Source organism: Enterobacter sp. AN-K1 (assembly GCF_020971765.1).
GTDB classification, from domain to species: Bacteria; Pseudomonadota; Gammaproteobacteria; order Enterobacterales; family Enterobacteriaceae; genus Enterobacter; species Enterobacter hormaechei_C.
On record NZ_CP087390.1, the window covers coordinates 1,887,109 to 1,942,155 of the forward strand.

General features: G+C 58.0%; 59 protein-coding genes (2 of these 59 cut by a window edge). 27 read left to right on the forward strand and 32 right to left on the reverse strand.

Going from position 1 to position 55,047, the window contains the following annotated elements; genetic code table 11:
- Both glgB and asd read right to left on the reverse strand, forming a co-directional pair.
- A protein-coding gene (gene glgB / locus LOC22_RS09130; protein ID WP_023304556.1) for a 1,4-alpha-glucan branching enzyme crosses the window boundary here: on the reverse strand, positions 1–1,585 show its 5' portion. The gene continues 602 nt to the left of window position 1, outside the view; the window shows 1,585 of its 2,187 coding nt (coding positions 1–1,585); the start codon lies at positions 1,583–1,585; the stop codon falls past the left edge of the window.
- A gap of 239 nt (positions 1,586–1,824) precedes the next feature.
- Positions 1,825–2,928 carry an aspartate-semialdehyde dehydrogenase gene (gene asd, locus LOC22_RS09135; RefSeq protein ID WP_230239494.1) on the reverse strand — a complete coding sequence of 368 codons (1,104 nt, stop codon included), beginning with the start codon at positions 2,926–2,928 and terminating at the stop codon, positions 1,825–1,827.
- A gap of 178 nt (positions 2,929–3,106) precedes the next feature.
- Between asd and yhgN the strand changes: the two genes are divergently transcribed.
- Both yhgN and LOC22_RS09145 read left to right on the forward strand, forming a co-directional pair.
- A complete protein-coding gene (gene yhgN, locus LOC22_RS09140; RefSeq protein WP_003861574.1) occupies positions 3,107–3,700 on the forward strand; it encodes an NAAT family transporter YhgN in 594 nt (197 codons plus the stop codon).
- A gap of 365 nt (positions 3,701–4,065) precedes the next feature.
- On the forward strand, positions 4,066–4,512 hold the full coding sequence (locus LOC22_RS09145) for a hypothetical protein (protein WP_032655370.1): 447 nt from the start codon (positions 4,066–4,068) through the stop codon (positions 4,510–4,512).
- Between the two features lie 153 nt (positions 4,513–4,665).
- Here the strand turns inward: LOC22_RS09145 and gntU are convergent, their stop codons facing one another.
- The 5 genes from gntU to LOC22_RS09170 form a co-directional block, all read right to left on the reverse strand.
- Positions 4,666–6,006 (reverse strand): gluconate transporter, encoded by a 1,341-nt coding sequence (gene gntU / locus LOC22_RS09150; RefSeq protein WP_003861572.1) that lies wholly within the window; start codon positions 6,004–6,006, stop codon positions 4,666–4,668.
- Positions 6,007–6,009: 3 nt separating this feature from the next.
- The gene (gene gntK, locus LOC22_RS09155; RefSeq protein ID WP_003861569.1) at positions 6,010–6,537 is read right to left on the reverse strand and encodes a gluconokinase; all 528 of its coding nucleotides are present in this window, start codon (positions 6,535–6,537) and stop codon (positions 6,010–6,012) included.
- Positions 6,538–6,663: 126 nt separating this feature from the next.
- Positions 6,664–7,659 carry a gluconate operon transcriptional repressor GntR gene (gene gntR / locus LOC22_RS09160; RefSeq protein WP_003861567.1) on the reverse strand — a complete coding sequence of 332 codons (996 nt, stop codon included), beginning with the start codon at positions 7,657–7,659 and terminating at the stop codon, positions 6,664–6,666.
- 91 nt (positions 7,660–7,750) lie between these two features.
- The gene (locus LOC22_RS09165; RefSeq protein ID WP_003861565.1) at positions 7,751–8,446 is read right to left on the reverse strand and encodes a pirin family protein; all 696 of its coding nucleotides are present in this window, start codon (positions 8,444–8,446) and stop codon (positions 7,751–7,753) included.
- Positions 8,447–8,569: 123 nt separating this feature from the next.
- Positions 8,570–9,607 carry an oxidoreductase gene (locus LOC22_RS09170; protein ID WP_230239495.1) on the reverse strand — a complete coding sequence of 346 codons (1,038 nt, stop codon included), beginning with the start codon at positions 9,605–9,607 and terminating at the stop codon, positions 8,570–8,572.
- Between the two features lie 309 nt (positions 9,608–9,916).
- Here LOC22_RS09170 and yhhY point away from each other — a divergent pair, with 309 nt between their 5' ends.
- The gene (gene yhhY, locus LOC22_RS09175; RefSeq protein WP_023304560.1) at positions 9,917–10,405 is read left to right on the forward strand and encodes an N-acetyltransferase; all 489 of its coding nucleotides are present in this window, start codon (positions 9,917–9,919) and stop codon (positions 10,403–10,405) included.
- A gap of 87 nt (positions 10,406–10,492) precedes the next feature.
- Here the strand turns inward: yhhY and ggt are convergent, their stop codons facing one another.
- Complete coding sequence (gene ggt, locus LOC22_RS09180; RefSeq protein ID WP_072134592.1) at positions 10,493–12,238, reverse strand: gamma-glutamyltransferase; 1,746 nt, start codon at positions 12,236–12,238, stop codon at positions 10,493–10,495.
- 122 nt (positions 12,239–12,360) lie between these two features.
- Here ggt and LOC22_RS09185 point away from each other — a divergent pair, with 122 nt between their 5' ends.
- Positions 12,361–12,732 (forward strand): DUF2756 family protein, encoded by a 372-nt coding sequence (locus tag LOC22_RS09185; RefSeq protein ID WP_230239496.1) that lies wholly within the window; start codon positions 12,361–12,363, stop codon positions 12,730–12,732.
- Here LOC22_RS09185 and ugpQ read toward each other — a convergent pair.
- From ugpQ to livK, 10 genes are all read right to left on the reverse strand, one after another.
- Positions 12,722–13,462: a glycerophosphodiester phosphodiesterase gene (gene ugpQ, locus LOC22_RS09190; RefSeq protein WP_017384130.1), complete on the reverse strand. Its 741-nt coding sequence runs from the start codon at positions 13,460–13,462 to the stop codon at positions 12,722–12,724. The genes LOC22_RS09185 and ugpQ overlap by 11 nt on opposite strands.
- A complete protein-coding gene (locus tag LOC22_RS09195) occupies positions 13,459–14,529 on the reverse strand; it encodes a sn-glycerol-3-phosphate import ATP-binding protein UgpC (RefSeq protein ID WP_015571467.1) in 1,071 nt (356 codons plus the stop codon). The genes ugpQ and LOC22_RS09195 overlap by 4 nt, the downstream gene beginning before the upstream one ends.
- A 1-nt stretch (position 14,530) precedes the next feature.
- A complete protein-coding gene (gene ugpE / locus LOC22_RS09200; RefSeq protein ID WP_015571468.1) occupies positions 14,531–15,376 on the reverse strand; it encodes a sn-glycerol-3-phosphate ABC transporter permease UgpE in 846 nt (281 codons plus the stop codon).
- Positions 15,373–16,260, reverse strand: coding sequence for a sn-glycerol-3-phosphate ABC transporter permease UgpA (ugpA, locus tag LOC22_RS09205; RefSeq protein ID WP_229227647.1), 888 nt, complete (start codon positions 16,258–16,260; stop codon positions 15,373–15,375). The genes ugpE and ugpA overlap by 4 nt, the downstream gene beginning before the upstream one ends.
- A 102-nt stretch (positions 16,261–16,362) precedes the next feature.
- Positions 16,363–17,679, reverse strand: a complete 1,317-nt coding sequence (ugpB, locus tag LOC22_RS09210) for a sn-glycerol-3-phosphate ABC transporter substrate-binding protein UgpB (RefSeq protein WP_017693845.1) — start codon at positions 17,677–17,679, stop codon at positions 16,363–16,365.
- 247 nt (positions 17,680–17,926) lie between these two features.
- A complete protein-coding gene (gene livF, locus LOC22_RS09215) occupies positions 17,927–18,640 on the reverse strand; it encodes a high-affinity branched-chain amino acid ABC transporter ATP-binding protein LivF (protein ID WP_230239497.1) in 714 nt (237 codons plus the stop codon).
- 1 nt (position 18,641) lies between these two features.
- Positions 18,642–19,406: a high-affinity branched-chain amino acid ABC transporter ATP-binding protein LivG gene (gene livG, locus LOC22_RS09220; protein WP_003861544.1), complete on the reverse strand. Its 765-nt coding sequence runs from the start codon at positions 19,404–19,406 to the stop codon at positions 18,642–18,644.
- On the reverse strand, positions 19,403–20,680 hold the full coding sequence (locus tag LOC22_RS09225) for a high-affinity branched-chain amino acid ABC transporter permease LivM (protein WP_003861542.1): 1,278 nt from the start codon (positions 20,678–20,680) through the stop codon (positions 19,403–19,405). Before LOC22_RS09225 ends, livG begins: the two co-directional genes overlap by 4 nt.
- Entirely contained in the window at positions 20,677–21,603 is a 927-nt protein-coding gene (livH, locus tag LOC22_RS09230) for a high-affinity branched-chain amino acid ABC transporter permease LivH (protein ID WP_015571470.1), read from the reverse strand. The genes LOC22_RS09225 and livH overlap by 4 nt, the downstream gene beginning before the upstream one ends.
- 46 nt (positions 21,604–21,649) lie before the next feature.
- Complete coding sequence (gene livK, locus LOC22_RS09235; RefSeq protein ID WP_023295547.1) at positions 21,650–22,759, reverse strand: high-affinity branched-chain amino acid ABC transporter substrate-binding protein LivK; 1,110 nt, start codon at positions 22,757–22,759, stop codon at positions 21,650–21,652.
- 424 nt (positions 22,760–23,183) lie between these two features.
- On the opposite strand from livK, the gene panM reads away from it, so the two are divergent.
- Positions 23,184–23,567: an aspartate 1-decarboxylase autocleavage activator PanM gene (gene panM, locus LOC22_RS09240; RefSeq protein WP_015571473.1), complete on the forward strand. Its 384-nt coding sequence runs from the start codon at positions 23,184–23,186 to the stop codon at positions 23,565–23,567.
- 162 nt (positions 23,568–23,729) lie between these two features.
- Here the strand turns inward: panM and livJ are convergent, their stop codons facing one another.
- The 6 genes from livJ to ftsY all read right to left on the reverse strand — a co-directional run bounded on the left by livJ (position 23,730) and on the right by ftsY (position 30,714).
- Entirely contained in the window at positions 23,730–24,830 is a 1,101-nt protein-coding gene (gene livJ / locus LOC22_RS09245) for a branched chain amino acid ABC transporter substrate-binding protein LivJ (protein WP_015571474.1), read from the reverse strand.
- Between the two features lie 197 nt (positions 24,831–25,027).
- Positions 25,028–26,293 (reverse strand): 4-aminobutyrate--2-oxoglutarate transaminase, encoded by a 1,266-nt coding sequence (locus LOC22_RS09250; RefSeq protein WP_230239498.1) that lies wholly within the window; start codon positions 26,291–26,293, stop codon positions 25,028–25,030.
- A 136-nt stretch (positions 26,294–26,429) separates the two neighbouring features.
- Positions 26,430–27,287, reverse strand: a complete 858-nt coding sequence (rpoH, locus tag LOC22_RS09255) for an RNA polymerase sigma factor RpoH (protein WP_000159624.1) — start codon at positions 27,285–27,287, stop codon at positions 26,430–26,432.
- A 250-nt stretch (positions 27,288–27,537) separates the two neighbouring features.
- Positions 27,538–28,593, reverse strand: a complete 1,056-nt coding sequence (gene ftsX / locus LOC22_RS09260; protein WP_017384126.1) for a permease-like cell division protein FtsX — start codon at positions 28,591–28,593, stop codon at positions 27,538–27,540.
- Positions 28,586–29,251 carry a cell division ATP-binding protein FtsE gene (ftsE, locus tag LOC22_RS09265; protein WP_006812284.1) on the reverse strand — a complete coding sequence of 222 codons (666 nt, stop codon included), beginning with the start codon at positions 29,249–29,251 and terminating at the stop codon, positions 28,586–28,588. The genes ftsX and ftsE overlap by 8 nt, the downstream gene beginning before the upstream one ends.
- Positions 29,252–29,253: 2 nt before the next feature.
- Positions 29,254–30,714 (reverse strand): signal recognition particle-docking protein FtsY, encoded by a 1,461-nt coding sequence (gene ftsY / locus LOC22_RS09270; RefSeq protein WP_015571476.1) that lies wholly within the window; start codon positions 30,712–30,714, stop codon positions 29,254–29,256.
- Positions 30,715–30,841: 127 nt separating this feature from the next.
- Here ftsY and rsmD point away from each other — a divergent pair, with 127 nt between their 5' ends.
- Together rsmD and LOC22_RS09280 are read left to right on the forward strand one after the other, a co-directional pair.
- A complete protein-coding gene (gene rsmD, locus LOC22_RS09275; RefSeq protein ID WP_015571477.1) occupies positions 30,842–31,444 on the forward strand; it encodes a 16S rRNA (guanine(966)-N(2))-methyltransferase in 603 nt (200 codons plus the stop codon).
- Positions 31,428–31,709 (forward strand): DUF1145 family protein, encoded by a 282-nt coding sequence (locus LOC22_RS09280; RefSeq protein ID WP_017384124.1) that lies wholly within the window; start codon positions 31,428–31,430, stop codon positions 31,707–31,709. Before rsmD ends, LOC22_RS09280 begins: the two co-directional genes overlap by 17 nt.
- A gap of 50 nt (positions 31,710–31,759) precedes the next feature.
- Here the strand turns inward: LOC22_RS09280 and LOC22_RS09285 are convergent, their stop codons facing one another.
- The 4 genes from LOC22_RS09285 to LOC22_RS09300 all read right to left on the reverse strand — a co-directional run bounded on the left by LOC22_RS09285 (position 31,760) and on the right by LOC22_RS09300 (position 34,233).
- A complete protein-coding gene (locus tag LOC22_RS09285) occupies positions 31,760–32,266 on the reverse strand; it encodes a DUF1240 domain-containing protein (protein WP_230239499.1) in 507 nt (168 codons plus the stop codon).
- Between the two features lies 1 nt (position 32,267).
- Entirely contained in the window at positions 32,268–33,149 is an 882-nt protein-coding gene (locus LOC22_RS09290) for a hypothetical protein (RefSeq protein WP_227789233.1), read from the reverse strand.
- Between the two features lie 6 nt (positions 33,150–33,155).
- Positions 33,156–33,635 carry an Hcp family type VI secretion system effector gene (locus LOC22_RS09295; RefSeq protein WP_045341613.1) on the reverse strand — a complete coding sequence of 160 codons (480 nt, stop codon included), beginning with the start codon at positions 33,633–33,635 and terminating at the stop codon, positions 33,156–33,158.
- Positions 33,636–33,873: 238 nt separating this feature from the next.
- A complete protein-coding gene (locus tag LOC22_RS09300) occupies positions 33,874–34,233 on the reverse strand; it encodes a DUF2500 domain-containing protein (RefSeq protein ID WP_045142179.1) in 360 nt (119 codons plus the stop codon).
- A 129-nt stretch (positions 34,234–34,362) separates the two neighbouring features.
- On the opposite strand from LOC22_RS09300, the gene LOC22_RS09305 reads away from it, so the two are divergent.
- Both LOC22_RS09305 and zntA read left to right on the forward strand, forming a co-directional pair.
- Entirely contained in the window at positions 34,363–34,989 is a 627-nt protein-coding gene (locus LOC22_RS09305; protein WP_032669031.1) for a lysoplasmalogenase, read from the forward strand.
- Positions 34,990–35,065: 76 nt separating this feature from the next.
- Positions 35,066–37,237, forward strand: a complete 2,172-nt coding sequence (gene zntA / locus LOC22_RS09310) for a Zn(II)/Cd(II)/Pb(II) translocating P-type ATPase ZntA (protein WP_230239500.1) — start codon at positions 35,066–35,068, stop codon at positions 37,235–37,237.
- 99 nt (positions 37,238–37,336) lie between these two features.
- Here the strand turns inward: zntA and LOC22_RS09315 are convergent, their stop codons facing one another.
- From LOC22_RS09315 to tusA, 4 genes are all read right to left on the reverse strand, one after another.
- Entirely contained in the window at positions 37,337–38,623 is a 1,287-nt protein-coding gene (locus LOC22_RS09315) for a TRAP transporter large permease (RefSeq protein ID WP_015571481.1), read from the reverse strand.
- A 10-nt stretch (positions 38,624–38,633) separates the two neighbouring features.
- Positions 38,634–39,143 (reverse strand): TRAP transporter small permease, encoded by a 510-nt coding sequence (locus LOC22_RS09320; protein WP_015571482.1) that lies wholly within the window; start codon positions 39,141–39,143, stop codon positions 38,634–38,636.
- A 12-nt stretch (positions 39,144–39,155) separates the two neighbouring features.
- Positions 39,156–40,127 carry a TRAP transporter substrate-binding protein gene (locus LOC22_RS09325; RefSeq protein ID WP_045333892.1) on the reverse strand — a complete coding sequence of 324 codons (972 nt, stop codon included), beginning with the start codon at positions 40,125–40,127 and terminating at the stop codon, positions 39,156–39,158.
- 233 nt (positions 40,128–40,360) lie between these two features.
- Positions 40,361–40,603, reverse strand: a complete 243-nt coding sequence (tusA, locus tag LOC22_RS09330; protein ID WP_000130627.1) for a sulfurtransferase TusA — start codon at positions 40,601–40,603, stop codon at positions 40,361–40,363.
- Positions 40,604–40,772: 169 nt separating this feature from the next.
- On the opposite strand from tusA, the gene LOC22_RS09335 reads away from it, so the two are divergent.
- The 18 genes from LOC22_RS09335 to LOC22_RS09420 form a co-directional block, all read left to right on the forward strand.
- On the forward strand, positions 40,773–41,438 hold the full coding sequence (locus tag LOC22_RS09335; RefSeq protein ID WP_003861274.1) for a 7-cyano-7-deazaguanine/7-aminomethyl-7-deazaguanine transporter: 666 nt from the start codon (positions 40,773–40,775) through the stop codon (positions 41,436–41,438).
- Positions 41,439–41,510: 72 nt separating this feature from the next.
- The gene (locus tag LOC22_RS09340) at positions 41,511–42,068 is read left to right on the forward strand and encodes a DcrB family lipoprotein (protein ID WP_003861272.1); all 558 of its coding nucleotides are present in this window, start codon (positions 41,511–41,513) and stop codon (positions 42,066–42,068) included.
- 135 nt (positions 42,069–42,203) lie between these two features.
- Positions 42,204–43,253: an AI-2E family transporter gene (locus tag LOC22_RS09345; RefSeq protein WP_003861270.1), complete on the forward strand. Its 1,050-nt coding sequence runs from the start codon at positions 42,204–42,206 to the stop codon at positions 43,251–43,253.
- A 125-nt stretch (positions 43,254–43,378) separates the two neighbouring features.
- Positions 43,379–44,101, forward strand: a complete 723-nt coding sequence (locus tag LOC22_RS09350; RefSeq protein WP_039269576.1) for a beta-ketoacyl synthase chain length factor — start codon at positions 43,379–43,381, stop codon at positions 44,099–44,101.
- On the forward strand, positions 44,098–44,913 hold the full coding sequence (locus LOC22_RS09355; protein ID WP_230239501.1) for a lysophospholipid acyltransferase family protein: 816 nt from the start codon (positions 44,098–44,100) through the stop codon (positions 44,911–44,913). Before LOC22_RS09350 ends, LOC22_RS09355 begins: the two co-directional genes overlap by 4 nt.
- A complete protein-coding gene (locus tag LOC22_RS09360) occupies positions 44,894–45,151 on the forward strand; it encodes a phosphopantetheine-binding protein (RefSeq protein ID WP_003861263.1) in 258 nt (85 codons plus the stop codon). Before LOC22_RS09355 ends, LOC22_RS09360 begins: the two co-directional genes overlap by 20 nt.
- 11 nt (positions 45,152–45,162) lie before the next feature.
- Positions 45,163–45,414: an acyl carrier protein gene (locus tag LOC22_RS09365; RefSeq protein ID WP_003861262.1), complete on the forward strand. Its 252-nt coding sequence runs from the start codon at positions 45,163–45,165 to the stop codon at positions 45,412–45,414.
- On the forward strand, positions 45,386–45,985 hold the full coding sequence (locus LOC22_RS09370; protein ID WP_230239502.1) for a hypothetical protein: 600 nt from the start codon (positions 45,386–45,388) through the stop codon (positions 45,983–45,985). Before LOC22_RS09365 ends, LOC22_RS09370 begins: the two co-directional genes overlap by 29 nt.
- Positions 45,978–47,324 (forward strand): AMP-dependent synthetase, encoded by a 1,347-nt coding sequence (locus LOC22_RS09375; RefSeq protein WP_230239503.1) that lies wholly within the window; start codon positions 45,978–45,980, stop codon positions 47,322–47,324. Before LOC22_RS09370 ends, LOC22_RS09375 begins: the two co-directional genes overlap by 8 nt.
- On the forward strand, positions 47,311–47,661 hold the full coding sequence (locus LOC22_RS09380) for a hydroxymyristoyl-ACP dehydratase (RefSeq protein ID WP_017693835.1): 351 nt from the start codon (positions 47,311–47,313) through the stop codon (positions 47,659–47,661). Before LOC22_RS09375 ends, LOC22_RS09380 begins: the two co-directional genes overlap by 14 nt.
- Positions 47,652–49,343 (forward strand): glycosyltransferase family 2 protein, encoded by a 1,692-nt coding sequence (locus LOC22_RS09385; protein WP_047736879.1) that lies wholly within the window; start codon positions 47,652–47,654, stop codon positions 49,341–49,343. Before LOC22_RS09380 ends, LOC22_RS09385 begins: the two co-directional genes overlap by 10 nt.
- A 3-nt stretch (positions 49,344–49,346) precedes the next feature.
- A complete protein-coding gene (locus LOC22_RS09390; RefSeq protein WP_006812302.1) occupies positions 49,347–49,769 on the forward strand; it encodes an acyl-CoA thioesterase in 423 nt (140 codons plus the stop codon).
- Positions 49,766–50,371, forward strand: a complete 606-nt coding sequence (locus LOC22_RS09395) for an outer membrane lipoprotein carrier protein LolA (RefSeq protein WP_023295558.1) — start codon at positions 49,766–49,768, stop codon at positions 50,369–50,371. Before LOC22_RS09390 ends, LOC22_RS09395 begins: the two co-directional genes overlap by 4 nt.
- Complete coding sequence (locus tag LOC22_RS09400; protein WP_230239504.1) at positions 50,340–52,661, forward strand: MMPL family transporter; 2,322 nt, start codon at positions 50,340–50,342, stop codon at positions 52,659–52,661. Before LOC22_RS09395 ends, LOC22_RS09400 begins: the two co-directional genes overlap by 32 nt.
- Complete coding sequence (locus LOC22_RS09405; RefSeq protein WP_045328555.1) at positions 52,658–53,236, forward strand: DUF3261 domain-containing protein; 579 nt, start codon at positions 52,658–52,660, stop codon at positions 53,234–53,236. Before LOC22_RS09400 ends, LOC22_RS09405 begins: the two co-directional genes overlap by 4 nt.
- 1 nt (position 53,237) lies before the next feature.
- Positions 53,238–54,404: a beta-ketoacyl-[acyl-carrier-protein] synthase family protein gene (locus tag LOC22_RS09410; RefSeq protein WP_017384110.1), complete on the forward strand. Its 1,167-nt coding sequence runs from the start codon at positions 53,238–53,240 to the stop codon at positions 54,402–54,404.
- Positions 54,404–54,877, forward strand: coding sequence for a hypothetical protein (locus LOC22_RS09415; protein WP_063933669.1), 474 nt, complete (start codon positions 54,404–54,406; stop codon positions 54,875–54,877). The genes LOC22_RS09410 and LOC22_RS09415 overlap by 1 nt, the downstream gene beginning before the upstream one ends.
- Positions 54,871–55,047: the 5' end (the start) of a 3-ketoacyl-ACP reductase FabG2 gene (locus tag LOC22_RS09420; protein ID WP_026094333.1), read on the forward strand. 555 nt of this gene lie beyond the right edge of the window; the window shows 177 of its 732 coding nt (coding positions 1–177); the start codon lies at positions 54,871–54,873; the stop codon falls past the right edge of the window. Before LOC22_RS09415 ends, LOC22_RS09420 begins: the two co-directional genes overlap by 7 nt.

The following is a 55,047-nucleotide window of genomic DNA, read 5'->3' on the forward strand; positions in this document are numbered from 1 at the left end:
CCACTTCATCGTGCGACAGCGGCAGCATGAAGTTTTCGGTGTAGTTATAGAGCAACCCGAAGGTGAGCTTATCGTGGTGATACTGACGATAAACCGGGTCGAGCTTCATGTAGTCGAGCGTGTCGTGCATCCAGCCGAGGTTCCATTTGTACCAGAAGCCCAGACCACCCATTGCCGGTGGACGGGAAACGCCCGGGAAGTCGGTGGACTCTTCCGCCATGGTCACGGCGCCTTCCACCTGCTCGCCGATAATGCGGTTGGTGTTGCGCAGAAACTCAATCGCTTCGAGGTTTTCACGGCCACCATACTCGTTCGGGATCCACTCCCCCTCTTTGCGGCTGTAGTCGCGGTAGATCATCGACGCCACCGCATCCACGCGCAGGGCATCAATGCCGAAGCGCTCGATCCAGTACAGCGCGTTCCCGACCAGGTAGTTCGATACTTCACGGCGACCGTAGTTGTAGATCAGCGTGTTCCAGTCCTGGTGATAGCCTTCGCGCGGGTCGCTGTGCTCGTACAGCTTTGTGCCGTCGAACTCTGCCAGCGCAAAATCATCCGACGGGAAGTGGCCCGGCACCCAGTCGAGGATCACGTTCAGCCCGGCGGCGTGCGCGGCATCGATGAAATAGCGGAAGTCATCGCGCGTGCCGAAGCGGCGCGTGGGCGCATACAGCCCGGTTGGCTGATAGCCCCAGCTGCCGTCAAAAGGGTGTTCGTTGATCGGCAGCAGTTCCAGATGGGTAAAGCCCATCCATTTGGCGTACGGCACCAGCTGGTCCGCCAGCTCGCGATAGCTCAGCCAGAAGTTGTTATCGGTGTGGCGACGCCACGAGCCGAGATGCACTTCATAGACGGAGATTGGCGCATCAAAGCGGTTGGCCTGCTTGCGCTCCTCACTCTGGACAACCTTCTCCGGCAGGCCGCAAATCAGCGAGGCGGTATTGGGGCGTAGCTCTGCCTCAAAGGCGTACGGGTCAGATTTAATGCGCAGCTTGCCGTTGGCATCGATCATCTCGAATTTGTAGAGCTGACCGTTGTGCGCGCCGGGGATAAACAGCTCCCAGATGCCGGTTTCCCGGCGCAGGCGCATGGGGTGACGACGACCGTCCCAGTAGTTGAACTGCCCGACGACGGAGACGCGCTGGGCGTTTGGCGCCCATACGGCAAAACGCGTGCCGGTGATACCGTCCATGGTATCTGCATGGGCACCCAGCGTTTCGTAGGGGCGTAAATGGGTCCCTTCGGACAGCAGCCAGGCGTCCATCTCTTTTAAGAGCGGGCCGAAGCTATAGGGATCGTCAATCAGGTTTTGCTGACCGTGCCAGATAACGGCAAGCTGATAACGAAAAGGATTTTTACGGCGGGGCATGACGCCCGAGAAGAAGCCACGCGAGTCGAGGCATTCCAGATTACCCACCTTGCGGCCGGTTTTGGGTTCGATAACCCACACTTCTGTTGCATCCGGTAACAGCGCCCGAACTTCCAGTCCGGCCTCTGTACGGTGCATCCCTAGCACAGAAAAGGGGTCGGCAAAGTGACCCGCAATAAGCGCATTAATCACGTCTCTCGAAATACGATCGGACATGGTGTTCATCCTGTTTTTTTATGTCGCCCTTTTTACGCGCTCCGGGACGACTTTTAATGTGACCTAAACGGTGCAGTTAATCCTCTCTGCTCCGCCCTACCCTCAGGTGAGAAATAAATCTTCCTTAAAGCATAGCCAACGTCGTGGGTCCTCCTGATAAAAAATAAGACATCTGCGTTTTACTCCATGTAGTACGCAAAAAAAGGGGGTGACAATCACCCCCCGTGTTTAACAAATTATTACGCCAGCTGGCGCAGCATACGGCGCAGCGGCTCGGCTGCACCCCACAGCAGCTGATCGCCAACGGTGAACGCGGAGAGGTACTCCGGCCCCATGTTCAGCTTGCGCAGACGACCAACCGGGGTGGTCAGCGTGCCGGTAACGGCTGCCGGGGTCAGTTCGCGCATGGTGATATCGCGATCGTTTGGCACCACTTTCGCCCACGGGTTGTGTGCGGCCAGCAGCTCTTCCACGGTCGGAATAGACACATCTTTTTTCAGTTTAATGGTAAAGGCCTGGCTGTGGCAGCGCAGCGCGCCGATACGCACGCACAGACCGTCAACCGGAATGGTGTTCGCGGTGCCGAGGATTTTGTTGGTCTCAGCCTGGCCCTTCCACTCTTCGCGGGTCTGGCCGTTATCCAGCTGTTTGTCGATCCACGGGATCAGGCCACCGGCCAGCGGTACGCCAAAGTTATCCACCGGCAGCTCGCCGCTGCGGGTGAGCTGAGTGACTTTACGCTCGATGTCGAGGATGGCGGACGCCGGGTCTGCCAGCTCGGCAGCGACGCTCTGGTGCAGCTGGCCCATCTGGGTCAGCAGCTCACGCATATGACGCGCGCCGCCGCCGGAGGCCGCCTGGTAGGTCGCCACGGAGACCCACTCCACCAGATCCTGTGCGAACAGGCCGCCGAGGGACATCAGCATCAGGCTGACGGTGCAGTTACCGCCAACAAAGGTTTTCACGCCGTAGTTCAGGCCGTCGGTGATGACGCCCTGGTTAACCGGATCAAGAATAATGATGGCATCGTCTTTCATGCGAAGCGAAGAGGCCGCATCAATCCAGTAGCCCTGCCAGCCGCTTTCACGCAGCTTCGGATAGATTTCGTTGGTATAATCGCCGCCCTGGCAGGTCACAATAATGTCGAGTGCCTTCAGCGCTTCCAGATCGTAAGCATCCTGCAACGTGCCTGTGGTACCCCCAAAGGACGGTGCAGCCTGGCCGAGCTGGGAAGTGGAGAAGAAGACCGGGCGGATGGCGTCGAAATCGCGCTCTTCAACCATGCGTTGCATGAGTACAGAGCCGACCATACCGCGCCAGCCGATAAAACCAACGTTTTTCATAGCATTTTTTTCCTGCAAGGGGTGTGTGCTGATTGTGCAAGCCAGTATTGAACTGGGATATGCTTCACATTACAAAATGCTGCCAAAGTCGCAAGCGAAATTAATCGATGATTGCCCGGCAATCAGAAAAAGTGCTAATCATCGCAATGACCACAATAAGTATCAGGGATAATTTAAGATGAGTGAAATCATTTCCGCAGCGGTTTTATTGATCCTGATTATGGATCCGCTCGGTAATCTGCCGATCTTCATGTCGGTGCTGAAGCATACCGAGCCGAAGCGCCGCCGGGCGATCATGATCCGCGAGCTGCTCATCGCCCTGCTGGTGATGTTTATCTTCCTGTTCGCCGGTGAAAAAATCCTCGCTTTCCTGAACTTACGCGCCGAAACGGTCTCCATTTCCGGCGGGATCATTTTGTTCCTGATTGCCATTAAGATGATTTTCCCGAGCGCGGAGGGCAGCAGCAGCGGTCTGCCTGCGGGTGAAGAGCCGTTTATCGTGCCGCTGGCGATCCCGCTGGTCGCCGGGCCAACGATTCTGGCGACGCTGATGCTGCTGTCGCATCAGTATCCAAATCAGATGAGCCATCTGGTGATTGCCCTGCTGATCGCCTGGGGCGGGACGTTTATTATCCTGTTGCAGTCGTCGCTGTTCCTGCGCCTGCTGGGTGAGAAAGGGGTAAACGCCCTGGAGCGCCTGATGGGGCTGATTCTGGTGATGATGGCAACGCAGATGTTCCTGGACGGGATCCGGGCGTGGATGAAAGGGTGAAGATGTAAAAAAGCCGGGTGGCGCTTGCGCTTACCCGGCCTACGGGACCTGATGCCTCTACCATCAAAAATATTCATTCGTTTTGCGAGCCGCCTTCCAGAGCCTCTCTTGCCACTCCGCCCCCAACGCAGTATCTTCTTGCCGCGCCTGCAAAATCAGGCGTCAGGGTTGGTCCCCTGTTATCCTCATCCGCGATGAATCTCTTTTTATCGCGCAGTCAGTTACACTTCAATGGTGGGCTGGACGGTGGCGCCGCAAGGCGCGCCGGTAGCTGATGAGGCCGGTAGGACCAACTCCGTTCAGTCCATCACCAGTGAGGTTGGTCCCTCCAAAGATGGTCAACTCAACTCATTAGAGGCTGTCTTATGACTACTCCCCCTAACTTTTCTCACACTTTATTTACTACCCCGTTCGATCACACTACCGATTTCACCGAACTGGCAGACAACTGCGAGCGATTCGTAGACGTGCTGGTTGAATGTGACGATTCAGCACAAAAGATGGCGCTATGCGGACGGCTTTCCGCCTGCCTCGCCCTGCTCCAGCCCACGCTGCTTGAACCTGTTCCGGAATATCTAAAAGCCAGCCTGACGGTGGATGACCTGCCGCTGGACGTGCCGGTCTTCGAGCCGGAAGTGGATCAGTTAGGACGGTATTGCCAGTTGCTAACGCAAATGCTGTTGGCTCGAACGCTCTCGGCGAGCGATGAAAGAGTCGCAGGAGATTTGTTGCAGGATTTAGTGGGGTTTTACAGTGATACGCTGAAAGCGCCGCGCTGGTTGCGCACAAAGGAAGGCATCGTGCCGCTGTAAAAAAGCCGGGTGGCGCTTACGCTTACCCGGCCTACGGGTCCTGAGGTTTTTGTAGGTCGGGTAAGGCGAAGCCGCCACCCGACAAAATACGCCCTCTGCGGCCTGATGCCCTCACCCCAGCCCTCTCCCACAGGGAGAGGGAGAAAACAGGGATTAGCTCAGCAGCGTAAACGCAATCATCCCGACAACCGCACCCGTCGTGCCGAGGATGGTTTCCATCAGCGTCCAGGTTTTCAGGGTTTGCGCTTCGGTTGCGCCGGTAAATTTACCGAACAGCCAGAAGCCCGCGTCGTTAACGTGAGAAACCACAATCGAGCCACCCGCGATACAGATAGAGAGCGCCGCCATCTGCGCACCGGAGTAGTTCAGCTGTTCAATCACCGGCATTACCAGACCCACGGCGGTTAAGCACGCTACGGTCGCGGAGCCCTGAATGATACGTACCGCCGCGGCCAGCACGAAACAGGTGACCGCAATCGGCAGCCCCATCCCGGTCAGCGCTTCGCCCAGCGCCGGACCAACGCCGGAATCCACCAGCACCTGCTTAAACACGCCGCCCGCCCCGATCACCAGCAGGATAATCCCCGCCGGTTGCAGCGCGGCACCACAGATCTCCATCACGCGGTCTTTCGGCATGCCCTGACGCATCGCCAGGCCGTAAATTGCTACCAGACACGCCACCAGGATCGCGGTGAACGGATGACCAATAAATTCGAACCATTCGTAAGCGGTTGACCCCACCGGCACAAAGCGCGCAGCGATGGTTTTCAGGCCCACCAGCACCAGCGGCAGCAGGATCAGCGACAGACTGAAGCCGAAGGATGGCATTTTGCCCTCGCCCAGGTGCGGCTCGGTGATGTCATCCGGAATGTGCAGCTCAACGTAGCGGCTGATGAAGTTGCCCCACAGCGGACCGGCGATAATCATCCCCGGAATTGCCGCGCACAGGCCAATCAGGATCATCCAGCCAAAGTCAGCATGCATCTGGGAGGCCAGCAGCATCGGCGCAGGCCCCGGCAGCAGGAACGCTGCCGCAGCCGCCACGCCCGCAAACAGCGGAATGACCAGCTTCACGAGGTTGGTACCAGTATGGCGCGCCATGGAGAACGCCACGCTAATCAGCAGCACCACCGCCACTTCAAAGAACAGCGGCAGCGCGCAAATCAGACCGGCCAGACCAATCGCGTAGTGCGCACGGCTGTGCCCGAAGGATTTCAGCATCTTGACCGCAATCTGATCGACCGCGCCCGTCTCGTGCAAAATCTTGCCAAACATCGCGCCCAGCGCCACCACAATGGCCAGGAAGCCGAGCGTGCCGCCCATCCCTTTTTCCATCGTCGCCGCGATTTTGTCGAGCGGCATGCCGGAAAAGAGACCGGCACCAATAGAAACCACCATCAAAGCCACGAAGGCGTGCATACGTGCCTTCATCACTAAAAACAGCAGCAGCAATACGGAACCCACTGCTGTCAAAACTAGCGTTAATGTACTCAAAACTTACTGCCTTTTATTAATAACCTCGATGGTGCTGGCAACAACACCTTCCAGCGGCTGATCGATATCAACCACTAAGACATCCTGTTCGTCAGCACCCGGCTCCTGCAACGCTTCGAACTGCGTGACCAGCATCTGGGTTTTGAAGAAGTGGCCTTTACGCGCCTTCAGGCGGCTTTCAATTACCCCGAAATCGCCTTTCAGGTAGATGAAAGAGAGGTTCGGGTTGCCATCGCGCAGCAGATCGCGATAGGTTTTTTTCAGCGCGGAACAGACGATCAGGGAGACTTTATTGGTGCGCTGCATCGCGAACGCGGCGTCATTCAGCGCCTGCAACCATGGTTTGCGGTCGTCGTCGTTCAGCGGCTCGCCGGAAGCCATTTTCATGATGTTGCTGCGCGGATGGAGGAAGTCACCATCAAGAAACGCAGCCTGGAGTTGATGCGCCACTTCGCTCGCCACGGCAGATTTACCGCTACCGGACACGCCCATCAGGACGTAAACGTGGTGATCGTGATTAGTCGTGCTCAAAGGGTGTCCCTCAGTCAATTGTTACGGGTAACAGTTATCGGTAACATTGTCCTGCCGGGGCATAAGAGAAGCAATATCCAAACGTGCGCGAAGTGAATAAGTGTGAGCTACTTCAAATTTGTCGGATTAAATAGATCCACCCGGTGACAAGGTGAAACCTAAATCTAACATTTTCGGGGTAACTGCCTCACCACGAATGCGCGCCAGCAGGCGCTCTGCGCCAATGCGGCCCATGCGTTCACGCGGGGTCAGGACGCTCGCCAGACGCGGCTCCATCACCTGGCCAATGTCGTGGCCGTGGAAGCCGGCAATCGCCATATCATCCGGGATTTTTAAACCCAGACGCTGGCACTCAAACGCGGCGCCGACCGCGAGGTCATCGTTGGTGCAGAAAATACCGTCCAGTTGCGGATACTCGCGTCGCGCCTGACGCATCAGCTCAATACCCGACGTGTAAGAAGAAGATTGCTCCACCATCACGCTGTACGGGGTCAAACCGGCGTCGAGCATCGCCTGCTCGTATCCCTTCTGTTTGATGATAGTACGTTCATCCAGACGCGCACCCAGATAGGCCACATGGCGATGACCGCGGGCGATGATCGCCGCCGTCATCTGACGCGCCGCTTCAAAGTTATCGAACCCCACGGCGATGTCGAGGCACGGCGACTGGCTGTCCATCAGTTCCACCACCGGAATGCCTGCCACTTCAATCATTTTCAGCGTGCGCGGGGTGTGAGTACGTTCCGTTAAAATCAGGCCGTCAATGTTCCAGGAAAGCATCGATTCAAGACGTTCCTCTTCCAGTTCCGGCTTGTACCCGTAGTGGGCGAGCATGGTCTGATAGCCAAACGCATCGGTGACGCTTTCAATGCCACGCAGCACTTCGGCGAATACCTGGTTGGTTAAGGAAGGAAGCAGGACGCCCACCGCACGGCTGGTTGCATTGGAGAGAATATCGGGCGCGCGGTTGGGGATATAACCCAGTTCATCAAGGGCGGCGGCAATCTTGCCACGCAACGCCACGGAAACCTGTTCCGGGTTACGTAAAAAACGGCTGACCGTCATTTTGGTCACACCGACGCGATCGGCGACATCCTGAAGTACGGGGCGTTTCTTTTTCATCGTCCTGAGAAATCTTGAAGTGAGAGATTTGCTCAGTTTATCACGGACAAAGCTCAACCTTCCCCGTTTAAAGGGAAGGTTGAGAAATTATTTAGACCGGCGGCAGGTCAAACAGCAGAATTTCACTTTCGCTGTCGGCATGCACGGAGAGCGCCTGCTCATCCCAGACTGCCAGGCCATCGGCGGTTGTCGCTTTGGTGCCGTTGATGGACACTTCACCTTTCACCACCTGGATCCACACGCGGCGGTTAGCGGCAATCTGGTGTACAGACTGTTCATCTTTCGCCAGCGCCCAGCGGTACAGCTCCATATCCTGATGCACTTTCAGAGAACCTTCACGCGCATCCGGGGACAGCACCAGCTGTTTGCCCTGTTTCGCGTCGAAGCGGCGCTGCTCGTAGCGTGGCGTGATGCCGGTCTCTTCTGGAATGATCCAGATTTGATACAGGTGCAGTTTTTCCGTTTTGCTCGGGTTGTACTCAGAGTGACGCACCCCGGTACCCGCGCTCATAATCTGGAACTCGCCCGCCGGAACCTGCTCTTTGTTGCCCATGCTGTCCTGGTGCTCAACCGCCCCTTCCAGCACATAGGTCAGGATTTCCATGTCTTTGTGCGGGTGGGTACCGAAGCCCTGGCCTGCATCAATCACGTCGTCGTTAATCACGCGCAGTGCGGAGAAGCCCATAAAGTTCGGGTCGTAGTAGTCGGCAAACGAGAATGAATGCCATGAGTCCAGCCAGCCATGATTCGCGTGACCACGTTCGTTTGCTTTGCGTAAGTAGATCATTGTTTTCACCCTCAGTTCGTTTCGATGGAGTAAGTGTGGACGCAAACGCCCTGGGATCATAGAGGGTGAAAATTGACTCCTCTGTTCAAAAATTTAGAACAAGCGCAGAGGAGCCGTTTTTGCTTATCTGGCGAGGGTTACCGTGGCAGGCGAGGCCTGCTCGAAGGCCCGTTCAAGGATTTCCAGGTTGGTCAGAACGTCAGATTCCTTGACATAATTCGGCGCGCCGGTGGCGAGGGTGTCATACAGCGCATCGTAGACGCGTCCATAGTCGCCGGTTTCCGGTTTCAGCTCTTCTTTGACCGTCACGCCCTCTTCGTTCACGTACTCCAGCACGCCCACGGAATCATCTGCCGCAAAGCCCGGTTCACCCGGCATGATATTGGCCTTCAGGCTGGTCTCCTGTTGGTCAATACCGTACTTGATAAAGGAGCCTTTCTTGCCGTGAACGATAAATTTCGGGTAGTCGATTTTCACCAGATGGCTGGTTTTTACGATGGCTTTCAGGTCGCCGTAGAACAGCTGCGCTTCAAAGGTATCGTCCGGGTTGGCCTTATTGCGCAGGCTGCGGATGTCATACGCCACGTGGTCCGGGCGGCCAAACAAGGAGATGATCTGGTCCATGGTGTGCACACCGAGACCGTAGAAAGATCCGTCCTGCGGCAGTCCGGGCTGGGTTTCCGCCACCGGGCGGTAGTAATCGAAGTGGCTTTCGATTTCCACGATCTCGCCGAGTTTGCCGCTTTCAATTGCCTTTTTTGCCGTCAGGAAGCAGCTGTCAAAGCGACGGTTCTGGTACGGCGTGACGGTCAGCCCTTTGCTTTTCGCCAGCGCGAACAGCTCCTTCGCTTCGGCGATGGTCGGGGTGAACGGCTTTTCCACCAGCACGTTTTTACCTGCTTCCAGCGCGCGTTTCGCGTAGTCAAAGTGGCTGTCGGCGTGGGTACAGACCACCACCAGCTTCACCTGCGGGTCGTTAAGCACCTCATCAAGATCGCTGGTGAAATGAATATGGGAATACTGCGGAGACTGCTCTTCCGGCTTCGCGCGGCGGCGGTAGATATGAGCCACGTGCCAGGTATCTTTACGGTTGAGAACATACGGAAGGTGGTAACGCGTGGTGCTTTTGCCAAATCCAATAAATGCGCAATGTAGTGTCATGGCTCAGTCCTTTTGGAAGGTTACTGAGTTTTACCATAGCGCATGTTTTGCCCTCACCCCAGCCCTCTCCCACGGGGAAAGGGAGAAAAAGGGCAAAAAAAAGCCAGCGAGAAGCTGGCTAAAGTAATACTGGAAGCAATGTGAGCAATGTCGTGCTTTCAGGTTCCCGTAGAGGTCTTCCTGAATGCAGAGCAATAATAATCATTCTCATTCGCACTTGTCCAACACTTTTTGCAAAAAATAGCGATTGACTCAACTTTTAAAGTCACTGATGTTGGAGGGGACTTTTAACTGACTGAGGAACAAGGAATGAGTGAGATAGTGATACGCCACGCTGAACCGAAAGATTACGACGCCATTCGTCAGATCCACGCCCAGCCGGAGGTGTACCACAACACGCTACAGGTTCCTCATCCTTCAATGGAAATGTGGCAAATGCGGCTAGGCGAGCAGCCGGGCATTAAACAGCTGGTTGCCTGCATTGATGATATCGTGGTCGGCCACCTCACCATTGATGTCGCCCAGCGACCACGCCGCAGCCACGTTGCAGATTTCGGTATCTGCGTTGGCGCGCAGTGGCATAACCGCGGCGTGGCCAGCGCACTGATTCGCACCATGATCGATATGTGCGACAACTGGCTGCGCGTCGACCGCATCGAGTTAACGGTGTTTGTGGATAACGAACCGGCAATCGAAGTGTACAAAAAGCACGGGTTTGAGATTGAAGGCACCGGCAGGCGCTACGCCCTGCGCAACGGCGAGTATGTGGATGCGTATTATATGGCGCGTATGAAGTAGTTTGTTGCCGGGTGGCGGCTTCGCCTTACCCGGCCTACGTTCGTGCCGTTGTAGGCCCGGTAAGCGCAGCGCCACCGGGCAAAAAAATCAATACCCCGCCGTTAAATCATCCACCGAACGCGGGTCCGATGCGCCAAATAGCGCCCCGTCCGGCCCGACCATAATGCTCTGGGTGCTGCCCATCGCCTCCTTCACCGCCACCTTCTGCCCGCGCTGCTCAAGCAGCTTGAGGGTGTCCGGGCTAAAGCCCTTCTCCACGCGCAGCTCGTCCGGTAGCCACTGGTGGTGGAAACGCGGCGCATTGGTCGCTTCGGCGACGTTCATCCCAAAGTCGATGCTGTTCACCACCATTTGCAGCACGGTTGTGATAATCCGGCTCCCTCCAGGGCTGCCGGTCACCAGCCAGGTTTTGCCGTCTTTCACCACGATGGTGGGCGACATGGACGACAGCGGGCGCTTCTTCGGCCCGACCGCATTCGCATCGCCGCCGACCAGGCCGTAGACGTTCGGCACGCCCGGTTTGGCAGAGAAGTCATCCATCTCGTTGTTCAGCAAAATGCCGCTGTTGCCCGCCACAATCCCGGTGCCGAAAGTGGTGTTAAGCGTGTAGGTCACCGCCACCGCGTTACCGTCTTTATCCACCACCGAGAAATGGGTGGTCTGGTTACTTTCATACGGCGCCAGCTTGCCGGGGCGGATCTCGCTCGACGGCTTCGCCTTGTTGATGTCGATCTCGTCGGCAATCGATTTGGCATAGGCTTTGTTGGTCAGCGCCTGCCACGGCACCTTCACGAAGTCCGGATCGCCAAGGTATTCCGAGCGGTCAGCGTAGGCGCGCTTCTCTGCCTCCGCCATCACCTGCATGGCATCGGCGCTACCGAAGCCGAACTTGTGCATATCGAAGTTTTCCAGAATATTGAGGATCTGCACGATGTGAATGCCCCCGGAGGACGGCGGCGGCATGGAGAAGACCTCGTAGCCGCGATAGGTGCCGCTGATCGGCTCGCGCTCCACCGCCTTATATTCCGCCAGATCCGCTTTGGTGATCAGCCCGCCGTTCTTCTGCATCTCATCGGCAATCTGATCGGCAATCGGCCCCTTATAGAAGGCGTCCGGACCGTTTTCGGCAATCAGTTCGAGACTTTTTGCGAGGTTCTTCTGCACCAGCTTATCGCCCTTTTTCAGCGGCTCGCCGTCTTTCCAGAAGATAGCCTTGCTGTTCTCATGATTGGGAATAACTTCGCTGCCGTAGGTTTTGAGATCGTCCGCCAGCGCGTCGTTGACGACGAAGCCGTCGCGCGCCAGCTTGATGGCAGGCTGCACCACTTTATTCAGCGGCAGCGTGCCGTATTTTTCCAGCGCCAGCGAGAAGCCCGCAACGGTGCCCGGCGTGCCGGAGGCAAGGTGCGAGGTCAGAGATTTTTTACTGTCCGGATTGCCCTGATCGTCGAGGAACATATCGCGGGAGGCCTGGTTCGGCGCCATCTCACGGAAGTCGATGGCCGTGGTTTTACCGTCTTTGGTGCGCAGCATCATAAACCCGCCGCCGCCCAGGTTCCCCGCCTGTGGATGCGTCACCGCCAGCGCATATCCCACCGCGACCGCCGCATCCACCGCGTTACCGCCCTGTTTAAGAATATCGACGCCCACCTGCGTTGCCAGCGCGTCAACCGAGGCCACCATGCCGTGCGTCGCCCGCACGGGGTGAAAAACATCCTCCTCCACGCCGTAAGAGACCGGAGGAGCGGCGGGCGGGTTGGCCGCCACGGTAAATGTGCCGCCTGCCATCAGCGCAGCGATGGCGACCCAGCGCAAAAAGGTTGGTTTCATCATTATTGTTCTCCAGGTGAAGGGGCCCATATTCCCCGCTTAAGCCTGGTTCACAACTCTTAAAAAATCATCGTTATGCCGGAATCAGGGTAAACTTAAGAGAAGCCTCAAAGGAGGAGATAACCATGAAACGATTACTGATCCTGACCGCGCTGCTTCCGTTCGCCGCGCTCGCACAGCCAATCAACACCCTGAACAACCCGAACCAGCCGGGCTACGTCATTCCGAGCCAGCAGCGTATGCAGACGGAGATGATGAGCCAGCAACAGCAGCAGAAAGGGATGCTCAATCAGCAGTTAAAAACGCAGACCCAGGTGCAGCAGCAGCTCCTGCAAAACCAGATGAATACCAACACCCAGCGCGTGCAGCAGGGCCAGATGCGGGAGCAACCGCTGCCAAACTCAAACGGTGGGATGTTAGGGGGCGGGGTGTCGCAAAGCAGCGGTCAGCAGCACATGCTGCCGACCCAGCAGAACGGCAGTATGCTTAATAAATAAAGTTCGGCCCAATCTGGTCAATCGCATCGGTACAGATGCTGTCCACGCCCCAGCGCAGCAGCTCGGCTGCACGCTGGGGTTTATTGACGGTATACACCAGGATATGCAGACCGGCCTCCTTCAACAGCGTCACGCGCGCTTCATCCAGCAGCTTATGGTTGAGGTGGATCGACACGCAGCCTAAGCCGGTCGTCAGCGCGCGCCAGTCTTCTCTCCACTCATCCAGCAGCAGCCCGCGCGGCAACTCCGGTACGGCAGCCTGTGCGGCTTCCAGCGCGTCGATGTCAAACGACGACAACAGCGGCGGGGTCATCCCTTCCCACAGCTCGCGCGCGGCGAGGGCAATCACTTTACCCGTCAGCGGCCCGGTGCCGGTGGTCGGTTTGATTTCGATGTTGGCCATCATGCCGTGTTGACGACAGCGGTCCGCCACTTCCGCCAGCAGCGGCAGCGGTTCGCCTTTAAATTCGCCGCTGTACCAGCTTCCGGCGTCCACCTTCAGCAGGTCACGCCACGGCAGTTCACCTGCCACGCCCCAGCCGTTGCTGGTGCGTTCGAGATTGTCGTCGTGCAGCAGGAAAATTTCGCCGTCCTTCGACAGCTTGGCGTCGAATTCGATCATCGTGTGGCCGTAGCGCGCGCCAACGTCAATTGCCGCCAGGGTGTTTTCCGGCGCCAGCTTACCGCCGCCCCGGTGGGCGACGATGTGGGGGTAAGGCCAGTTGCTCATACTCGTTGTCCTGTTTCACCGTCAAATAAGTGCAGGTGATTTTCCGGCATATGCAGCCACAGCGTGCTGCCTGCCTTCGGGCGCTCCTGATGCGGCAGGCGCACCACCAGCTTTTGCTCGCCCCAGCGCCCGTGCGCCAGGTTGTCTGCGCCCAGCATCTCCAGCGTATCCATCACCAGCGGCACGCCGCCGTCCGCCTGAGACGTCAAACCAATATGCTCCGGACGGATACCGAGCGTCATCTTACGCCCGGCGTAGCCACGATAGTACCAGTTGATCGGCAACGCCATCCCGCTTTCCAGCTCGAAGTGGGTTCCCGCCGTATTGATCCGCCCGTCCAGTAGGTTCATCGCCGGGCTGCCGATAAAGCTCGCCACAAAACGGCTGGCCGGTTTTTCGTAGACCTCCACCGGGGTGCCAATCTGCTCGGCGATGCCTTTGTTCATCACCATCACGCGCTGGGCGAGGGTCATGGCTTCAACCTGATCGTGAGTCACATAGAGGGACGTGGTTTTCAGGCGGCGATGCAGCTGCTGTAGCTCAAGGCGCATCTGCACGCGCAGTTTGGCGTCGAGGTTTGACAGCGGTTCGTCGAACAGGAATACCGCCGGGTCGCGCACGATGGCGCGCCCCATCGCCACGCGCTGACGCTGGCCGCCGGAGAGCTCGCGCGGGCGGCGCTTAAGCAGGCCGTCAAGTTCCAGAATGCGCGCGGCTTCTTTTACGCGCTCGTCGATATGACCTTTGCCCATACCGCGAATTTTCAGCCCCCAGGCCATGTTCTCTTCCACGCTCATGTGCGGATAGAGGGCATAGTTCTGGAACACCATCGCGATGCCGCGATCTTTGGGCTCCATCTCGGTGACGCGCTGGCGGTCAATCCAGATATCCCCGGACGTTACGCGCTCCAGCCCGGCCACCATACGCAGCAGGGTGGATTTTCCGCAGCCGGACGGGCCGACCATCACGATAAATTCCCCGTCCGCCACGTCGAGCGTGAGCGGCTGAATGACCTGGGTTTTACCGTCCCAGCTTTTGGTAACTGCCTGTAATTTTAAACCTGCCATCTTATTTCTCGCTATCGACCAGGCCGCGGACAAACGCGCGCTGCATGGCTAAAACAATGACTACGGGTGGGATAAGGGTGAGCAGCATCGCCGCCATCACCTGGTTCCAGAGGGTGGTGCCTTCGCCGGTGGCGATCATGCCTTTAATGCCTGCCACGGCGGTGCCGAGGTTGACGTCCTGAACGATCAGCAACGGCCACAGGTACTGGTTCCAGCCGTAGATAAAGGTGATCACAAACAGCGCCGCGAGGTTGGTTTTCGACAGCGGCAGCACGATGTCGCGGAAGAAGCGCATCGGCGAGGCCCCGTCGATGCGCGCGGCTTCAATCAGCTCATCCGGCAGGGTCATAAAGAACTGGCGGAACAGGAAGGTGGCGGTCGCCGAGGCCATCAGCGGCAGGGTTAAGCCCGCGTAGCTGTCGAGCATCTTCAGGTTGGCGATCACCTCCACCGTCGGGAAGATACGCACCTCTACCGGCAGCATCAGGGTGATGAAAATCATCCAGAAAAACAGGTTACGCAGCGGAAAGCGGAACCAGACGATGGCAAACGCTGAGAGCATCGACACCGTAATTTTGCCGACGGTGATGCCAAACGCCATGATGAAGCTGTTGAGCATCATCAGCCAGAACGGCGCGCTGTTGGCGCCCACGCCCTGGGTCCAGATAGTTTTCATGTTCTCGAAAAGATGCCCGCCTGGGATCAGCGTCATCGGCGTGTCGAACACCGCTTTGGTGTCCAGCGTGGCGGCGACGAAGGCCACGTACAGTGGGAACAGGATGACGATAATCCCTAAAATCAGCATGGTATGGCTGAAAATCGTCAGCCCGCGACGGTTCTCAATCATTGGTAGCGCACCTTACTTTCGACATAGCGGAACTGCACCACCGTGAGGATGATGACGAGGAACATCAGCACCACCGACTGCGCGGCAGAAGCGGAGAGATCCAACCCCGCAAAGCCTTCGCGGTAGATCTTGTAGATCAGCGTCGTTGTCGCCTGCACCGGACCGCCTGCGGTCGCCGCGTCGATCACGGGGAAGGTATCGAAGAAGGCGTACACGAGGTTAACCACCAGCAGGAAGAAACTCACCGGGGCGATCAGCGGCAGCGACAGGCGGAAGAAGCGGCGCACCGGCCCTGCGCCGTCGATGGCGGCGGCCTCCACCAGCGAACGCGGGATAGACTGTAGCGCGGCAAAGAAAAACAGGAAGTTATAGCTGATCTGCTTCCACACCGAGGCGAACACCACCAGGAACATCGCCTGACCGCTGTTCTGGGCGTGGTTCCAGTCGTAGCCAAATTCGCCCAGGAAGTGGGTAATCAGCCCGCGCCCTGGGTTAAACAGGAAGATCCACAGCACGGCGGCCACGGCGGGAGCCACGGCGTAGGGCAGCAGCATCAGCGTTTGATAAATACGGCTGCCGCGCACCACGTAATCCACCAGCGCGGCGAAAAACAGCGAGGCTAAAAGGCCGCTGACGGTCACCAGGGCGCTGAATTTGATCGTCGTCCAGAAGGAGTCCAGGTAGTAGCTGTCGTGGAACAGCGCGGTAAAGTTGTCCAGCCCGACAAACTGGCTGGAAAGCCCGAACGGATCGACGCTTTGTACCGAGTACCACAGCGCTTCGCCCGCAGGCCAGATAAAGAAGATAACGGTGATGACCAGCTGCGGCGCGACCAACAGGTACGGCAGCCAGCGGGAACGGAACACCGGACGGGATGATGACATTGAGATTAGGTTCCTGAACAGTGCCGGGTGGCGGCTACGCCTTACCCGGCCTACATGTGGCACGTCGTAGGCCCGGTAAGCGCAGCGCCACCGGGCATTTTTTTACGATTTGGTCGACTGCTCAAAGCGGCGCAGCAGCTGATTCCCGCGCTCTACCGCAGCGTCCAGCGCCTGTTGTGGGGTTTTCTTCCCGGTCCAGACGCTTTCCAGCTCTTCATCGACGATGGTGCGGATCTGCGGCATGTTGCCCAGACGCAGGCCTTTGGTGAACGGCAACGGCGGCTTGTTCAGCATCTGGCGCGTCGCGATGTCCGCCCCTGGGTTTTTGCTATAGAAGCCCTGCTCGCGGGTCAGGTCGTACGCGGCTTTGGTGATCGGCAGATAGCCGGTCTTCTGGTGCCACTCGGCGGCGTTTTCCGGCTTCGCCAGGAAGTCGAGGAACTCGGCCACGCCTTTGTAGGTGCCGTTGTCTTTACCCTGCATCACCCACAGGCTCGCCCCGCCGATGATGGCGTTTTGCGGCGCGCCCTTCACGTCAGCGTCGTACGGCATCATGCCCACGCCGTAGTTGAATTTGGCATAGTGACGTATATCCGCCAGCGAGCCGGACGAGGCGGTGGTAATGGCACAGTCGCCGTTGTAGAACTTCTCGGTGGATTCGTCTTTACGCCCGAAGTAGCTGAAGTCGCCCTTCTTGTTGAGTGCTTCCAGCAGCGCGATGTGCTTCACCTGCTCCGGCTTGTTGAACTCCAGCACCGCGTCGGTACCGTCGAAGCCGTTATTTTGGGTGGCAACCGGCAGGCCGTGCCAGGCGCTGAAGTTTTCAATCTGGATCCAGCCCTGCCAGCCGCTGGCGTAGCCGCACTTCATCCCCGCCGCTTTCAGCTTCGCGGTGTACTCCGCCAGATCCTGCCAGGTTTTTGGCGGCTGCTCCGGATCTAAACCGGCTTTTTTGAAGGCGTCTTTGTTGTAGTACAGCACCGGCGTGGAGCTGTTAAACGGCTGAGAAAGCAGGTGGCCGGTTCTGGAATCGGTGTAGTAACCCGCTACGGTCGGTACGAACTGGGATTCGTCAAAGTTAATGCCCGCCTCTTTGAACACCTCGTACACCGGCTTGATGGCTTTGGAGGCCATCATTGTCGCGGTGCCCACTTCATAAACCTGTAACAGCGCAGGCGCGTTACCGGTACGGAAGGCGGCGATGCCCGCGCTCAGGCTCTGCTCGTAGTTGCCTTTGTACACCGGCACAATTTTGTAATCCGGGTGGGTGTCGTTGAAACGCTGCGCCAGGGAGTCAACCTCTTTACCCAACTCCCCTTCCATGGAATGCCAGAACGGAATGGTGGTCACAGCCATTGCGTTCGTCGCAAAAGCCAGACCCAGTGCCAGACCCAAAGCTGTGTGTCGTAACGATGTCATTGTCATCTCTCTTATTGTGCCGGATGCGCGATATCACGCGTTTTATGCTCGCGAGGTAACATGACATGCTCGAATGACAGAAAAATAACTGTTTGTTTACAGATAAGTGACAGCCAGGCGTCAGGGGGATGATGGTTGTGTGAAGGGGTGTAGTGGTTAAAAAAGCCGGGTGGCGGCTACGCCTTACCCGGCCTGGTCGATCCCTGTAGGCCCGGTAAGCGTAGCGCCACCGGGCAACACAGACGGCTTAGCCTCCGAGGTACGCACTCCGCACCGCCTCGTTCGCCAGCAGCGCGTCACCGGTATCGGAGAGCACCACGCGCCCGTTCTCCAGCACATAGCCGCGGTCAGCGAGCTTCAGCGCCTGGTTGGCGTTCTGCTCGACGAGGAAGATGGTCATCCCCTCTTTGCGCAACTGCTCGATGGTATCGAAGATCTGCTGGATAATGATCGGCGCAAGACCAAGCGACGGCTCGTCCAGCAGCAGCAGGCGCGGCTGGCTCATCAGCGCGCGGCCAATCGCCAGCATCTGCTGCTCGCCACCGGACATGGTGCCCGCTCGCTGAATACGACGCTCCCACAGGCGCGGGAAGAGTTCGTACACCCACTTGATGCGGGTCTGGAATTCATCCCGATGGGCGAAGAAACCGCCCATCGCCAGGTTCTCTTCCACCGTCATGCGGGAGAATACGCGGCGCCCTTCCGGGACAATCGCCACCGCTTCACGCATGATCTTAGCCGTCTGCCAGTCGGTAATACCTTTGCCGTCAAACACAATCCGCCCGCTGGTGGCGCGCGGGTCGCCGCACAGGGTGCCGAGCAGCGTGGTTTTACCCGCGCCGTTGGCGCCAATCAGGGTGACGATTTCGCCCTGATTGATGTGCAGGCTGACGTCGTGCAGCGCCTGGATCTTGCCGTAGTGCGCGTTGACCTTGTCGAACGTTAACATCGCTTTTTCCATCTTATGCCTCACCAAGGTATGCGCGGATCACGTCCGGGTTGTTGCGGATCTCTTCCGGCGTGCCGTTTGCCAGCGGCGTGCCCTGGTTTACCACGTAGATACGGTCCGAAATGCCCATCACCAGCTTCATGTCATGCTCAATCAGCAGGATAGTGGTGTCGTGATGGTCGCGCAGCTCGGCAATCAGCTCGTCCAGCTCTTTGGTCTCTTTCGGATTGAGACCTGCCGCTGGTTCGTCGAGCATCAGGATCTCCGGCTGGGTCACCATGCAGCGCACGATCTCAAGGCGACGCTGATCCCCGTAAGCGAGGTTGCTCGCCTGACGGTTGGCGTGCTGGAGCAGGCCGATACGGTCGAGCCAGGTCGCGGCGCGGTCGAGCGCCTCCTCCTGCGTGCGGCGAAAGGCCGGGGTTTTCAGCAGGCCGGAGAACAGCCCGGTTTTAAGCTGCTGATGCTGTGCCACCAGCAGGTTCTCAATCACCGTCATCTCGCGGAACAGACGCACGTGCTGGAAGGTACGCACCACGCCCATGCGGGCAATCTGCTGGCCCGGCAGCCCTTCAAGGTGCTGGTCGCGCAGCATGATGGTGCCGCCCGTCGGCTTGTAGAAGCCGGTCAAACAGTTAAAGACCGTGGTTTTTCCCGCGCCGTTCGGGCCAATCAGGGAGACAATCTCTTTCTTGTGCAGATCCAGATTCACATTGTTGACCGCCAGCAGGCCGCCAAAACGCATCATCAGGCCGTTAACGGATAATAAAGGCTTCATGCCTGCTCTCCTTTCGCCTGTGTGCGTTTCAGCTTCAGCTGTGGACGGGTCATCGGCAGCAGACCCTGCGGACGCCAGATCATCATCAGCACCATCAAACCACCCAGCATTAACATGCTGTATTCGTTAAAGTCGCGCATCAGCTCGCGGGAGACCACCAGCAGGATAGCCGCGAGGATCACGGCGAACTGCGAGCCCATTCCACCGAGCACCACAATCGCCAGCACAAAGGCGGATTCGGCAAAGGTGAACGATTCCGGGCTGACGAAGCCCTGACGTGCGGCAAACAGCGTCCCGGCGAAACCGGCAAACGCGGCGCTGATGGTAAATGCGGTCAGCTTGATGCGGGTCGGGTTCAGGCCCAGGGAGCGGCAGGCGATCTCATCTTCGCGCAGCGCTTCCCACGCGCGGCCCAGCGGCATGCGCAGCAGACGGTTGATCACAAACAGGGTAATCACCACCAGCAGCAGCGCCACCAGATAGAGCCAGATCACGCGGTCGGACGGATCGTACTTGATGCCAAAGAAATTGCTGAAGGTATCCCAGCCGCCTTCACGGGCGGTACGGCTGAACTCCAGGCCGAAGAAGGTCGGTTTCGGGATCTGGCTGATGCCGTTCGGACCGCCGGTCACTTCGGTATTGTTGAGCAGCAGGATACGGACGATTTCGCCGAAGCCTAAGGTCACAATCGCCAGATAGTCACCGCGCAGGCGCAGCACCGGGAAGCCGAGCAGGAAGCCCGCGGCGGCAGAGACCAGCCCCGCCAGCGGCAGGCAGGTCCAGAAGCCGAGGCCGTAATAGTGGTTCAGCAGCGCGAAGGTGTAGGCACCGATGGCGTAGAAGCCGCCGTAGCCCAGCACCAGCAGGCCAGACAGCCCCACCACCACGTTCAGACCGAGCCCCAGAATCACGTAGATCATGGTCAGGGTGGCAATATCCACCGTCCCGCGCGAGACCATAAACGGCCACGCTACGGCAGCCACCAGCAGCGCCACAAGGAACAGCTTCTGTTTCACCGTTGTACCGTCGATCGCCGGCAGGACGAATTTCGGCCCGGAGACGTTTTTCAGCGTCTTCTGGAACAGCGGACGCAACAGCTGGAACAAGAACACCACCGCGGTGCCGATAAACACCCACTGCCAGCGGATGTCGGGAGCGGTATCCACCACCAGCTTCGTGCCGTCCAGTCCTAACTGGACGCCCATAAAGACGCCCGCCAGGACGAAGAACATGGCGGCAGAGAGCAGCGCCATCGCAAAATGCATCGGTTTCATACTTTCTCTACCTCCGGACGGCCCAGAATACCGGTAGGCATTACCAGCAGAACCAGAATCAGCAGGGCAAACGACACCACATCTTTATATTCGGTGCTCAGGTACGCCGAGGAGAGCGCTTCGGCCACGCCCAGGATCAGGCCGCCAATCATCGCGCCCGGAATGCTGCCGATGCCGCCCAGTACCGCCGCGGTGAAGGCTTTCATCCCGGCCATAAAGCCGATGTACGGGTTGATTACGCCGTAGAACTGGCCGAGCAACACGCCAGCCACCGCCGCCATCGCTGCGCCGATCACGAAGGTCAGGGCAATCACGCGGTCGGTGTTAATCCCGAGCAGGCTCGCCATCTTCAGATCTTCCGCGCAGGCGCGGCAGGCGCGTCCCATGCGGGAGTAGCGGATGAACAGGGTCAGGGCCAGCATGGCAATAAAGGTCACAACCCAGATAACCAGCTGCATGGTGGTGATGGTGGCAGAGAAGTTTTCGCTGGCCCCCACAATCCACTGGCCGTTAAACAGGCTTGGCAGCGCTACGTCGCGTGAACCTTCGGTCAGGCTGACGTAGTTTTGCAGGAAAATGGACATACCGATGGCGGAGATCAGCGCGATCAGGCGTTTGGAGCTGCGCACCGGCCGGTAGGCCACCCGTTCAATACTCCAGCCGTAGGCGCTGGCGATCACAATCGCGCCGACAAACCCGGCGGCCACCAGCAGCCAGCTGCTGTCGATGCCCATCATCATCAGCGCGGCGATAATCATAAAGGAGACGTAGCTACCGATCATGTACACCTCGCCGTGGGCGAAGTTGATCATGCCGATAATGCCGTAAACCATCGTGTAGCCGATGGCGATCAGCGCGTAGGTGCTTCCCAGCGTGACGCCGTTAAACATCTGCTGCAAGAAGTAGAGAAACTGCTCGGACATAAGAAAACCTTTTTATACCCGCCCGGTGAGCCGGGCGGTGGGATGATTATTTGGCGACCGAGGAAGACCCGTCGGCGTGCCACTTAAAGACACCAAACTCAAATCCCTTCAGATCGCCTTTCTCATCCCAGTTCAGCGGCCCAATCACGGTGTTCGCCCCGTGTGCTTTTAAATCTTTCACCAGATCCAGCGGCTCTTTACTGCCGGTACGGTCCAGCGCGGTGGCCAGAGACTGCACGGCCGCGTAGGTGATCCAGACGTACGGACCGCTCGGATCTTTCTTCTGCGCCTTGAGCGCATCCACGATAGCCTTATTCGCCGGATCCTGGTCATAGCGTTTTGGCATCGTCACCAGCATGCCTTCGGCAGAATCGCCCGCGATGTTGGACAGGGAGGCATTACCGACGCCCTCTGGCCCCATAAACTGGGTTTTCAGGCCGGTGGCGCGCGCCTGGCGCAGCATCTGCCCCATTTCCGGGTAGTAGCCGCCGTAGTAAACGAAGTCGATATTCTCTTTTTGCAGGCGGGCGATCAGCGCGGAGAAGTCTTTCTCACCAGCGGTAATGCCGTCGAAGAAGACGATGTTTGCGCCGCCTTTTTTCAGGCCATCCTGCACGGAACGCGCCAGGCCTTCGCCGTACTGCTGCTTATCATGAATGATGGCGATACGCTGCGGCTTAACGGTTTCGAGGATGTATTTGGCGGCGGTTGGCCCCTGAGAGGAGTCCAGACCGGCGGTACGCATGATGTGCTGGTAGCCGCGCTGGGTCAGTTCCGGGTTGGTGGCACCCGGGGTGATCATCAGAATGCCTTCGTCTTCGTAGATATCAGACGCAGGCTGCGTGGAGGAAGAACACAGGTGCCCGATGACGTACTGGATACCGTCGTTAACGATTTTGTTGGCGACCGCGACGGCCTGTTTAGGATCGCAGGCGTCGTCATACTCCACGCCTACCAGCTTGTCGCCTTTGATGCCGCCTTTGGCGTTGATATCTTTGATGGCCTGACGCGCGCCGTTGAACTCCATGTCACCCCACTGGGCAACAGGGCCGGACATCGCCCCCACTACCGCAACTTTAATGTCGTCTGCCATAGCGGCATGCGAGATCGACAGTGCGACCATCCCCGCGATTAACGTCTTCGCGTTCCTTTTCATCTCTGAATCCCCATTCGTGATGTCATGTTTATATTTTGTTTTATTATGGTTAAAAAGCATTCTGTACTTTTTATGAACAACGCTATTTTTACCAGTGCCTTTAATGGTTTAGCGCAGTTTTTTGTCAAAAACCAGACTAAAATCTCTATTTTTCAGGCGATTAAGCAAAGATAATATTCTGAAATCAGGCGGAGATAAACAAATAAAAGCGCGGTTTGCAGCATAAAATAACGGTACAAAGCGCCGAATAAATCACTGCCCTTCAGGTTAAAATTCTGCTTATTTTTCGATCCATGTGTTTTCAAACTGCCCATCGCGCTGCCAAAAAACTAATCACCTGGTAAATGGGAAGAAAAAGAGAAAGCGCCTGAGCAAATAAATTGAGTACACTGGCCCTACTCTTTTTGATTTGGACAAGCAGCTAATGAAACTGACTATCGTGCGTCTGGTGACCTTTAGCGACCAGGATCGTATCGACCTGGGCAAGATCTGGCCGGAATATTCCCCTTCATCGCTGGCCGTCGATGAAAACCACCGCATCTATGCCGCGCGTTTTAATGAACGTCTGCTGGCCGCCGTCCGCGTAACGCTGAGCGGCACGGAAGGGGCGCTGGACTCCCTGCGCGTGCGCGACGTGACCCGTCGTCGCGGGGTCGGGCAGTATTTAATTGAAGAGGTGATCCGCGAAAACCCGAGCGTAACCTCCTGGTGGATGGCCGACGTGGGCGTAGAGGATCGCGGCGTGATGGCGGCGTTTATGCAGGCGTTAGGGTTTACGGCGCAGGCGAACGGGTGGGAGAAGCGCTAAAAGAAAGCCGGGTGGCGGCTGCGAGGTGCTCATAGTAGGCCCGGTAAGCGAAGCGCCACCGGGCAAAAGAGGGCTGAGCGGGCTGATGCCCTCACCCCGGCCCTCTCCCACGGGGAGAGGGAGAAAACATTAAAAAAGGCAACTTGCGTTGCCTTTTTGCGTTTATTTTGCGTCAGTCGCCGTGCCGTTGGCATGCCAGTCAAACACGCCGAACTCGAAGCCCTTCAAATCGCCCTTCTCATCCCAGGACAGCGGCCCCATCACGGTTTCCACCGAGTTCGCTTTCAGCCAGGTGGCAATCTCCGCCGGATCGGCTGACTGGTTCAGGCCCGCTTGCAGAGACTGCAACGCTGCGTAGGTGGTCCAGACGAACGCACCACTTGGATCCTGTTTCTTCGCCTTGATGGCATCGACAACAGGTTTGTTCGCAGGCACCTGGTCGTAGTTCTTCGGTTTGGTCACCAGCAGCCCTTCAGCGGATTCACCCGCGATATTAGACAGGGAAACGTTCGCGACACCTTCTGGCCCCATGAACTGCGTCTTCAGACCCGCCGCACGCGCCTGGCGCAGGATCTGCCCCATTTCCGGGTGGTAGCCGCCGTAGTAAACGAAATCGATATTTTCTTTCTTCAGACGCGCGACCAGGGTCGAGAAGTCTTTCTCACCGGCGGTGATACCGTCAAAGAACACCACGTTGGCGTTCGCTTTTTTCAGGTTATCCTGCACCGCACGGGCCAGGCCTTCGCCGTACTGCTGTTTGTCATGAACAATCGCGATGCGCTGCGGCTTCACTTTTTCCACGATGTATTTCGCGGCGGTTGGCCCCTGATCGGAGTCCAGACCGGTGGTACGCAGGATCAGCTTATAGCCGCGCGCGGTCAGCTCTGGCGCCGTCGCGGCCGGCGTGATCATCAGAATGCCTTCGTCTTCGTAGATGTCAGACGCGGGCTGGGTGGAAGAGGAGCACAGGTGACCGATAACGTATTTGATCCCGTCGTTTACCACTTTGTTCGCCACCGCGACCGCCTGTTTCGGGTCACAGGCATCGTCATATTTTACGATTTGCAGCTTTTCGCCCTTGATGCCGCCCTTAGCATTAATGTCTGCAACCGCCTGTTCCGCGCCGGTAAATTCCTGGTCGCCGTACTGTGCTACCGGACCGGACATCGCGCCCACCACGGCCACTTTAATATCGGCCTGGGCCATAGTGCTGAATGCCAACGCGATACATCCTGCCAGTAACGCTTTACCCTTCATGTTCATCCTGAGATTCCCCATTATTATGGTTATAACGATTGTTGTGATGTTGTTGTGTAGCGCTTTATTTCAGTTATAGGCGTGCTGTTCGCGCTTTTTCAGCATACTCTGCTAAAACATACCCCATTTTTATGATTTTGGAATAGCTAATTTGAAATGTATATATGCTAAGCCCGACAGAGATTTCCGTCGGGCTTCTGGCTTTAACGAGTCAGCGCCGCAGAGATAATGTCCAGTGCCTTGCGGAACTGAACCTCAGGGATGGTGAGCGGATACAGGAAGCGGATGACGTTGCCATAGACGCCGCAGCTCAGCAGCAACAGCCCTTCCTGCAATGCACGCGCTTGTACTTCACGGGTGAACTCCGGTGACGGCTGTCCGGTTTGCGGATCGGTAAATTCCACCGCCACCATCGAGCCCTGCCCACGGATATCGGCGATATACGGACAGCCATCCTTCGCTTTATTCAGCACCTCGACCAGATGATGCCCGAGATGCGCCGCGCGGGTGCAGAGATCGTCCTCGTCAATCACATCCAGCACCGCATGGGCCGCCGCAATCGCCAGCGGGTTACCCGCGTAGGTTCCGCCCAGCCCGCCCGGGGCGGGCGCATCCATCACCTCCGCCCGGCCAGAGACGGCAGAGAGCGGCATCCCGCCCGCCAGGCTTTTCGCCATGGTGATCAGATCGGGCTTCACGCAGTGGTTTTCCATGGAGAACAGCTTGCCGGTACGAGCGAAGCCGGTTTGCACTTCGTCGGCAATCAGTAAAATCCCGTGGGTATCGCACAGGGCACGCAGCGCCTGCATAAAATCAGCGGGCGCGACGTTGAACCCGCCCTCGCCCTGAACCGGTTCAATAATGATTGCCGCCACCTGATCGGGCGCGATATCGGCTTTGAAGATGCGCTCCAGGCTTTTTAGCGCTTCGGCGGTACTAACCCCGTGCAGGCTGTTGGGGAATTGCGCGTGGTACACCGAGCCGGGGAACGGGCCGAAGCCGAGCTTATAGGGCGCCACTTTGCCGGTCATCGCCATGGTCATAAAGGTACGGCCGTGGAACGCGCCGCCGAAGGTGATAAGGCCGGGACGTCTGGTGTACGCGCGGGCGATTTTCACCGCGTTTTCGACCGCTTCCGCCCCCGTTGAGAAGAAGGCGGTTTTGGCTGGCCCCTCTATGGGTACGCGCTGGTTGATGCGCTCGGCAAGCGCCACATAACCTTCATAGGGGACGATTTGATAAGCGGTATGGGTAAAGGCGTGAAGCTGTTTTTCGATGGCGGCGATAACTTTAGGATGACGATGCCCGGTATTCAGCACGGCGATCCCGGCGGCAAAATCAATATACTCGTTACCTTCCACGTCCCACACCGTGGCGTTTTCGGCTTTATCGGCATAGAAGTTACACATGACGCCGATACCGCGCGGCGTCGCCTGTAAACGCCGGTCGTTCAGTTCGTTATTTTTCACCCTGTCACCCTCTGAAAGTCGCCTGCTTAGCGCATCAGTAAGTGTTTGCCAGGGGGAAGAAATTCGCCAGAGCGGGCGCTAAAAAAACAAAACCCTCGAATTTGCATTCGAGGGTTCTCGGTGTACTTCGCGGAAATTACGCTTCGATAGCGGCGCGAAGTTTTTTCATGGCGTTTTTCTCAAGCTGACGCACACGTTCAGCGGAGACGCCGTAGCGGTCGGCCAGTTCCTGCAACGTGGACTTGTTATCTTCGTCCAGCCAGCGGGCACGAATAATATCCTGGCTACGCTCGTCGAGGCCTTCCATCGCGAAGGTCAGCTTGTTCGCCGCCTGGTCTTCCCAGTTATCCTCTTCAATGCCGTCAGCAAAGTTAGAGGTTTTATCCTGTAGATACAGAACCGGGGCCATCGGCTGGCTGTCGGACGCGTCATCGTCGGCAGACATATCAAACGTCATGTCCTGGGCGGCCATACGGGATTCCATCTCGCGGACGTCTTTGCTGGAAACGCCCAGCTCGCGCGCCACCATTTCCACTTCATCCTGATTGAACCAGCCCAGACGCTGCTTGGTTTTACGCAGGTTGAAGAACAGTTTGCGCTGCGCTTTCGTCGTGGCGACTTTCACAATACGCCAGTTACGCAGGACGTATTCGTGAATTTCCGCTTTGATCCAGTGCACGGCGAAGGAGACGAGTCGCACACCCACTTCCGGGTTAAAGCGACGTACCGCCTTCATCAGGCCAATGTTACCTTCCTGAATCAGGTCCGCCTGCGGCAGGCCGTAGCCCGCATAATTACGAGCAACGTGAACAACAAAGCGCAGGTGAGACAGGATCAGCGTTTTAGCTGCTTCCAGATCGCCCTGGTAATGCAGCTTTTCAGCAAGCTCCTTTTCTTCCTCAGCCGTTAACATCGGCCAGGTGTTCGCAGCCCGGATGTAAGATTCCAGGTTACCAACAGGGGCTAAAGCTAAAGTTTGCATTTCTTTGGTCATTCATTCCTCTCAATGTTTCTTCTGGTCCAGGTTGTCCCCGTCAGGCAACAACCATGCCAAAGCGTTTGAGCAACGAGATTAGCATTCACTCTTTTATCAGACAGTGATTTTATCCACAAGTTCCAGGTGCAACAGTGAATAAATTACGCACAAAATGTGACATGAAGATGATTACAGGGGAAGAGACAACAGGGACGCTTTCCCTGCAAGCGAACATCTCGGTGCAGGGAAAGATTATATCACGCTTTTATTAGTCGGGAGTAAAGTGGCGTAAATGTTGAACCGTTGCCAGCCATGCCGCCACCCAGCCGATCATGGAGCACACCAGCAGCAACAGCAGGCACTCATCGAACCCTAAGCCACTGATATCAAACTTAGTTCCGAAAACCTGCGCCACTTCAGTCACGGCAGACGACAGCCGCATCACCAAAATTTCTGACAATATCAATGAAAGAAATGCACCAGAAAAACCTAATAACGCGCCGCCGTAAAGGAACGGGCGGAGGATGAAACCATCCGTTGCGCCAATCAGTTTCTGCACGTTGATGGTATCGCGACGAGCGAAGATGCTCAGGCGCACGCTGTTACCAATGACGAGGAACACCGCCGCCACCATCAGCACGCCGATCATCGCCGACACGCGTCCTACCAGCCCGGTCAGGGCGGCAAGACGGGCAAACCAGCTGTCGTCCATGCGCACTTCATCAATCCCGTTGATGCGGGTAATGCGGTCGCGCAGGGTGTTGAGCGAATCCGTGCCCTGGAAATCGAGTTTCGGGATCACCACCGCCACGGCGGGCAGCGGGTTCTCTTCAAGCATATCCAGCGCGCCGCCGAATCCGGACCAGTTGCGGAACTCACCCAGCGCTTCATCGCGGGAAAGATAGTTCACCTTCTCCACGCCCTGCTCGGCCTGAATCTGCCCCACCACCTGAGCCGCCGCGTTATCGTCGAGGGCTTTATCCAGATAAACGGTGATCTGCGGCGACGGATAGTACTGGGACGCCGCCTGGTTTACGTTTTTGTAAACCATGTAGCAGACGCTGGGCAGCGTCAGGGAGATGGCAATCACCATCACCGTCAGGAACGTCGCCAGCGGTTTGCTTTTCAGATCCTGCAACGCGCCCTGGAAGGCGTACCGCACCTGCTCGTTAAAGACGTTGGTTTTGCGGGAGTTCGGTTTCGGTGCCGCTTTGGCACGCTTAGGCGCATTGCGATTGCCGTCCCCGCCGCCCTGAGGCTTGCGGAAACGGTCAAACCGGTTGCTGAACTGCCGAATCTGGTTCATTGCATCACGCTTATTCACCGTGGCCTCCGTGCAAATGCCCGTCGCTCAGGGTCAGCATGCGGTACGAACGGCGGGAGATCAGCCCCATGTCGTGCGTCGCCATCAGTACCGTGACCCCCACGCGGTTAAATTCCTCAAACAGACGCAGGATCCCTTCAGAGAGAGCATCGTCCAGGTTACCGGTCGGTTCATCCGCCAGCAAAACGGCAGGCTTGTTCACTACCGCGCGGGCGATACCCACGCGCTGCTGCTCACCGCCGGAGAGCTGGATCGGGAAGTTCTTCGCTTTGTCCAGCAGCCCGACCTTATCCAGCGCCGCCGAAACGCGACGGCGGATATCATCGTAACTGGCGCCAGCAATAATCAGCGGGATCGCGACGTTATCGAAAACCGTGCGATCCATCAGCAGGTGGTGATCCTGGAAAATCATGCCAATCTGACGACGCAGGAACGGCACTTCACGGTTCTTAAGACGGCTAATTTCATGGCCGCTGAACCAGATTTTCCCGGCGCTTGGCCGCTCGATCCCACAGATCAGCTTGAGCAGGGTACTTTTCCCCGCGCCGGAATGGCCGGTCAGGAATGCCATCTCGCCTGGCTGGAGGTGGAATGTCACCCCCTGTAGCGCTTGTCTCCCGCCGAGATAGGCCTTGCTGACGTGTTCAAAGCGAATCATTGTTAGTCCTCTCGGGCAAATAGTGCCTCAATAAAGTCGTCCGCTTTAAACGGACGTAAATCCTCAATACGCTCGCCCACACCGATGTAACGGATAGGAATGCCGAACTGGTCGGCCACGGAGAAGATCACCCCGCCTTTCGCGGTCCCGTCCAGCTTGGTCAGCGCGATCCCGGTCAGTCCTACCGCTTCATGGAACAGTTTCGCCTGGCTGATGGCGTTCTGTCCGGTGCTGGCATCGATAGTCAGCATAATTTCATGCGGTGCATCTTCGTCCAGCTTCTTCATGACGCGAACGATTTTCTTCAGCTCTTCCATCAGGTGCGATTTGTTCTGCAAACGCCCTGCGGTATCCGCAATCAGCACGTCCACGTTACGCGACTTCGCCGCCTGGATGGCATCGAAAATCACGGACGCGGAATCCGCGCCGGTGTGCTGAGCAATAACCGGAATATTGTTGCGCTGGCCCCACACCTGAAGCTGTTCCACCGCTGCCGCACGGAAGGTATCGCCCGCCGCCAGCATCACCGATTTGCCCTGCTGCTCAAACTGGCGCGCCAGCTTGCCGATGGTGGTGGTTTTGCCCACGCCGTTGACGCCAACCATCAGGATAACAAACGGCATTTTGCCTTCAATATTAAGCGGTTCGTCAACTTTTGCGAGAATTTCACCCATCTCGTCTTTCAGCAGGCCGTACAGCGCCTCGGCGTCACGCAGCTGTTTGCGGCTCGCCCCTTCGGTCAGGTTGGCGATGATCTTCCGGGTGGTTTCCACGCCCACGTCCGCAATCAGCAGTTGCTCTTCCAGCTCCTCAAACAGATCGTCGTCGATCTTTTTGCCGCGGAACAGACTGATAAATCCGGAACCTAAGTTTTCTTTGGTTTTGAGCAGGCTGCGCTTCAGGCGCGCGAAGAAACCTTCTTTGGTCGGTTTTTCCTGCTCCTGAACGATCTCTTCTTCGGCCTGCGCTTCCACCGGCACGACGATGACCGCTTCTTCAGCCGCTTCCGCCGCCAGCGCCTGGGCTTCCAGCTCTTCGTCGGTCAGCTCTGGCTCAAGGGCCGCTTCTTCTTCCACCGCCTCAACAATTTCAACGGTTTCCGCTTCGGCCTGCCACTCTTCGGCAGAAACCTCTTCAGCTTTCACCTCTTCCGGCAGCGGCAGCTCTTCGTGTTCGATAGTGGCCTGCGGCGCTTCGTTAAGGGTTTCAACGATAACCGGCTCTGGTTTTTCGCTCTCCTGAACCTGTTCAGTAACCTCAACCACCTCTTCGGCAAAGGATTCAATCTCTTCTTTGCTGTGGGCTGGCTCTTCCGCTTCGACAACCGCAGCGGTTTCGACAGGCGTTTCAGGCTGTGACGGCTCTTCTACAACCTGCTGTTCTTCGGTTTTCTGTTCTGTTTCTTGCTCTTTTTCACCGAAACCCAACCAGGAAAAGAAGCCACGTTTTTTTTGTTTTGCCATCTGCGACTACACTCCTCGCGGCGCTATATACAGGGAAGCTAAAAAAATGATGAAATAGTCTAACACTTTACTTAATTGACATCACCGCCCGCAATCGCAGGGCAATGGTTAACAGAGCTTTCCTGAGATGAAGAAACCCACCCGCGCCCCGGCCGGTCAAATTCGCATTATCGGCGGTCAGTGGCGAGGCCGGAAATTACCGGTGCCGGACAGCCCCGGTTTACGCCCCACCACGGACCGCGTTCGCGAGACGCTGTTTAACTGGCTCGCCCCGTCTATGGTAGACGCCAACTGCCTGGACTGCTTCGCCGGAAGCGGTGCATTAGGGCTGGAAGCGCTGTCGCGTTATGCCGCCAGCGCCACGCTGCTGGAGATGGAGCGCGGCGTCGCGCAGACGTTGCAGCAAAATCTGGCTACGCTGAAGGCAACCAACGCGAAAGTGGTGAATACCAACACGCTGAGCTTCCTCGCCCAACAGGGGACACCCTTCAACGTGGTGTTTGTTGACCCGCCGTTCCGTAAAGGGCTGCTGGAAGAGACATTATCGTTGCTGGAAAAAAATGGCTGGCTGGCAGACGACGCGCTGATTTACGTTGAAAGCGAAGTGGAAAATGGCCTGCCGCCCGTTCCCGTTCACTGGGATCTACACCGCGAGAAGGTCGCCGGCCAGGTGGCTTATCGTCTGTATCACCGTCAGGCACAAGGAGGATCCGATGCCAGTACTGATTAACGTAGGGCGCGTGCTGATGCTGTGCGTCTGGGCATTTTTGATTTTGAATCTGGTGCACCCGTTCCCGCGTCCGCTGAATATCTTTATTAACGTGGCGCTGATTTTTACCGCGTTCATGCATGCCTTGCAGATGGTGATGCTGAAAAACGGTCTGCCGAAAGATGGCCCACCGATGACCGGCTGGCAGCAGCTGCGGGTGTTTATTTTCGGCGTGTTTGAGCTGCTGGTGTGGATGAAGAAGTTTAAGGCGCAGGTGAAGAAGTAAGGTGCGCTATTGCCCGGTGGCGCGCAGCGATCCGGGCCTACGAAACACCATCACTGTGACGATACGCCGTCCAGCTGGTCATTCAGTTTTTTGATATCTCTGGCTCTTGTTTTAAGCAAGTATTTTACCTGCGTGCAAATCTCTTCCGTTCTGGTGTAATACGTTCCCGAAAAGGGCCCAGGACGTTCACATAAGACATAGTTGGTTCCCAGGGGATAAAATATGACGATAAACGAGAGAATGTTGCCAATAACAAATCCTGCACCGATAACGTGAAAACCGACGATAATGCCTTTGGCGAAGAAGCTGGGTGGCTCCATGTTTTTCGTAAAAGTCATATAGACAATAACCAAAACGAAACAACAAGCAACCGGGAAAACAAACAACATAATAAAAGAACCCCAAAAAAAATAAATAATGCTTCTGGATTCAATGATATCGGTTATATCTGGTACGCTAGCCCAATAAAAACCCCAAGCAAAAATACCAAAAAAGAAGATACAGAAAAATAAAAAGCACCTTCTTTTAATTTTATTAAGATTAATGTTAACGCTCATATCAGTAATTCTCCCAGTAAAATGAACTACCATTTACTGAGTTTCGAGCGTTCCACTCTGCGATTTTTTGCTGCTCTTTCATACCCTTTTTTATACAATCTATAAGTTTGTTTGATAAATCATACTGTTTGTCCAGCCCATTGAGCGCATTGGCAATAGCTATACCTATTACAACCACACAGACTATTTGCCCCCAAACCGGAACAGCTACACTCGCTATAAATGGTGATATAGCCAACGAGATCCCTTCCCCAACCAATCTCGAAACAAAAACCCCCACAATAACTTTCGCCACATCCATCGTCACATTCCCCAGGAATGCGGCGACGTCATGGTCAGATTTGAAGATCAACTCAACCAACCGCCAGCATGCGGAAAACCAGATGCAGAATCGGGCTCCTGACATAATGCCGTTTTGAAACCCGACGCTACCAATGCCAACCTCAAGCACTTTGGGATGATTAATCCGGTAACGGGTTCCGTTAAGAATGCGTCGCAGAGAAGGGTAGCCCGTAATCTTCACATACATTTTTCCCTGATAAGCATACTGCGTTGCTTTGATCCCAAGACCTTTTAAAGTGAAAACAATCTTTCCGGCCTGCTGATAAGAAAATAGCTTCGACAGATTCTTAGTCGCAGAAACCGTCTCTTTGATGTTACCGGCATAGGTAGTAGAAAAGCCAACAGGCTGACTACCTAACAAATCGTCAATCACACCCTGCGCCTCGTCAGGCGTGAGCAGCATAATGTGGTTGGCATTGTTGCCCAGGCTATTTTTCAGCTGCTTGATTTCATTTTCGAAACGCAAATTACGCTGCCAGTTATTTCCTCTGAGAATATCTTCACGATGATCCCCTATCCAGTCATTATAACCTTCCATCATGGGTCCTTAAAAAATTCGCTCATCCCAGATACTGTAGGCGCTGGTTCCAGCAATACGATGCTCCCAGGCAATAGATTCGTATGACAATTCGATCATTTCTTCTGGCTGACCCGCACTGTCATCAATGGTATGCGGCACCTGTAGATGGAAGCTGGATATTCTGGCATTAATCAGTTTTAGTGAGTAATAGCATTCGTTTAAACCAGTCTGACTGGTGCGATAAAAGCTAAATTCACAGCTTAGCGTTTCATTGTCAGTAATGGCTTTCCCCAACAACGGCGAGGATTTATCCACAGGTTTAATAAACGTCAAACACTGATGATTTACATTTTGCGCCCGACTCATTCCATGATTAATTGCCATGACCATAATCTGATCTCGATGGGCAGGCTGTGATTTATTCCCTATTGAATCTATCGAAGCACATCCAGCAGAAATCATTCCCTGCGATTGTCCCTTCAACGTCAACCACATTGTATTCGCCATCTAAATACCTTATCCATTTGAATTATAAATTTATATATTCATACAATAACAATGATAAGATCATATTAAGAAATGCTGGGTAAGATAGTGATGCAAACGATATTTTAAGTCACTAATGGGAATATAAAACAGAATATTTTTTATAAAACATAAACCACAATTATATTTACTCCACGCTATATATATCTATTGAATTTACGATCGGCACTGGTAAGAAGACTCAGCGCCGATCAACAGATTACTGCTCCGCCATGAACCCTTCAAACCGCGACCCTTTGTAACTCAGCGTGCCTTTCTCCCCCACCGTCAGCTGGTGGTACTGCTGCGCCTCCAGGCGGAAGGTCATCTCCAGCCCGCCGGTTTCCGGCTTAAAGCTCGCTTCATAGCGCATCGTTGTGCCCGCTGGCGTCACCTGCTGCTGGCGGGAGCGGCGGTCGTTAAGCGGCTTCTCACGCTTGTTCGTCACCACCACGCGCTTTTGCATCAGTGGCGCGGCGTCATTGTCGGCCTTCTCACGGCGCTGCTGCACGAAGCGAAACGAGGCGGCAATGACGATAATCGCCACCACGATAATGAAAAACAGCGGCATCTTGCTCATTGAAAAATCCCATCAGATTATGCGGAATTCAGGATACCTCGCCTGCCCCGGCATTGCCAAACGCCCGCTCGCGTCACTACACTGGATCAGGAACTGATCATTCAGCCTCAACAGTTACAGGGAGTTAATATGCTTTGGTCATTTATCGCTGTCTGTTTTTCCGCATGGCTTTACGTCGATGCGTCCTACCGTGGCCCAGCCTGGCAGCGCTGGTTGTTTAAACCCGTCACGCTATTACTCCTGCTGTTGCTTGCCTGGCAGGCCCCGATGTTTAACGCCGTTAGCTATCTTGTCCTCGCGGGGCTGTGTGCTTCCCTGATTGGCGATGCCTTAACCCTGCTGCCGCGTCAGCGCCTGCTGTACGCCGTGGGGGCGTTCTTCCTGTCGCATCTGCTCTATACCATCTACTTTGCCAGCCAGATGACGCTCTCCTTCTTCTGGCCGCTGCCGCTGGTGCTGCTGGTGATTGGCGCCCTGATGATCGCGGTAATCTGGTCGCGTCTGGAAGAGATGCGTCTGCCGGTCTGTACGTTTATCGCCATGACGCTGGTGATGGTGTGGCTGGCGGGCGAGCTGTGGTTCTTCCGTCCGACGGCGCCTGCGATGTCTGCGTTCTTCGGTGCCGCACTGTTGCTGTTGGGTAATATCGTCTGGCTGGGCAGCCACTATCGCCGCCGCTTCCGTGCGGATAATGCGATTTCCGCCGCCTGTTACTTTGCCGGGCACTTCCTGATTGTGCGTTCGCTGTATATCTAAATAACGCTTGACTCTGGAGTCGACTCCAGAGTGTATGCTGCGGTTAATGAGAAAATTATCATTACCGGAGACTGCCATGTCGACTCCAGAAACACCTAAAAAAGTTCCCCAATTCTCGGCACTTAAGCTCAGCCCGGTTCCGCCAAAAGAGGACTGCTGCTGCGAGGGCGCGTGCGAAACCCGGACCGAAGCGCTGCCTGAAAACGGCAATCACTACAGCTGGGTGGTCAACGGCATGGACTGCGCGGCCTGCGCCCGCAAAGTGGAAAATGCAGTGAAGCAGGTGCCGGGTGTGAACCACGTTCAGGTGCTGTTCGCTACCGAAAAGCTGCTGGTCAGCGCCGAAAACGACGTCAGCAGACAGGTTGAAGCCGCCGTCAGCAAAGCGGGTTATACCCTGTGCAGCGAAACGGCGCCCGCAGAAAAAACGTCCCCGCTAAAAGAAAATCTGCCCCTTATGACCCTCATCATCATGATGGCCCTGAGCTGGGGGCTGGAGCAAATCAACCACCCGCTCGGCAGCCTGGCGTTTATCGCCACCACGCTGGTTGGCCTGTTCCCGATTGCGCGTCAGGCGCTGCGTCTGATGAGAAGCGGCAGCTGGTTTGCCATCGAAACGCTGATGAGCGTGGCGGCTATCGGGGCGCTGTTTATTGGCGCGACGGCGGAAGCGGCGATGGTGCTGCTGCTGTTCTTAATTGGCGAACGCCTTGAGGGCTGGGCGGCGAGTCGGGCGCGTAAAGGGGTGAGCGCGCTGATGGCACTGAAGCCGGAAACCGCCACGCGGGTTATTCATGGTCAGCGTGAAACGGTCGCCATCAATACCCTGCGCCCGGGCGACGTGATTGAAGTGCCCGCAGGCGGACGTCTGCCAGCCGATGGGGCCCTCATTACCGCCACCGCGAGCTTTGACGAAAGCGCCCTGACCGGGGAATCCATCCCGGTAGCGCGCGCGGCAGGTGAAAAGGTGCCTGCGGGCGCCACCAGCGTCGACCGACTGGTGCTGCTGACGGTCCTTTCCGAACCGGGCGACAGCGCCATCGACCGCATCCTCAGGCTGATAGAAGAAGCCGAGGAGCGCCGCGCGCCGGTAGAACGCTTTATCGATCGCTTCAGCCGGATTTACACCCCCGCCATCATGCTGGTGGCGCTGCTGGTCACCGTCGTCCCGCCGCTGTTCTTCGGCGCGCCGTGGGAGGGCTGGATTTACAAAGGGCTGACGCTGCTGCTGATCGGCTGTCCGTGTGCGCTGGTGATCTCCACCCCGGCGGCGATTACCTCAGGGCTGGCGGCGGCGGCACGTCGCGGGGCGCTGATTAAGGGCGGCGCGGCGCTGGAACAGCTGAGCCAGGTTCAGCACATCGCCTTCGATAAAACCGGCACGCTGACCGTCGGCAAGCCGCAGGTGACCGGCGTGTATCCGCAGGACATCAGTGAAGACGCCCTGCTGACGCTGGCCGCTGCCGTGGAGCAGGGCTCCACCCACCCTCTGGCGCAGGCGATTGTGCGTGAAGCGAAGGGGCGCGGGCTGACCATCCCTCCGGCAACCGCCCAGCGAGCGCTGGTCGGGTCAGGGATTGAGGCTGTGGTCGAAGGCAAAAAAGTGCTGATCGCCGCGGCAGGCGCGTTCCCGAATCCACAGGTTGAGACATTAGAGCAGGCCGGGCAGACGGTCGTTGCCGTGATGCAGGACGGTGTACCGATGGGCATGCTGGCGCTGCGCGACACCCTGCGTGACGATGCGAAAGACGCCGTCGACGCGCTGCACAGGCTGGGGGTACAGGGCGTGATCCTGACCGGTGATAACCCGCGTGCGGCGGCGGCGATTGCCGGCGAGCTGGGGCTGGAGTTTAAGGCCGGATTGTTGCCTGCGGATAAAGTCAGCGCGGTAACCGAGCTGAACGGTCATGCCCCGCTGGCGATGGTCGGGGACGGGATAAACGATGCCCCGGCAATGAAGGCTTCCACCATCGGCATTGCGATGGGCAGCGGCACCGATGTGGCGCTGGAGACGGCGGATGCGGCGCTGACCCACAACCGCCTGACCGGGCTGGCGCAGATGATAGATCTTGCGCGGGCGACGCGGGCCAATATTCGGCAGAACATCGGCATTGCGCTGGGTCTGAAGGGGATTTTCCTGGTCACCACGCTGCTCGGCATGACCGGACTGTGGCTGGCGGTACTGGCGGATACGGGGGCGACGGTGCTGGTGACGGCGAACGCGTTGCGGCTGTTGCGCCGTCGGTAAAAATGCCCGGTGGCGGCTACGCCTTACCGGGCCTACAACATCTCCGAACCGTAACCGTAGGCCGGGTAAGGCGTAGCCGCCACCCGGCATAAAACGGCGTCACTGCATCCCTAGCACCCCCGGCAACCACAATGATATCGCCGGGATGTACGTCACCATCCCCAGCACCACCAGCAACATACCGTAAAACGGCAGCATCGCCCGCACCACGTGCTCGATCTTCTGCTTACTCACCGCGCTCGCCACGAACAGCACCGACCCGACCGGCGGCGTGATCAGCCCAATCCCCAGGTTCACCATCATGATCATCCCGAAATGTACCGGGTCGATCCCCAGCGAGTTGGTCACCGGCAGCAGCACCGGGGTCAGGATCAGGATGATCGGCGCCATGTCCATTAGCGTGCCAATCAGCAGCAGCATGATGTTGAGGTACATGAGGATCACGTATTTGTTATCGGACAGCGACGTGAAGAATTCGGTGATGCGCATCGGCAGCTGCATGTAGGTCATTACCGCGCCAAACGCCGCGGCAAAGCCAATCAAAATCATCACGATGGTGACGGTTTTCACCGTGCGGCACATCAGCTTCGGCAGTTCATTCCACTTGTAATCGCGGTAGATGAACATGGTGACGAAGAACGCCCACAGGCAGGCCACAGCGGCAGATTCGGTCGCCGTGAATATCCCGGACAAGATCCCGCCGAGGATAATCACCACCGTCATCAGCCCCCACAGGGCATCGAGCATGATTTTCAGCGCCTGCCTGAACGGGATTTTGTCCCCCTTCGGATAGCCGCGCTTGCGGGCGAAGCACAGGCAGAGCACCATCAGGCTCACGCCCAGCAGCAGGCCCGGCAGCACGCCCGCGATAAACAGCGTGGCGATGGAGACCGTTCCCCCTGCCGCCAGGGAGTAAATCACCGAGTTGTGGCTGGGCGGGATCAGGATCGCCTGCACCGACCCGCTGGCCGTCACCGCCGCCGCGTATTCGCGCGGATAGCCCTTCTTCTCCATCTCCGGGATCATCACGCTGCCGATAGACGCCGTATCCGCCACCGACGAGCCGGAAATCGCGCCGAAGAACGTTGATGCCACGATGTTCACCAGCGACAGCCCGCCGCGAATAAAGCCGACAAAAACGTACGCGAAGTTGACCAGCCGTCGGGCAATGCCCCCTTCCGCCATGATCGCCCCGGCAAGAATGAAGAACGGGATCGCCAGCAGGGTAAATTTATTCACCCCGCTGGTGATCTGGATCATCAACGCCTCCAGCGGCAGATCGATCCACAACGCCCCCGCCACGGCGCTTAACCCGACGGCGAAAGCCACCGGCATCCCCAGCGCCAGCAAAATGGCGAGGGTGAATAACAAAACAAACGCATCCATTGTTCACCCCTTAACTGTGATTGCCGATCAGCACGACCGGACGGTTTTCCTGCGAGCCAAACAGCAGGCGTTCAAGCACAAACAGGATCAAAATGGCCGACCCGACAGGTAGCGGCAGATAGCTTTCGCCGGAGGTCAGAAGCGGAAACTCCGCCACCGGCTGCTCCCACAGCTCGACGCACAGCCAGTAGCTGTACCAGCACATCAGGCCTGAAATCAGCAGCATCAGCAGATCCACCATCCGCGCGCACACTCTTTGCAGCGACGCGGGCAGGCGGTCGGTGAGCATGTTGACCGCAATATGCGACCCGGCGCGGTAGCTCACCGCCGCGCCGATAAAGGTAAACGTCACCATGCAGATAATGGCGATCGGCTCCGGCCAGGATTCGCCGCGATTGAGCACGTAGCGTGAAAAAATGCCGATGGGGATGACAATCGTCATCACCAACAGCGAAATACCCGCCACCGCCATGGCGAACAGATACAGACGGTCCATCCACTTCAGGTAGAGTTCGGACATACGTACTCCGGTTTACTGGACGTCAGCGATGGCTTTCATCAGATCCTGATGCTTATCGCCATACTGCGCGCGCACCGGCTCTGTCGCCTTGATAAACACCGTTTTATCGATGTCGTGGAACTGCACGCCGCCGGCCTTCATTTTCGCCAGCGCCTGGTCGTTATAGGCCTGCCAGAGCTTGCGCTGCTCGAACTGCGCTTCGCGGGCCAGCGTCAGGACTTTTTGCTGCTCGTCGGCGCTGAGCTTGTCCCATTTCACTTTTGAGTACAGGAGCATTTCCGGGGTGATAAAGTGGCCGCTCAGCGTGTAGTTTTTGGCGACCGGCATATAGTTGTGGGCGATAAAGGTTGGCGGGTTGTTCTCCGCGCCGTCGATCACCCCGGTCTGCATGCCGCTGTAAACCTCGCTGACGCCCATCGCCACCGAGTTCGCCCCCATCGCTTTCAGCGTGGCCAGCGCCACCGGGCTGCCCTGCACACGGATTTTCTTCCCTTTCAGATCGTCCGGTTTGACGATCGGCTCTTTGGTGATCAGGTTACGGGTGCCGGAATCCATCCAGCCAAGGAAGACCAGACGCGATTTCGGGTTGGCGGTGAGTTTGTCGCCAATCTGCTTGCCGATATCCCCGTCGATCACCTTGTGCATGTGGTCTTCATCGCGGAATACGTAGGGCAGCGTAAACACTTCGATATCCGGCAGAATGGCAGCCACCGGCGCCATGGAGACGCGGATCATGTCGATCGCCCCCATCTGCGCCTGCTCAATCATCTGCTTTTCATCCCCCAGCACGCCGCCGGGGAAGACCTTAATCTCCAGCTTGCCATCGGTTTGTTGTTTGAGTTTTTCACCCATGTGCTGAACCGCCACCACGTTCGGGTAGCCTTCGGGATGCACATCGGCGGCTTTGATGGTCTGGGCAGAAACGGAGCAGGCAAAAGCAGACAGGCACAGCGCGGCCAGTAACGGCTTGAGGGTCGTTTTCATTGAGTCAACTCCAGGGTAGTGAGATAAGCGTTAAAACGATGTTTTAGTTTTTGACGCTTAAAAATTAGACTACGGCTGGAAAAGGGAGGGTGAAGCGCCTCACAAAAGCGCGAAATTTTGAAACGATGGTTCGAAATTGTGATGAGTACTTGTCGGGTGGCGGCTGCGCCTTACCCGACCTACTACACCCGTAGGCCCGTGCAAGCGAAGCGCCGCCGGGCGTCAGGCCGCACTTACCCCTTACGAATCAAATACCGGTACGGCAAGGTCTCGGTTTGCTGCGCCACCAGTTCATGTTCCATAAAGGTACAAAAGCCGGGGATATCACGGGTGGTAGCCGGGTCGTCAGCGACGATCAGCAGCGTTTCGCCACTCTGCATGTTACGGACGGTTTTACGCACCATCATTACCGGCTCCGGGCAGCGGAGGCCCTGAGCATCAAGCGTGTGGTCTGGGCTGGAAAACAGGTCGGTCATTTTCTTCTCGTTCAGGTAAAAACGGCTGTAGTTTACGCCCCGCTATCGCCAATGCAAACCAGGTTAACGATTGCGTGAAAATTAGCCATTGCAAAGTGTCGTCAAAGCAGTATCATGCGGCGGCTTTATTGGGTTCCCTCACCCCAAATATTAATCAAAAAGGTACAATATGAACTCCTTTACACAATCGCAGCGCGTCAAGGCGTTGTTCTGGCTTTCGCTATTTCATCTGCTGGTGATCATCTCCAGTAACTATCTGGTACAGCTCCCCATCTCCATTTTTGGTTTCCATACCACCTGGGGCGCGTTCAGTTTCCCGTTTATTTTCCTTGCGACGGATTTAACCGTGCGTATTTTTGGCGCACCGCTGGCGCGGCGGATTATTTTTGCGGTGATGATCCCGGCACTGTTTGTCTCCTACGCCATCTCCTCGCTGTTTTACATGGGCAGCTGGCAGGGCTTCGAAGCGCTGACGCACTTCAACCTGTTCGTCGCACGTATTGCCACCGCCAGCTTTATGGCTTATGCCCTGGGGCAGATCCTCGATGTCCACGTGTTTAACCGCCTGCGTCAAAACCATCGCTGGTGGATGGCACCAACGGCCTCCACGCTGTTCGGTAACGTGAGCGATACGCTGGCCTTCTTCTTCATCGCCTTCTGGCGCAGCCCGGACGCCTTCATGGCAGAACACTGGATGGAAATCGCTCTGGTGGACTACGCCTTTAAGGTGCTTATCAGCCTGGTCTTCTTCCTACCGATGTACGGCGTACTGTTGAATATGCTGCTGAAAAGGCTGGCAGATAAATCTGAAATCTCCGCATTGCAGGCAGGTTAAGGGTTCGCTTTATCAGTTGTGATAAGATGAACGAATGAGCCGTTATGGCCGTTTATCGAAAGGAAGAAGTCAATGCGCAATCTGGTTAAATATGTCGGGATTGGCCTGCTGGTTGTTGGCCTTGCAGCCTGTGATAACAGCGACACCAAAACGCCTGCTCAGGGCGCGTCAGCAGAAAGCAACGCCACTGGTCAGCCGGTGAGCCTGATGGATGGCAAACTCAGTTTCTCTCTGCCCGCGGACATGACCGACCAGAGCGGTAAGCTGGGCACCCAGGCGAACAATATGCACGTCTATTCCGATGCCACCGGCCAAAAAGCGGTGATTGTGATCGTCGGTGACGATACCAGCGAAGATCTTGGCGTGCTGGCTAAACGCCTGGAAGATCAGCAGCGCAGCCGCGACCCGCAGCTTCAGGTGGTCACCAACAAGTCTGTTGAACTGAAAGGCCACACGCTGCAACAGCTGGACAGCATCATCTCTGCCAAAGGCCAGACCGCCTACTCCTCCGTGGTGCTAGGCAAGGTGGACAATAAACTGCTGACCATGCAGATCACCCTGCCGGCAGACAATCAGCAGAAAGCGCAGACCGCCGCTGAAAACATCATTAACACCCTCGTGATCCAGTAATCGTTCACCAGGATGCCGTGGCCTCCGTCGCTTGCGCCGGGGGCCATTTTTTTGCCACGACTTTCAGACTAACACGCCAGACGAAGCCCATCCGGCGCACTACAATTAACACGCCCCCCGGAAAAAGGAATTCTTATGACTGCCAGCCCGCCCGACAAAGCCGGACTTCATATTTTATTAAAACTTGCCTGCCTGGTGGTTATCCTTGCGGGTATCCACGCGGCGGCGGATATCATTGTTCAGCTTCTGCTGGCGCTGTTTTTCGCCATTGTGCTCAACCCGCTGGTGACATGGTTTTTACGCCGGGGCATCAGCCGCCCGGTCGCGATTACCATTGTGGTGATGGTGATGCTGGTTGTCCTGACGGCGCTGTTCGGCGTGCTCGCCGCCTCGCTGAGCGAATTTTCCACCATGCTGCCGCAGTACAATAAAGAGCTGACGCGCAAGCTGGTCGATCTTCAGCGCATGTTGCCGTTCGTGAATCTGCATATCTCACCGGAACGGATGCTGCGTCGGATGGATTCCGAGAAGGTGATGACCTACGCCACCACGTTGATGACCGGGCTTTCCGGGGCAATGGCCAGCATTCTGCTGCTGGTGATGACGGTGGTGTTTATGCTGTTCGAAGTACGCCACGTGCCGTATAAACTGCGTTTTGCCCTGAACAATCCTCAGATCCACATTGCCGGCTTGCACCGTGCGCTGAAGGGCGTATCCAAATATCTGGCGCTGAAAACGCTGTTAAGCCTGTGGACCGGCGTGATCGTCTGGCTGGGGCTGGTACTGCTGGACGTGCAGTTCGCGCTGATGTGGGGCGTGCTGGCCTTTTTACTAAACTACGTACCCAATATCGGCGCGGTGCTTTCCGCCGTTCCGCCGATGATCCAGGCGTTCCTGTTTAACGGTTTTTATGAGTGCATGCTGGTAGGGGCGCTGTTCCTTGTCGTGCATATGGTGCTGGGTAACATTCTTGAGCCGCGCATGATGGGCCACCGTCTGGGCATGTCGACGATGGTGGTGTTTTTATCGTTACTGATCTGGGGATGGCTGCTGGGTCCGGTGGGCATGCTGCTCTCCGTGCCGCTCACCAGCGTCTGTAAAATCTGGATGGAAACCACGAAAGGAGGCAGTAAACTCGCCATTCTTCTGGGTCCGGGTCGGCCAAAAAGCCGTTTGCCGGGATAACCGGGTGGAAAGGGTCAAAAGTGACGTTTATTCGCCAGCGCGACGACAACATTGTACGATGTGCGCAGCAAATCGCGCTGGCGAAGAAAAAGTCACAGAAACAGGTTTATCGCGGACGCGCGTAGATGAAATTTACACTTACCCTTATCGACTGGCAGGCAAGAGCGCCAGGACTCAGCGATGCCGACGAATGGCAGGCATGGTCACGCCGGTCTGACGGCATCGATCCAGCTGCACCGCTGGCGAAACTGACCGATCTGCCGATGATGACCGCCCGCCGCCTGAATTCAGGCAGCAGGCTGGCCGTCGATCTTGGCCTGATGATGCTGCGCAAACACCGCATCGATGCCGTCGTCTACAGTAGCCGTCATGGGGAGCTGGAGCGCAATTTCCGTATTCTCCAGACCCTGGCGGCAGAACAGCCCGTTTCCCCCACCGATTTTGCCATGTCGGTACACAACTCGGCGGTCGGCAATCTCACTATCGCCGCGCGTCAGCCTGTTGTCTCTTCGTCGGTTTCCGCCGGTATGGATACCTTCCAGCAGAGCTTGTGCGACGTGCTGAGCCTGCTGCATGCGGGCTACTCCCGCGTGTTGCTGGTGGATTTCGACGGTCTGCTGCCTGATTTTTATCACGCCGGGCTGCCGCCGCAGATGCCCGTCTGGCCCTACGCGCTGGCGCTGGTGATTGAGGCGGGAAATACGCTCAGCTGTGAAACGCACGTCAACCGCACGCCTGAAGAGCCCGCGCTGCCGCAAAGCCTCCAGTTCCTGCGCCATTACCTGCGGGACGAGCGCCAGTTTACCCTGCCGGGCGAGCGCCTGCTGTGGCAATGGACGCGCCAATGAGAGGGTTACGTTCCCGCCTCGATCGGATATGGCGGATGCTGATGACCGGATTGTACTTCGTCCTGTTCGGCCTCGGCGGGCTGACGCTGTCGCTGGTGTGGTTTAACCTGCTGCTGATTTTCCAGCGCGACCGCACTCAACGTCGCCGCCTGGCACGCCGCACTATTTCTGCCAGTTTTCGCCTGTTCCTCGCGGTGGTACGCGGTGCAGGGGTACTGGATTACCGTTTCAACAACCTGGACGTTCTGCGCGCCGAGCGGGGCTGTCTGGTGATTGCGAATCATCCCTCGCTGCTGGACTACGTTCTGCTGGCGTCGGTGATGAACGAAACCGACTGTCTGGTGAAAAGCGCATTGCTGCGTAACCCGTTCGTCAGCGGCGTGATCCGCGCGGCTGACTATCTGATTAACAGCGAAGCCGACACGCTGCTTGCCGCAAGCCAGCAGCGTCTGGCCCAGGGCGACACCCTGCTTATCTTCCCTGAAGGCACCCGCACCCGGGTGGGGGAAGCCATGACCCTGCAACGTGGGGCGGCAAATATCGCCGTTCGCTGCAACAGCGCCGTGCGCGTGGTGGTGATCCACTGTAGCGAACGGATGCTTGATAAACAGAGCAGCTGGTATAACGTGCCCCCCAACAAACCTGTTTTCACCGTGGATGTTCGCGAACGCATCAACATTCATGATTTTTATGATGCGAGTCAGCACGAACCCGCGCTGGCAGCAAGGCAGTTAAACCGGCATATGCAGCATCAGTTAACAACCGGTCTTCAATCTTTGTCAGGAACGAAAGATGCAAGCGCTCTATCTTGAAATTAAGAATCTCATTATCTCTACGCTGAATCTGGAAGAACTTACCCCAGAGGATATTGATACAGACGCCGCGCTCTTTGGCGACGGCCTCGGTCTGGACTCAATCGACGCCCTTGAGCTGGGGCTGGCGGTAAAAAATCAGTACGGCGTAGTGCTTTCTGCCGAAAGTGACGAGATGCGTCAGCACTTCTATTCCGTTGCCACGCTCGCGGCTTTTATCCATCAACAACGCGCCTGAGAATGACCGCTATGACAGAACAACAAACGATTTATCAGGAAGTCTCTGCGCTTCTTATTACGCTGTTTGAAATCGCCCCGGAGGATATTACCCCTGAGGCACGTCTTTACGAGGATCTGGACCTCGACAGCATTGATGCCGTCGATATGGTGGTGCACCTGCAAAAGAAAACGGGCCATAAAATCAAGCCCGAAACCTTCAAAGCGGTGCGCACGGTGCAGGACGTCGTGGACGTTGTGGAACAGCTTCAGCGCGACGCGTAACGTGCATTCGATTCCAGTTCTTCCCGCCCTGACGGGGCTGATGCTGCTGGCATGGCCGTTTTTGATCGGCTTCGGGCTGGCGAATAATAGCCTGCACGGGATACTGCCCGTGATGGCGCTGGTGCTGCTGTTGCGCGTCTGCCAGGCCCGTCGGCAGGGCGGCCCCCTGCGTTATCTGTTCGTGAGCGTGGCGCTGGCTGGCATAGCGCTTTGCGCGGCGAGCTACGTCCTGCACGCTCACCAGTGGGTGCTGTTATATCCGGTGGTGGTGAATCTGGTGATGCTGGTGGTGTTTGGCGGTTCGCTGTGGACGGCAATGCCTGTCGTTGAACGGCTGGCGCGCCTGCGTGAACCGGATCTCTCCCCCGTCGGGGTACGTTACACGCGCCGGGTTACCCAGGTCTGGTGCGGCTTTTTTATTATCAACGGGGCGATCGCGCTGTTTACCGTATTACACGCCGATATCCGTCTGTGGACGCTGTGGAATGGGATGATTGCCTATCTCCTGATGGGCACGCTGATGGCTGGCGAGTGGGTGGTGCGACAACGGGTGATGAAAAACGATGCTTAACCCTCTTCCGCTTAGCCAGTGGCTCAGTGCGCCCCGCCCTGACGACACCCCTGTCGCCTGGCAGGACGACCATCTCTGGACGCTTGGCGATCTGCGCCACGACGTCACTCAGTTGGTCGACACGCTGCGTCGTGAAGATAGCGAGCGCTGGGCGTTGTGCATCGAAAACGGTTATCTGTTTATTGTCGCGCTGCTGGCGACGCTGCATGCGGGTAAAACGCCGGTCCTCCCCGGGCACAGCCGGGCGGCGCAGCTTAACGAACAGCGGGCGCTGTTCAGCGGCGTCCTGAGCGACACCACGCTCGATTTTCAGGGGCGACAGCTGCGGGTGGCTTCCGCGCAGCGGGCAGGCCATCCCTTTTCACCGCTGCCAGCCATCGGTGAGACGCGCACGATCGAGCTTTACACCTCCGGCTCGACCGGCACGCCGCAGCGGGTAAGTAAGCCGGTGGTCAGCCTTGATCGTGAGGCTCGTCTGCTGGCGGCGCATTTTGGCGAGCGTCTGGCGGGCTGTCACGTCGTGGCTTCCGTGGTGCTGCACCACCTGTATGGCCTGACGTTTCGTGTTGTCTTACCCATGGCGCTCGGCCTGCCGCTGCATGCCAGCCTGCTCAACTATGCCGAGCAGCTCTCTGCCCTTCCCGACGATAAACGCTACCTTTTCATCAGCAGTCCGGCGTTTCTCAAGCGGCTGGACGCGTCGCTGACGCCGCCCCCCGTCAACCTGCTCGTCTCCGCCGGCGGCGCGCTGCCCTGGCAGGAGGTCGCCGCGGTTCAGGCCTGGCTCAACGTCTGGCCGGATGAAATATACGGCAGCACGGAAACGGGCGTAATGGCCTGGCGCTACCGTCAGGAGGAAAGCACGCGCTGGCAGCCTTTTCCCGGCGTGGCGTTTCACGGCGATCGCGTGACGTCGCCGCTGATCCCCGAGGCGGAGGGAATCGTGCTGGATGATATCCTGCACTTCACGGCTGACGGGCAGTTCAGCCTCGTCGGGCGTCGTGGTCGGGTGGTCAAAATTGAAGATAAGCGCATTTCACTCGATGACATTGAGCACCGCCTGCTGGCGCTGGACGGCATCCGCGAGGCCGCCGCGCTGACGGTGACGCGCGGCGGGCGTCAGGGCATTGGCGTATTGCTGGTGCTGAATGAAGCGGTGCGTCAGCAACACGAACAGAGCAAAACAGCGCAGGAGCTCGCCTGGCGACGCGCCCTTCGCCCCTGGCTTGAACCGGTTGCCGTACCGCGCTACTGGCGGATCGTTGATGAAATCCCGGTCAACAGCATGAACAAGCGCGTGACTGCGCAGCTACAGGAGTTGTTTCATGAAGATCCCTGAAATCGGGCGCCTCCAGCCCGATCCACAGCATCTGGAGATAACCTTTTATCTTGATCCTGACCTGCTCTGGTTTAAGGGACATTTCGCCGTACAGCCGCTGCTGCCGGGCGTGGCGCAGCTCGACTGGGTGATGCATTACGCCGCCGCGCTGGCGTCGGGCTACCGTTTTCACAGTATTCAGAACGTGAAGTTCGCCGCCCCGCTGTTGCCGGAGAACACGGTCACGCTGCTCCTTGCCTGGCAGCCTGAACGCCAGTTGCTGACCTTTAGCTACCAGCGCCATGCGGGTAACGAGCGCCACACCGCCAGCAGCGGGAAGATTCGCTTATGTCAGTAACCTTCCGTCCCTGCGTGCTGATCCCCTGCTACAACCACGGGGCGATGATGGCTTCGGTGCTGGCGCGCCTGGCGCCTTTCGATCTGCCCTGTCTGGTGGTGGACGACGGCAGCGATGAAACCACGCGCCGCACGCTTGAAGCGCTGGCGGCGGATCGTCCGCAGATCACACTGCTGCGGCTGGCCGAAAACAGCGGCAAAGGCGCGGCGGTGATGCAGGGGCTGAAAGGCTGCGCCGATCGCGGCTTCACCCACGCCGTTCAGGTGGACGCTGACGGCCAGCACGCTATCGAGGACATTCCCAAACTGCTGGCGCTGGCCGGGCGTCATCCCGATGCGCTCATTTCCGGGCAGCCCGTTTACGATGACTCAATCCCCCGTTCGCGCCTGTACGGGCGCTGGATAACGCACGTCTGGGTCTGGATTGAAACCCTCTCCCTGCAACTGAAAGACAGTATGTGCGGGTTTCGCGTTTACCCGATAGCCCCGGTTCTGCGCCTTGCAGCAACCACGCCGCTCGGCAGGCGAATGGATTTTGATACCGAAGTGATGGTGCGCCTCTACTGGCAGGGCAACACCAGCTATTTTCTGCCCACCCGCGTGACCTATCCGCCGGACGGGGTATCCCATTTTGATGCCCTGAAAGACAACGTGCGCATCTCGTTGATGCATACCCGTCTGTTTCTCGGCATGCTGCCGCGCATTCCTTCCCTGCTGATGCGTCGCCGCTCACAGCACTGGGCGCAGCAGCAGGAGGTAAAAGGATTATGGGGCATGCGCCTGATGCTGCGCGTCTGGCAGCTGCTGGGGCGAAAGGCGTTTACCGCCCTGCTGTGGCCGGTTACCGCCGTCTACTGGCTGACCGCCCGCTCTGCGCGTCAGGCGTCGCAGCAGTGGCTGGCGCGGGTTAAAACGGTGATGGCACAGCGGCAAATGCCGCAACCCGCGCGGCTTAACAGTTTTTCCCACTTCCTGCGCTTCGGTCATGCCATGCTGAATAAAGTGGCCAGCTGGCGCGGCGAAATGAAACTCCATCGCGATCTGGTCTTTGCGCCAGGCGCGCAGGAGGCGCTGGGGCTCGACGATCCTCAGGGCAAACTGCTGCTCGCGTCGCATCTTGGCGATGTGGAAGCCTGCCGGGCGCTGGCCCAGCGCGAAGGGGCGAAAACCATCAACGCGCTGGTCTTCAGCGACAACGCCAGACGTTTTAAGCAGGTGATGGAGGAGATGGCACCGCAGGCGGGCATTCACCTGATGCCGGTCACCGACATTGGCCCGGAGACTGCGATCCTCATTAAAGAGAAGCTGGATCGCGGCGAATGGGTGGCGATCGTGGGCGATCGCATCGCCGTCACCCCGCAGCGCGGCGGTAGCTGGCGGGTGATATGGAGCGAATTTATGGGCCAGCCCGCGCCGTTCCCGCAGGGGCCATTTATCCTGGCGTCCATTTTGCGCTGCCCGGTGGTGCTGATTTTTGCCCTCTGTCAGCAGGGAAAGCTGACCCTGCACTGCGAGCCGTTTGCCGACCCGCTGCTGCTGCCGCGCGGCGAACGCCAGCAGGCGCTACAGCAGACCGTCGACCGCTATGCGCAGCGGCTGGAGCATTACGCGCTCTTGTCGCCGCTCGACTGGTTTAATTTTTTCGATTTCTGGCAGCTGCCAGAGGTCAACGAGAAGGAGTAAAGGGTGCTGACCGATCCCCGCTTTACGGCTGAAGTTGAAATCACCGTTCCGTTCCACGACGTCGATATGATGGGCGTGGTGTGGCACGGCAACTACTTCCGCTACTTTGAGATTGCCCGCGAAGCGCTGCTCAACCAGTTTGATTACGGCTATCGCCAGATGAAAGCGTCCGGCTACGTCTGGCCGGTGGTGGATACCCGGGTGAAATACCGCGACGCGGTGACCTTCGAGCAGCGCATTCGCGTCCGCGCCCACATTGAAGAGGTTGAAAACCGTCTGCGCATCGCCTATCAAATCTTCGACGCGCAAACCGGGAAACGCACCACCACCGGCTACACCATTCAGGTGGCGGTGGAAGAAGCAAGCCGGGAGATGTGCTTTGTCAGCCCGGCCATTCTGTTCGAACGCATGGGGATCGCGCCATGAAATGGATAACGCTACTCGCGCTGCTGGTAAGCCCGCTGGTGAACGCGATCACGCTGGATGAACTGCAACAGCGGTTTGCGGAGCAACCGGTAGTGCGCGCACACTTCGAACAGATCCGCACGATCAAGGATATGCCTCAGCCCCTGCGCTCGCAGGGGGAGATGCTGATCGCCCGTGACAATGGCCTGCTGTGGGATCAAAAAGCGCCGTTCCCGATGACGCTGCTGCTGGATGACAAACGGATGGTGCAGATCGTCAACGGTCAGTCGCCGCAGACCATTACCGCCGACACTAACCCGCAGATGTTCCAGTTCAACCATCTGCTGCGGGCGCTGTTCCAGGCCGACCGCAAGGTGCTGGAAGAGAACTTCCGCGTCGATTTCAAAGACCTGGGCGAAGGCCGCTGGTCACTGGTGCTGACGCCCGTCACCACACCGCTGGACAAGATTTTCTCCACCCTTGATTTGAAGGGCGCGATCTATCTGGAATCCATTCGCCTGAACGATAAGCAGGGCGACACGACGGATATCGCCCTCTCCCGCCACCAACTGACGCCCGCCCGCCTGACCGATGCAGAACGCCAGCGCTTTGCCGCACCGTAACGCCCTGCGCCCGGCGCTGCTGTGGGCCGCGGTATGCCTGATCCTGCTGGGCGTGCTGCTGTCGCTGCTGCCCGGCGCGCGGCTGAACAGCAGCGTGCTCGCCATGCTGCCGAAACAGACGCTCGGCGCGATCCCTCCCGCTCTCAACGACGGATTTATGCAGCGCCTCGACCGCCAGCTCATCTGGCTGGTCAGCCCCGGCAAACAGCAGGACCCGCACGTGGCGCAGCAGTGGTTAACCCTGCTGCAACGCAGCCAGGCGCTGAGTGTCGTAAAAGGTCCGCTGGATGCCGCCGGGCAACAGGCCTGGGGAGATTTCTTCTGGCAACACCGCAATGGCCTGGTCGATCCGGCCACCCGCGCCCGCCTGCAAAACGGCGGTGAAGCGCAGGCCCAGTGGGTCCTGTCCCAGCTCTACTCCGCCTTTTCCGGTGTGAGCGGCAAGGAGCTGCAAAACGATCCGCTGATGCTGATGCGCGGCGCGCAGCTCGCGCTGGCGAAAAACAGCCAGAAGATGCAGCTGATGGACGGCTGGCTGGTGACAAAAGATGCGGCCGGGAACTACTGGTATCTGCTGCACGGCGAGCTGGCGGGCTCATCGTTTGATATGCAGCAAACCCACCAGCTGGTGACCACCCTTAACGCGTTGCAGCAGACGCTGAAAAGCCAGTATCCACAGGCGCAGCTGCTCTCGCGCGGGACGGTGTTCTACAGCGATTACGCCAGCCAACAGGCTAAAAACGATATTTCCACGCTTGGCGTCGCCACGGTGCTCGGGGTGATCCTGCTGATTGTGTCGGTGTTTCGCTCCGTGCGTCCGCTGCTGCTGAGCCTGCTCTCCATTGCCATCGGCGCGCTGGCGGGGACGGTCGTGACGCTGCTGCTGTTCGGTGAACTGCACCTGATGACGCTGGTGATGAGCATGAGCATCATCGGCATCTCGGCGGACTATACGATTTACTACCTCACGGAGCGGATGGTGCACGGCGCGGAACACTCGCCCTGGCAAAGCCTGGCGAAAGTACGTAACGCGCTGCTGCTGGCGCTGCTGACCACCGTCGTGGCGTATCTCTTCATGATGCTGGCCCCCTTCCCCGGCATTCGTCAGATGGCGGTGTTCGCCGCCGCAGGGCTGAGCGCCTCGTGCCTGACGGTAATGTTCTGGCATCCGTGGCTGTGCCGGGGCATGCCGGTCCGCCCGGTCCCCCTGAGAGGGATTATGCAGCGCTGGCTGAACGCCTGGCGCGACGGTAAAGCCCTCTCTGTCGGGCTGCCGGTAGCGCTGGCGCTGCTCTCCGCCATCGGGATCGCCAGCCTGCGGGTGGATGACGATATCGCCCGGCTTCAGGCGCTGCCGCAGGACATTCTGGCGCAGGAAAAAACCATCACCGCCCTGACCGGGCAAAATGTCGATCAGAAGTGGTTCGTGGTGTACGGCGCGTCGGCTCAGGAAACGCTGGAGCGGCTGGAGGCGTTTACCCCGGCGCTGGCGCAGGCGCAAAAAGCCGGTGAATTAACCCGCTGGCGCACCCTGCCGCTGAACTCGCTGGCGCGGCAGAACAGCGATCTGCATCTTCTGCGTAACGCCGCACCGACGGTGATGAAAATGCTGCAAAGCACGGGGCTGAAGACCAGTGAACCGAACCTGAACGCCATGCCTGTCAGCGTGGAAGCGTGGCTCGCCAGCCCGGCCAGCGAGGGCTGGCGTTTGCTGTGGCTGACGCTGCCGGACGGCAAAAGCGGTGTGCTGGTCCCGGTCGATGGCGTCAGAAACAGCGCCGCGCTCGGTGAGCTGGCCGCCCGCCATCCCGGGGTCGTCTGGGTTGACCGTAAGGCCAGCTTCGACAGCCTGTTTGCGCTCTACCGCTCGCTGCTGACGGGGCTGCTGGGCGTGGCGCTGGCGGTGATTGCCTGCGGCGCGATGCTACGCCTCGGCTGGCGAAAAGGGCTGGTGGCGCTGGTGCCGTCCGTGCTGTCGCTGGCCGGCGGGCTGGCGGCGCTGGCCATGACGGGCCATCCGGTGAACCTGTTTTCCCTGCTGGCGCTGGTGCTGGTCCTCGGCATTGGCATTAACTACACGCTGTTTTTCAGCAACCCGCGCGGCACGCCGCTGACCTCCATGCTGGCGATTACCCTCGCCATGATGACTACCCTGCTGACGCTGGGGATGCTGGTGTTCAGCACCACTCAGGCCATCAGCAGCTTTGGCATTGTGCTGGTGAGCGGTATCTTCACCGCGTTCCTGCTCGCCCCGCTGGCGATGCCGTCTAACAAAGAGAACTTACCATGACCCGTTTCATTCGCCTGGCGGCAGTGATGATGGCCCTGTTGCTGGCGGGGTGTAGCCATACGACGAACCGCGATGACGCGCGCCCTCAGGCCTGGCTCCAGCCCGGCACCCGCGTCACGCTGCCCCCGCCGGGCATCACGCCTGCCATCCGCGTGCAGCAGTTGCTTACCGGCAGTTTTAAAGGCCAGACCCAGTCGCTGCTGGTGATGCTGAACGCCGATGGAAATAAAGTGGCGCTTGCCGGCCTCTCCTCCGTCGGGATCCGCCTGTTCCTCGCCACCTACGACAACACCGGGATCCACACCGAGCAGTCGGTTGTGATGCCGCAGCTGCCGCCCGCCAGCCAGGTGCTGGCCGACGTGATGCTGAGCCACTGGCCGCTCAGCGCCTGGCAGCCGCAGTTGCCGAAAGGCTGGACGCTGAACGATACTGACACCAGACGCGAACTGCGCAACCCCGAGGGCAAACTGGTCACGGAAATTGTCTACCTGAACCGTAACGGCAGGCGCGAACCGATTAGCATTGTGCAGCACGCTTTTCACTACCACATCACCATTCAATATCTGGGTGACTGAGATGATTTACCTTTCTGCCGTTGGCATGGTCAACGCGCTCGGCAACTCGGCTGATGAAATAGCGGCGAACCTGATCGCTGGTGTGGCCCCCGGGATGCGCCAGCGTGCGGGCTGGCTACAGGGCTTACCCGAGGCCGTGCTGGGGGGCGTGGAGGGTGAACTTCCCCCTGTCCCCGAGTCTTTTTCTGCTCATCGCAGCCGCAACAACCAACTGCTGCTGGCGGCGCTGGCGCAAATCCGGCCCGCCGTCGATGCGGCCATTGCGCGCGTAGGGCGCGACCGCGTGGCGGTTGTGCTGGGCACCAGCACCTCCGGGCTGGACGAGGGTGATGAGTACGTGCGCCGCGCGCAAAACGGCGAGAGCAGCCCGCAGTGGCAATATCCGCAGCAGGAGCTGGGCGATCCGTCGCGCTTTCTCGCCCGCTGGCTTGCGCTGGACGGCCCGGCGTATACCATCTCAACCGCCTGCTCCTCCAGCGCGCGGGCGATCGTCAGCGGTCGTCGTCTGATTGACGCCGGGCTGGTGGACGTCGCCATCGTCGGCGGGGCCGACAGCCTGAGCCGCATGCCGGTCAACGGCTTCAACAGCCTGGAGTCCTTCTCCCCAACCCTGTGCGAACCGTTTGGCCGCCACCGTCGGGGGATCACCATTGGCGAAGCGGCGGCACTGATGGTGCTGACCCGCGAGCCGGGCGAGGTTGCGCTCCTGGGCGCGGGGGAATCCAGCGATGCGTACCATATTTCCGCCCCGCATCCGCAGGGCGAAGGGGCGATCCGCGCCATCAACCAGGCGCTGAACGAGGCGGGCATGACGGCGGCGGACGTCGGCTATATCAACCTGCACGGCACCGCCACGCCGCTGAACGATCGCATTGAGGCGCAGGTGATCCACGATCTCTTTGGCGACCGCGTGCCGTGCAGCTCCACGAAACATCTTACCGGCCACACGCTGGGCGCAGCGGGGATCACCGAGGCCGCCCTGAGCTGGCTGATCCTGACCCGAGACCTGCCGCTGCCGCCGCAGGATTTTTCCCGCTACGCGCCAGACGACACCCTGCCCGCCTTCGGCCTGCTGCACCAGAGCGCACCGCTGAATAAACCGGCGATCCTGTCAAACTCCTTCGCGTTTGGCGGCAACAACGCCAGCCTTCTGCTGGGGAGAGTGTGATGAAATATTTATCCCCCGCCGAGTACCTTCCTCACGACGCGCCCATGATGCTGCTGGAGACCGTCGAGAGCGTCACCGACAATGGCGCAGCGTGCAGCGTAACGGTGAGCGGGCACGGCGTGCTCGCCCCGTTTCTGAACGCCGACGGCGACCTGCCGGGCTGGTTTGCGCTGGAGCTGATGGCGCAGACCGTCGGCGTCTGGTCTGAGTGGCATCGCCTGCAAAAAGGGCTGCCGCATAGCCCGCTGGGCATGGTGCTGGGCGCGCGTGAATTGGTATGCACCGCAGGGCATTTTGCCGCAGGCTGCACGCTGACCATCACCATCGAACGTCTGATGCAGGATGAACGCTTTGGCAGCTTCGAGTGCACCATTCATGCGGATAGTGTCTCCCTCGCCACGGGCCGCGTGAACACCTTCCAGCCGAGCGAGGATGAATTAACCACACTTTTCAACCAGGGAACACCATCATGAGATCCGTACTGGTCACCGGCGCCAGCAAAGGCATTGGCCGCGCTATCGCCCTTCAGCTTGCGGCGGACGGTTTCACCGTCGGCGTGCATTACCATCGTGATGAAGCGGGCGCGCAGGAGACGCTGGAAGCGATTGTCCAGGCAGGCGGCGCGGGCCGTTTACTCACCTTC

What these genes read in the sequence shown, in the direction of transcription:
- LOC22_RS09185 (WP_230239496.1), top strand. Translation starts at nt 12,361, where the DNA reads ATGAAACGATTACTGATCCTGACCGCGCTGCTTCCGTTCGCCGCGCTC.
- LOC22_RS09315 (WP_015571481.1), bottom strand. Translation starts at nt 38,623, where the DNA reads ATGGATGCGTTTGTTTTGTTATTCACCCTCGCCATTTTGCTGGCGCTG.
- ggt (WP_072134592.1), bottom strand. Translation starts at nt 12,238, where the DNA reads ATGATGAAACCAACCTTTTTGCGCTGGGTCGCCATCGCTGCGCTGATG.
- LOC22_RS09195 (WP_015571467.1), bottom strand. Translation starts at nt 14,529, where the DNA reads ATGGCAGGTTTAAAATTACAGGCAGTTACCAAAAGCTGGGACGGTAAA.
- LOC22_RS09405 (WP_045328555.1), top strand. Translation starts at nt 52,658, where the DNA reads ATGACCCGTTTCATTCGCCTGGCGGCAGTGATGATGGCCCTGTTGCTG.
- LOC22_RS09165 (WP_003861565.1), bottom strand. Translation starts at nt 8,446, where the DNA reads ATGATCTACTTACGCAAAGCAAACGAACGTGGTCACGCGAATCATGGC.
- gntR (WP_003861567.1), bottom strand. Translation starts at nt 7,659, where the DNA reads ATGAAAAAGAAACGCCCCGTACTTCAGGATGTCGCCGATCGCGTCGGT.
- ugpA (WP_229227647.1), bottom strand. Translation starts at nt 16,260, where the DNA reads ATGTCATCATCCCGTCCGGTGTTCCGTTCCCGCTGGCTGCCGTACCTG.
- livK (WP_023295547.1), bottom strand. Translation starts at nt 22,759, where the DNA reads ATGAAAAGGAACGCGAAGACGTTAATCGCGGGGATGGTCGCACTGTCG.
- LOC22_RS09170 (WP_230239495.1), bottom strand. Translation starts at nt 9,607, where the DNA reads ATGACACTACATTGCGCATTTATTGGATTTGGCAAAAGCACCACGCGT.
- LOC22_RS09300 (WP_045142179.1), bottom strand. Translation starts at nt 34,233, where the DNA reads ATGAGCAAGATGCCGCTGTTTTTCATTATCGTGGTGGCGATTATCGTC.
- ugpB (WP_017693845.1), bottom strand. Translation starts at nt 17,679, where the DNA reads ATGACATCGTTACGACACACAGCTTTGGGTCTGGCACTGGGTCTGGCT.
- LOC22_RS09295 (WP_045341613.1), bottom strand. Translation starts at nt 33,635, where the DNA reads ATGGCGAATACAATGTGGTTGACGTTGAAGGGACAATCGCAGGGAATG.
- LOC22_RS09360 (WP_003861263.1), top strand. Translation starts at nt 44,894, where the DNA reads ATGCAAGCGCTCTATCTTGAAATTAAGAATCTCATTATCTCTACGCTG.
- livH (WP_015571470.1), bottom strand. Translation starts at nt 21,603, where the DNA reads ATGTCCGAGCAGTTTCTCTACTTCTTGCAGCAGATGTTTAACGGCGTC.
- LOC22_RS09335 (WP_003861274.1), top strand. Translation starts at nt 40,773, where the DNA reads ATGAACTCCTTTACACAATCGCAGCGCGTCAAGGCGTTGTTCTGGCTT.
- LOC22_RS09365 (WP_003861262.1), top strand. Translation starts at nt 45,163, where the DNA reads ATGACAGAACAACAAACGATTTATCAGGAAGTCTCTGCGCTTCTTATT.
- livF (WP_230239497.1), bottom strand. Translation starts at nt 18,640, where the DNA reads ATGGAAAAAGCGATGTTAACGTTCGACAAGGTCAACGCGCACTACGGC.
- LOC22_RS09380 (WP_017693835.1), top strand. Translation starts at nt 47,311, where the DNA reads ATGAAGATCCCTGAAATCGGGCGCCTCCAGCCCGATCCACAGCATCTG.
- livG (WP_003861544.1), bottom strand. Translation starts at nt 19,406, where the DNA reads ATGAAGCCTTTATTATCCGTTAACGGCCTGATGATGCGTTTTGGCGGC.
- ftsE (WP_006812284.1), bottom strand. Translation starts at nt 29,251, where the DNA reads ATGATTCGCTTTGAACACGTCAGCAAGGCCTATCTCGGCGGGAGACAA.
- livJ (WP_015571474.1), bottom strand. Translation starts at nt 24,830, where the DNA reads ATGAACATGAAGGGTAAAGCGTTACTGGCAGGATGTATCGCGTTGGCA.
- LOC22_RS09280 (WP_017384124.1), top strand. Translation starts at nt 31,428, where the DNA reads ATGCCAGTACTGATTAACGTAGGGCGCGTGCTGATGCTGTGCGTCTGG.
- LOC22_RS09355 (WP_230239501.1), top strand. Translation starts at nt 44,098, where the DNA reads ATGAGAGGGTTACGTTCCCGCCTCGATCGGATATGGCGGATGCTGATG.
- LOC22_RS09410 (WP_017384110.1), top strand. Translation starts at nt 53,238, where the DNA reads ATGATTTACCTTTCTGCCGTTGGCATGGTCAACGCGCTCGGCAACTCG.
- rpoH (WP_000159624.1), bottom strand. Translation starts at nt 27,287, where the DNA reads ATGACCAAAGAAATGCAAACTTTAGCTTTAGCCCCTGTTGGTAACCTG.
- LOC22_RS09375 (WP_230239503.1), top strand. Translation starts at nt 45,978, where the DNA reads ATGCTTAACCCTCTTCCGCTTAGCCAGTGGCTCAGTGCGCCCCGCCCT.
- LOC22_RS09285 (WP_230239499.1), bottom strand. Translation starts at nt 32,266, where the DNA reads ATGAGCGTTAACATTAATCTTAATAAAATTAAAAGAAGGTGCTTTTTA.
- LOC22_RS09290 (WP_227789233.1), bottom strand. Translation starts at nt 33,149, where the DNA reads ATGATGGAAGGTTATAATGACTGGATAGGGGATCATCGTGAAGATATT.
- LOC22_RS09305 (WP_032669031.1), top strand. Translation starts at nt 34,363, where the DNA reads ATGCTTTGGTCATTTATCGCTGTCTGTTTTTCCGCATGGCTTTACGTC.
- LOC22_RS09345 (WP_003861270.1), top strand. Translation starts at nt 42,204, where the DNA reads ATGACTGCCAGCCCGCCCGACAAAGCCGGACTTCATATTTTATTAAAA.
- LOC22_RS09225 (WP_003861542.1), bottom strand. Translation starts at nt 20,680, where the DNA reads ATGAAACCGATGCATTTTGCGATGGCGCTGCTCTCTGCCGCCATGTTC.
- LOC22_RS09400 (WP_230239504.1), top strand. Translation starts at nt 50,340, where the DNA reads ATGCAGAACGCCAGCGCTTTGCCGCACCGTAACGCCCTGCGCCCGGCG.
- LOC22_RS09415 (WP_063933669.1), top strand. Translation starts at nt 54,404, where the DNA reads ATGAAATATTTATCCCCCGCCGAGTACCTTCCTCACGACGCGCCCATG.
- tusA (WP_000130627.1), bottom strand. Translation starts at nt 40,603, where the DNA reads ATGACCGACCTGTTTTCCAGCCCAGACCACACGCTTGATGCTCAGGGC.
- yhgN (WP_003861574.1), top strand. Translation starts at nt 3,107, where the DNA reads ATGAGTGAAATCATTTCCGCAGCGGTTTTATTGATCCTGATTATGGAT.
- LOC22_RS09320 (WP_015571482.1), bottom strand. Translation starts at nt 39,143, where the DNA reads ATGTCCGAACTCTACCTGAAGTGGATGGACCGTCTGTATCTGTTCGCC.
- panM (WP_015571473.1), top strand. Translation starts at nt 23,184, where the DNA reads ATGAAACTGACTATCGTGCGTCTGGTGACCTTTAGCGACCAGGATCGT.
- LOC22_RS09145 (WP_032655370.1), top strand. Translation starts at nt 4,066, where the DNA reads ATGACTACTCCCCCTAACTTTTCTCACACTTTATTTACTACCCCGTTC.
- asd (WP_230239494.1), bottom strand. Translation starts at nt 2,928, where the DNA reads ATGAAAAACGTTGGTTTTATCGGCTGGCGCGGTATGGTCGGCTCTGTA.
- LOC22_RS09385 (WP_047736879.1), top strand. Translation starts at nt 47,652, where the DNA reads ATGTCAGTAACCTTCCGTCCCTGCGTGCTGATCCCCTGCTACAACCAC.
- ugpE (WP_015571468.1), bottom strand. Translation starts at nt 15,376, where the DNA reads ATGATTGAGAACCGTCGCGGGCTGACGATTTTCAGCCATACCATGCTG.
- rsmD (WP_015571477.1), top strand. Translation starts at nt 30,842, where the DNA reads ATGAAGAAACCCACCCGCGCCCCGGCCGGTCAAATTCGCATTATCGGC.
- LOC22_RS09395 (WP_023295558.1), top strand. Translation starts at nt 49,766, where the DNA reads ATGAAATGGATAACGCTACTCGCGCTGCTGGTAAGCCCGCTGGTGAAC.
- zntA (WP_230239500.1), top strand. Translation starts at nt 35,066, where the DNA reads ATGTCGACTCCAGAAACACCTAAAAAAGTTCCCCAATTCTCGGCACTT.
- ftsY (WP_015571476.1), bottom strand. Translation starts at nt 30,714, where the DNA reads ATGGCAAAACAAAAAAAACGTGGCTTCTTTTCCTGGTTGGGTTTCGGT.
- LOC22_RS09340 (WP_003861272.1), top strand. Translation starts at nt 41,511, where the DNA reads ATGCGCAATCTGGTTAAATATGTCGGGATTGGCCTGCTGGTTGTTGGC.
- LOC22_RS09350 (WP_039269576.1), top strand. Translation starts at nt 43,379, where the DNA reads ATGAAATTTACACTTACCCTTATCGACTGGCAGGCAAGAGCGCCAGGA.
- yhhY (WP_023304560.1), top strand. Translation starts at nt 9,917, where the DNA reads ATGAGTGAGATAGTGATACGCCACGCTGAACCGAAAGATTACGACGCC.
- LOC22_RS09325 (WP_045333892.1), bottom strand. Translation starts at nt 40,127, where the DNA reads ATGAAAACGACCCTCAAGCCGTTACTGGCCGCGCTGTGCCTGTCTGCT.
- ugpQ (WP_017384130.1), bottom strand. Translation starts at nt 13,462, where the DNA reads ATGAGCAACTGGCCTTACCCCCACATCGTCGCCCACCGGGGCGGCGGT.